Raw genomic sequence first — 57,671 nt, forward strand, 5'->3', positions numbered from 1 at the left:
TCTTGGTACATGTTTATCAGCATGTCTATTACGCAGGCGAGGCCTTACCGGCTGGCGCAGCAGGAACTTTCCGAATCGATTCGGCATGTCGCTGATTTTATTCGACTAAAGGCTTCTTTTTATCAAATCAACCAAGATTACGAAGCAAATTATTTAAAAATAATTGAAAAACAGATTGCTGTTAACGAGCACCAAGAGAACGTCCGTGATTTGCTTTTTCAAAGTAAACGCGCAATAAAAGACACAACCAACATCGGACGGTTTCTGACGTTGGTTTTTGCCGATATCGTTGATTTATACGAACAGAGTTTAACAACGCATTACGATTATAATTCCATTAGAGAAACCTATGGCCATACGGGTGTTTTAAGTAAATTTAACTTCATTCTGATAAAAATGTCCGGTGAATTGGATCACCTTGCTTACAAATTAAACGCGAATAAATATCCAAAACCGCTGTATGATTTCTCTCAAGACATTGAAGATTTGAAAATCGCTACGTCCCAGGTCGAAAAAGAATATGGGCTCAATACCATGCCCTTAAAAAAAGTCATTGTCAATATAAGGGACATGTTGAATCTGATTAACAACATCTATAACTATAGCCAGCTAAAATCGACAGAGGTGTTAAAAGAAGAAATCAATGAGTCTTCGAAATTCGTTCGAAAAGATAAAATCAACTGGCAAAAATTAAAGGATAATTTAAGTTTAAATTCATCGGTATTTCGGCATGCCCTGCGTATGTCTATTGCATTATCTGGAACTTTCGTCTTGATGTATTACCTTCCATACGGCGAAATGGGAAGCTTTTGGGTTTTATTAACCATTTTGGTTATCCTAAAACCTGGATTTGGCCTGACGAAAGAACGGAATTTGCAACGCTTATTGGGAACTTTGATTGGTGGCGTTGTGGGTGCCATTATTTTACTGACTATCCATGATGAAATACTTCGGTTTGGATTGATGCTATTCTTCTTCTTGACAGCATACAGCCTGTTCCGAGTGAATTATATTGTCGCGGTTGTTTTTATGACTCCGTATGTATTAATCATGTTGAGCTTCACTGGCATCAACACATTTGATGTTGCTCAAGAACGAATCATCGACACCTTTATCGGTGGCGCCATTGCCTTTCTATCGAGTTACATTATCTTCCCGAATTGGGAAAGCTTTCAGATTAAGGACAATATGCGTGCGTTGCTGATTGCAAATTATAATTATTTCGGACAGTCATTTAAAATGCTTTCGGATGCCGTTATTCCAGTAACTCAATATAAACTGGCTCGAAAAGAAGTGTACATTACTTCTGCGAATATGGCTTCCACATTTCAACGTTTATTGACAGAACCCAAATGGAGACAGAAGAGCACAAAGGAGGTCAACCGTTTTGTTATCCTTAACCACATTTTTTCTTCGTATTCCGCGACCCTGTTAACTCAGTTGAACATGACGAAAACTGAAAACCTCACCAACGAGCACGTGAAGACGTTGAAAAAAACATTGGGAACCATGGAAAAAACAATCGAATCCATTGAAGTGGAAAACCCGAAGGAAATAGATAACATTGACGCAAATTCCTGTGTTGACTTGGGCATTTCGGATTCGGAAGAATCCAAATTAATTACAGACCAATTACAATTTTTAAATAAAATTTCGTCAGATTTACAGAAGACAACTTCTGAAATTTTGTTTAAAGAAGATTTGAAAATCACTTAATTGTATGCAAGAAGAAATAGTTGATGTATTGATAGTTGGTGCTGGTCCGATTGGAATCGCATGTGGGATTGAGGCTCAAAAAAATAAACTATCGCATCTTATTTTGGAGAAAGGTTGCTTGGTCAACTCTTTATACAATTATCCGGTGAACATGACATTCTTTTCAAGTTCCGAACGGTTAGAAATTGGAGACACGCCATTTGTAACGACAAATCCAAAACCAAAACGTGCTGAAGCATTAGAGTATTACCGCAGAATCGACAGCAAATTTGACTTGAATACGCATTTGTTTGAAGAAGTTTTATCCATCGAAAAGAAAGGTTCAATTTTCACTATACAGTCAAACAAAGCGGTTTATTTAGCGAAACATGTAATTATCGCTACGGGATTTTATGATGTTCCGATGCTGTTGAATATTCCTGGAGAAAACCTTCCGAAAGTTTCACATTATTATCAAGATCCGCATTACTACACAAATCAGCATGTGATTGTAGTTGGCGCAAGTAATTCGTCGATTGATGCAGCGCTTGAAACGTTTCGCAAAGGTGCAAAGGTTACTTTAGTCATCCGAGGACCAGAAGTCAGCCATCGAGTAAAATATTGGGTTAGACCAGATATTGAAAATCGAATTGCTTGTGGCGAAGTGGCTGTAAAATACAACAGCTACCTGACGGAAATCACGGAGAATGAAGCTAAGATTTCAACTCCCGAAGGAGTCGTAACGATAAAAAATGATTTTGTGTTGGCCTTGACTGGGTATCAGCCTAATTTTACTTTTCTCAAAAAAGTCGGAATCAATATCCCCGACGAAAGCCCGCGAATTCCGGAACATAATTTGGAAACGATGGAAACAAATGTGGAAGGCATGTATTTGGCTGGAGTAGTTTGCGGAGGACTGAACACGCATTTGTGGTTTATCGAAAACTCTCGAGTCCATGCTGAGATTATCGTACATGATATTCTAGCGAAATCTATCTAATTTTTAGTCCCTCCAAAAAGATCAGCACCATTTTCTGCTGCATGTCCAAAATCTGCTGAAATTCGTCTTTCCTAGGAAATACGATCCAATTCAAATCCTTCAACACGCCAAATCGCATTCCATATAAGGAGAACAGCAGTAAACGTGATGTCTCATCTACATCGTCTACTTTGATTTCATTATTCTTAATCCCCAATTCAAACACCCTGCTCAATAATTTCGTTTCAATCTCGTAGGAGTTTTTGATGACGTAATCTAATTCGGGTGGAATTTCTCTTTTAAAATTGTAGCCTACTTCAAACAAAGTATAATGTTCCTGTATCGATTCGATTCGAGCTCGCAAAACATCGAGCATCAAATCCTTCACATTACCTCCTTGATCCACGAGCTTGTTCATGCGCACATTAAAATCTTCCAACGCTTGCTCAAGCACCGCTGCGAACAGGCTATTTTTGTCTGGATAATAATAATACAACAATGCCTTCGAAAAGGATAAATCTTGCGCTATTTCAGCCATTGTTGTTTTTGATAAGCCGAAGTGGGAAAACCTTTTCTTGGCTGCTTCCAAAATTTTATATCGTTTTAGATCTGCGTTTTGAGCCATGTTTCAAATTTTATTTAGCTTAATCATTAGGGATTGCCGTATATTTAATACGTTTACATAAAATTAGTTCTTTTATTTGAATTTTTAAAGGAATTGGTCAAAAAATATGGAATATAAGGTGATTCAAAACGCTTCTTTAAAAGCTTACAATACATTCGGCGTAGACGTACAAGCTCAACATTTAATTCGTATAGACGAAGAAATCCAATTTACTCAATTGTTTCAAAACGAGATCTTCAAACAAAAATATTTTGTCTTGGGAGGCGGAAGCAATGTTTTATTTACGAAAGATTTTGATGGTACAATCCTAAAAATCAACCTAAAAGGAATACAACATTTCATAGAAGGTTCGAACGCTTACATTACAGCGGCAGCTGGCGAAATATGGAATGATTTCGTATGGTATTGCATAGATCATCAATTTCCAGGAACAGAAAACATGGCGCTTATCCCTGGAACTGTCGGTGCCTCCCCTGTTCAGAACATCGGCGCGTACGGCGCTGAGCTTATGGACATCTTTTATTCCTGCAGGGCATTCGACACGTTAGAGGGAATGTTTGTAACATTTAATCGAGAGGATTGTGGATTTACTTATCGCGATAGCATATTTAAATCCGTTCATAAAGACCGCTACATAATAACTTCTGTCACATTTAAACTTTATCTTCAAAAGGCAGTCAATACTACATACGGTGCGATTCAAAGCGAATTGGATTTGAGAAATATCGCTCAGCCTACAATCAAAGATGTAGCCGAGGTAGTTTCGCATATCCGAGTTGAAAAGTTACCAGATCCCAGCATGATTGGAAATGCTGGAAGTTTTTTTAAAAACCCAATCATAGCCGTTGAAGAATTTCAACGCATACAAAGTGCATATCCAAACGTTGTTCATTATCCCATCAATGACAAGGAAGAAAAATTAGCTGCAGGTTGGTTAATTGAGCAATGTGGCTGGAAAGGCAAAGCGATTGGCGAAGTTGCCGTCTGGAAAAACCAGGCATTGGTTATCACAAACCTTGGAAATGCGTCTGGTAAGGAGATTTTTGACGTATCGTCCAAAATAGTGAACGATGTGCACCAAAAATTCGGCATAACACTAGAACGAGAGGTTAATATATTGTAAATTTTTCATGAAGAAAAGTTAAATAATTTAATTTTAACACTTTAAATGAGCTTTAAAAAGGATATTTTATCCGTTCCTTTAATTATTTAACTGCATTTCCTCATAGGTTTCTCCTTTTTTTTGAAGCGTTCTTACTACATCCAACAAGTTTAGCATGGCATTTGCATAATTACTTGCATAACCGTAGTTCAATAAATTTTTGAACATACAATAGCAATTAATAAGCTAGTCATAAGACAAACGTATCATTAGCTAAATGTTAAACACTTAACCAAAGATTGTAGTATGAATAAGTTAGAATTTAATACCATGGTAATCCAGCATTCAGATTCATTAAAATCTTATGCTAAAAACTTTACAAGAGATCAAGATGATGCAAATGATCTTGTTCAAGACACCTTACTTAAAGCCGTAACTTACTTTAATAATTTCCGCGAGGGAACAAACTTAAAAGGTTGGTTATATACGATAATGAAAAATACATTTATCAATAATTATCGCAGGATTGTAAAGACAAATTCTTTTATCACAAAAGAAGAAGAAATATCACACAGCAATTTGGTTGTTTCAGCAACTAAAAATAAAGGCGAGAACAAATTTGTTATGGAAGACATCAATTACGCGTTGGGCAAGTTAACTGATGATTACTACGTTCCATTCACTATGTATTTTGAAGGTTACAAGTACCACGAAATTTCGGAACATTTAAATATTCCAATCGGTACTGTGAAAACAAGAATTCACGTTGCTCGTAAAGCAATGAAAAAAACATTATCCGCTTACAAATACGAGGTAGAATCGTAGTTTTGTAAAAACGATAATTGTCTTGGATCAAAATACAGCACTTCCTGAATACACGAAAAGCAAATTAGCGCTTCGTAATGGACAAGACAAAGAGCAGATCTGGATTGCTTACAATGGATTGATTTATGATGTTACTGAGAGCAGGTTGTGGAAGAACGGAAAGCATTATGAACATTGGGCAGGCCAAGATTTGACCGAAGAGTTAGCGGATGCACCCCACACAGAATCCGTTTTTAAGAAATTTAAGATTATAGGAAAACTGATTTGAGATAAGCGATTATTCGCTTATCTCAAATTTTGTTAAGGCAATAAACTGCTGAATTCTTTCGCGAATCATCTCCTGCGATAAAGTTTGCAACTTTTCAGAACCAAATTCTTCAACACAGAACGAAGCCAATGCAGATCCAAAAATAACCGCATTTTTCATGTTTGTAAAATTCACGCTATTTACTTTCGCCAAGTATCCAATAAATCCCCCTGCGAATGCGTCGCCTGCACCTGTAGGATCAAATACATCTGCTAAAGGAAGAGCTGGAGCCGAGAATATTTGGTTTTCACCGAATAATAAAGCGCCGTGTTCGCCTTTTTTGATGATTAGGTACTGAGGTCCCATTGTAAGAATTTTCTGAGCAGCTTTGACTAAAGAATATTCTCCAGACAATTGTCTTGCTTCAGCATCGTTGATGGTTAATACGTTCACACGTTGAAGCACTTCTTTCAAATCCTCCAATGCTACGTCCATCCAAAAATTCATCGTGTCTAAGACAACTAATTTTGGTTTGTTCTGCAATTGACCTAGAGTTGCAATCTGTACTTGCGGAGTTAAGTTCCCCAATAGCAAATACTCGCAATCTTGATAAGAAGCTGGCAATTTAGGATCAAAATTTTCTAATACATTTAATTCAGTGATTAATGTATCTCTGCTGTTCATATCATTATGATATTTTCCAGACCAGAAAAATGACTTCCCGCCTTTGATAATCTCGATTCCATCGACATCGATTCCTTTGTCCGTTAGGATCTTCAAATTATCGTCTCCAAAGTCTTCTCCGATTATACTAACAACTTTGATATCATCGTACAAGAAAGAAGCTGAAAGGCTAGCAAAAGTCGCTGCTCCGCCAACAATTTTATCTCTTTTACCGAAAGGTGTCTCGATTGCATCGAATGCTACAGTACCAATTATGACTAAGCTCATCTATGATTTAAATATAGTTCCAAAAAAAAACCGGCTTTTGGCCGGTTAAATGAAGCTCCTGAAGCTGGGCTCGAACCAGCGACCCTCTGATTAACAGTCAGATGCTCTAACCAGCTGAGCTATTCAGGATCATTTTTGTCTCCAAAAAGAAAACGAGTTTCTTTTATTGCGGTACAAAAGTACCATTTTTAAACATTAAAACAAACAAGATTTAATTTTATTTCAAATTAAAGTAAAGAACAAAATTCCCGTAAAAAAGAAAAGCTTCCTTACGAATAAGAAAGCTTTTGCTCCTGAAGCTGGGCTCGAACCAGCGACCCTCTGATTAACAGTCAGATGCTCTAACCAGCTGAGCTATTCAGGAATTCTGCTGGTAGAAACCGTGTTTCCGATTTCTGTGATGCAATTATCGGAAGTTTAAATCATTTGTCCAAATATTTTTTTCAAATTTTTCGCAAACCGTTCATTGCCAATTAAAATAAATTACAACAATACCCCCGTTAAAATCAATGTAGCGAATGTGAAGTAAATAATCAATCCGGTCACATCGACAAGCGTCGATACGAATGGCGCTGATGAGCTCGCAGGGTCGGCTCCAAATTTCCGTAAAACGAATGGAAGCATAGATCCTGTTATCGACCCCCACAATACTACACCAACCAGAGACAAGCTCACTACTGCAGCGATCAAGATCCAATATTCACCGTAATTATCTGAAAACGCTTGCCAAGTTGCAATGCGGATAAAACCCAAAGCTCCCAAAATCAAACCAAGGATTAATCCTGAAAGAATTTCACGTTTCATGACCATCCACCAATCTGCCAATGTCACCTCGCCTAAAGCCATCGCCTGTATAATCAATGTCGAGGCCTGTGAGCCACTATTCCCTCCGCTCGACATAATCAATGGCATTAACGAAAAGAGAACGATAGCGCTCGCCAATTGGTATTCAAAATGCTCGATAACGGTTGCGGTCAACAATTGTCCGAAAAACAACACGACTAACCACCCTGCGCGCTTCTTGACCAAATGCATGATCGAGACGTCCAAGTATGGCTCATCTAAAGCCTCAGTACCCCCGAAACGTTGCATATCCTCTGTATATTCTTCATTCGCCACCCAAAGGATATCATCAATCGTCACAATCCCGAGCATAATGTCTTGTTCATCGACAACCGGCAAAGCCACTCGGTTATTCATCCTAAAAATCGTGACGGCTTCTTCCTGCGGATCGTTGGCATGAAGAGAAATCAAACGGTTATCAATTAAATCTCCGACAATGGTATCGGGATCGGCTAATAGCACATCTCTGATTCGAATATCGTCAACAAGTTTTCCTTCGGCATCAATAACGTATAGCACATCGATTGTTTCCGATGCATTTCCATAACGGCGGATGTGATCAAGAATGCGAGTGATGGACCAATGCGCTTTTACGGTTATGTAATCCGGAGTCATCAAACGCCCAACACTGTCTTCTGGATAACCGAGAAGTGATAAGGCTTCTTTTCTCTCTTCAGGAGAAAGCATGATGATCAAACGTTTTACAACATCACCTTTGAGCTCACTAAGAAATGAGGTACGGTCATCGGGAGGAAGTTCGTTAATGATTTCCCGAATTTTGTTCGAGGGTAATTTTTTAAATATACGTTCCTGCGTTGGGAAGTCTAGAATCCTAAAAACATTAACCGCTCGCTTGAGACTTAATGTCTGAATGAACAATGCACCGTATTCAGGAAGTTCATCGATTAACTCCTCAACATCGGAAATATTTAACTCGTTAAGAAATTGTTCTAAGTCCGCAAGATTTCCACTCTCAGCCAATTTCTCTACTAACGCAACTTGCTCTTCCAAATCTTCCATAAAAACGTTATTTAAAAATAAATCCTACATTGACAATTTTCTGTTGTGGTGCAAAAATCGCTTTTTTTTACTTAAAAATATAATTAATTTTTTGAGCAAAAAAGCATAGGCTTTTTAACAAAAAACTAAACTTCCTATTGTACTGACTATATCAGTTTATGCCATTTTGACTTGCAGTAAAAACATTTAATTTTCAGAACAAATTATTCGATGACTGATTAAATTGATGAATAGATCAGCAACATAAAAATCGTAAAAATCAGATTTAAAAAATTTATACCACTGAATAGGTAGACTTAATAGTATTTCTTGAAGACTCAATAATCTAACATCAATAAAATCCTTTTAATAAAATTGAAATTTGAGCATGAACTAAAATTTTAATTATCGTACAGTGTGCACAATCTATTGACAAAAATACTATCTTAGTAAAGAGTTTATTGACTTAAGCTGAAAAGCAATCAAAAGCATTTTTGTTTAAAAAAAATAACTAAATTTAGAGTAAAATACATTTTTAATATTGTACCATAAAAAATATTAAATCAGTTATTTAACATCATAAAATTAAACTTTTTATTAAAATAAATCACCGGTTTTTAACTAATTTTTTTAGCAAAAACACCATACAACACGATTACAAAACGATTAATCTATGAAAATCAATATATTAACTATAATAATCTTACTTTTTAGTTCACTACAGAGTTTTTCACAGATTTATGACTCCGATCAAGCGCATTCGAACATACAATGGAAGCAAATAAATAGCCCACATTTCAAACTAATTTTTCCGTCCACGTTTGAAAATTCAGCTACTGCCCTATCCTATCAGCTCGACGCAATCATAAAAAAAGCGAGCGAAGAGCTCGACATTCAGCCAAGAAAAATCGCAATCATTTTGCAGTCGAATCATGTCAATCCAAATGGCTATGTGCAGTTGGCACCACGTAAATCTGAGTTCTACACGACTCCGCCAAGTACCCCCGACAATATTGAATGGCTTCCTAATCTCGCACTTCACGAGATGCGTCACGTCGCTCAATTTGACAAATTGACAGGGAGATTAAAAAGACCTTTTTTAGAGCTATTGGCACTTGGATTATTTGGACTTAACCTTCCTGCATGGTTTTTTGAGGGTGATGCAGTCTACACAGAAACGGCGTATTCTACCGGTGGACGAGGTCGATTATCCTCTTGGGATATGCCACTTCGCACCAACATGATTTCGAATAAAAACTACACTTTTGATAAATATATTTTGGGATCCTATAAAGATATTGTACCCTCATTTTATACCATTGGATACTTCCTAAATACCCAAATCGAGAACACAAAAGGCCCAACTGTCAAGGCAGATATTCTGAATAACATGCGCCATCATTTGATAAGACCTTACAATTTTAACAAGGCTTTAAAAAAATATACAGGCTATACGAGCAACTCTTTATTCCGTTCGACCATCGATTCTTTGCGAACAGTTTGGGTCGATTCTTTGATTCAGGAAACCAATCATTATGTAGAAATTGCAAAAGGCAGATACCCAATCAACTACTTAATTCCTCAAGAAAATGCTTCGGGAGAATTGTTTGCTTTGATGACTTCACCTGAAAAAACCTCTCAAATTGTAAAGATTGAAAATGGAAAAGCTCGTAGAATCACCTATACCGGACAGCAGGTGAACCCCTATTTTCAGGTTAAAGAGAATTTTGTTCTTTGGGACGAATACCGAAGAAACGCTCGTTTTGCAAAACAAACGCATCAAATAATCAATATTTACAATTACAAAACCAAGAAACTACAATCCATTTCGCATGATAAACGGTATTACACACCCATTATGCATCCAAATGAGTCGCAAGTTGCGGTCATTAATGTCAGTTTGGACAACTATGTCAGTGTAGATTTCATCGATATTACGTCAGAAACGGTGGTGAATTCAATCGATTTACCCGAAGGAATGCAAGCTTTACAGCCTAATTTTAATAAGCAAGGGGACAAAATTGTGCTTATCGTGATTGACCAGAGAGGAACAAACCTGATGGAAATTGACCTTCAGAACAACCAGCAAACCCTCCTCCTTCCTTGGGAAAACCAACAATTGGAACGTCCAGTCTATGCAGACAACAACATTGTTTACAAAGCTAACTACAACGGAAAAGATCAGTTGTTTTTATTTGACAGACTATCTGAATCCATTTCTCCAATCACTAACGACCAATTTGGCGCTTTTAATCCAACTTTAACTTCTGAGAATTCAATTCTCTACAACGCGTATCAATATGATGGTTATTACGTCGCTAAAACAGCATTAAAGCCCTATGAAAATGCAATAATTGCGCTAAAAAACTTCAATAATCAAATCGATCAGCCAATTGAAAATCCTATTCAGATTGATAGTTCTTTCCGTCCAGAGATTACAAAGTACAATTCACTGAGCGATTTTTTCAATTTTCACAGCTTGACGGTCAGCAATACAAACTTTGAAAGCTTTGACAATTATCGGCCTGGCCTATATTGGCAAGCCAATGATTTATTGAACACATCTCAACTAAAAGTGGGTTATGAATACGATTTGGAACGCCAAAAAAGCATTTATTCAACCGAAATATCGTATCAAAAATATTATCCCAAATTCACATTGAGGTATGAAAACAGAGGGCAGATTGGCCAGGCAGGTGTAGTCGGAAGGCCTGATACGACCATTAATTTTGATTGGAGAGAACATTATGTCTCTGCAGAAGTTTCGATACCTTTCACGAAATTCCGCAGAAATTATACCTATAGCTATGGCATAAACACAGGAACTTCGTACACAAAAAGATACAACCTTAGCCTTTCTACGCTTCGGGATTTTAACATGGATATCCGTTTTCCAATCTATCATCAAGTTTATCTGAATAGAAATTCATTGCGAAGCAAAATGGATTTGGCTCCAAAATGGGGACAAAACATCAATATCATTTATCGATATCTGCCTTTTGAAGAACAGGTAAATGGTGAAATGTTCTCCGTTTTGACCAATTTTTATTTCCCTGGAATAGTCAATAATCATAGTTTCCAAGTGCGTTTTGCTTTCCAAGAGTTTTCTGGAGATTATCAATACAGCTATGACATTCCTTTAGTTAGCGGATTTGGACACTTCGTTTCTCCGAAAGTCACGAACACCATGATGCTGAATTATCGTTTGCCCATTGCTTATCCAGATTGGGCATTAGGTTCTTTTAGCTATTTAAAACGTATTCAAGGATTGATTTTCACGGATTATCAAAACATTGAGAACAGCAGTTTTCAGCCAAAATCGATGGGAATAGGGCTTTCATTGGATTTTAATTTGTTTAGGTACGCCCTTCCGGAATTTAATGTTGGTTCTCGTTTGACTTATATCAATGATGCATCGGCAACGCAAAAAATAGTTCCTACCTTTAGTTTTTCGTATAGCTATTAATAAAAAGAGTGGATTTCGACAAACTTATTCAACATCAAGGGCTTCTGCAAAACATAAAGGAATTGCAGCATAAGAATGCAACTGCTGTACAAAGTCAAGTGCTATCCGCGACGAAAGAAAAGACCGATTTACTGGCTATTTCACCGACGGGAACAGGAAAAACAGAAGCTTTTGTAATTCCGATTCTTGCTAAATTAGTAACCGTACCAGCCGAAAATAGAACACAAGTACTGATTATTTCTCCAACCCGCGAACTTACTTTGCAAACGGCAAACCGAATTGAAAGCTTATCGAAGGGCTTAGAAATAACCTCACTCGCAATTTATGGCGGACAATCATACGAGACAAGCAAAACAGCGCTTGCGCAAAAACAAGACATTATAATCGCTACACCTGGACGACTTTTAGATTTAATCGAAAAAGATTGGCTGGATTTGCTGTCTGTGGAGTTATTGGTTATTGATGAAATCGACCAATTGCTTGATTTGGGATTTCTTCAATCACTCTATCTTTTGATAGGAGAACTTCCAAAAGATTGTTCAAAATGGATGTTTTCAGCTACGATGAATGCAGAGACCAAAAAGCTTGCAGATAAAATCTTACGCAAGCCCAAAGAGATTCAAGTGCTATCAAACGACGAAAAAAAATTGCATGAGCGTATTTTTTTCGTGGACAAAGATGACAAGAAAGAATTGCTTAAGCATTTAATTCTAAGCAAAAATCTAAGTCAGGTTATTGTATTCACGAGGACAACGCATGCTGTCGATCGGATCCAGAAATTCTTAATGCAACATGGAATCCCGAGTGCATCGCTTTATGGTGAGAAAAAGCAAAGTGAACGAGAAAAAGCACTTGACGATTTGATTAAGAAAGAAATTCGAGTGTTAATCGCGACAGATATTGCCACTCGCGGAATTGATATCCAAAGCCTGGAAGCTATTTTTAATTATGAAGTTCCAGAGACAGCAGAAACCTATATCCATCGAATAGGGAGAACTTCAAGAGGCTTAAATGATGGATACGCATTTACATTCTGCGATGCTGACGAAAACGCCAAATTAATTCAATTGCAAGGCGCTCTGAAGAGAACAATCCCGATTGAAGATTCCCATCCATTTGTATTGAACTGGCAAAAAAGCTTATCAAAACCGAAAAAATCAAGCAAAAAAAAGAGGAAATAACTTAGGTCATTTCCTCTTTTAATATACGAGTTTTTATCGTTTAGTCTTCGATTGCTTTGACACCTGGAAGCGTTTTCCCTTCCATGTATTCCAACAAAGCTCCACCGCCTGTACTTACATAACTTACATGCTCAGTCATTCCGAATTTTGAAATGGCAGCAGCAGAATCTCCCCCTCCGATTAAAGAGAAAGCACCTCGTTCAGTCGCAGTAACAATTGCATCAGCAACAGCTTTTGTTCCTTTAGCGAATGTATCGAATTCAAATACGCCCATTGGTCCATTCCAAATGATGGTATTCGATGCGCTTATTATTTCAGCAAAATGAGTTGCAGATTCAGCACCGATGTCCAATCCTTGCTTTCCATCAGGAATTTCATCGTTCGGGCCATCGTACGTAGTTGCATCATTTGAAAATTTATCAGCGATCTGAGCATCTGTAGGAAGCACTAAGTTTACACCTTTCGCTTCTGCTTTTTTGACCAATTCATTCGCTAAATCTAATTTATCCAATTCAACCAACGAATCACCGATCTGACCGCCACGTGCTTTTACAAACGTGTAAGCCATCCCGCCACCAATAATCAAATTATCAACTTTGTCTAAAAGCGCCTCAATCAAATTCAATTTATCGGATACTTTAGCACCTCCCATAATCGCTGTAAAAGGACGCTCAGGATTATTTAAAACTTTTTCTGCATTCTCAATCTCAGCAGCCATTAAATAACCAAAATATTTTTTTCCTGGAAAGAAGCCAGCGATAACTGCCGTGGAAGCATGCGCACGATGCGCTGTTCCAAAAGCGTCATTCACATAAATCTCTCCCAATTTGGAAAGCTTTTCTGCAAAATCACGATCACCTTTTTCTTCTTCTTTGTAAAAACGAAGATTTTCTAACAACAAAACTTCACCTGGTTTTAAATTTTTAGCCTTTTCAACGGCTTGTTCGCCAATCGCATCATCTGCAAACTGAACGTCTACACCTAATTCTTTCGATAAATGTGCAACGATATGTTTCAATGAATACTTATCTGTAGGGCCATCTTTTGGTCTCCCCAAATGCGACATTAAAATAACCGAACCTCCATCTTTCAAAATCTTTTCAATTGTAGGTTTCGCTCCTTGAATACGATTGTCATCAGTAATGTTGAAATCATCATCCAAAGGAACATTGAAGTCTACGCGAACTAATGCTTTTTTATCGGAAAAATTAAAATTGTCTATGGTTTTCATGTGTATTTTTTCTTTGAATTTACTTTTTAAAGGCCTAAAGATAAAAAATTGCTTGAATTATTAAAGCAAAATCCAAGCAATTCTTATATTAATAAATTTCTACAGTGTAAGGGATTTTCGCTTGAATTCCGGTTTGATTCAAAATATCTTTGTACGACTTCAGATACTTATGGTATTCTCCAACCTCATCTTCGATGAACCATAGTTTAATTTTTTCTTTAGAAGTGCTCAAAATGGAACTAAATGTATCATCAACAGAAGGATAATTTGAAATCTTGTACGAATCCAAGTTCGCTTTTTTGGCTGCTGCCGCAATGGCTTGGTCAATTCCGCCAATTTTGTCAACTAAACCCAAACCTAGCGCTTGCTGCCCTGTCCACACCCGTCCTTGTCCGATACTATCCACCTGAGCAATGCTAATTTTTCGTCCATCAGCAACACGTTTCATAAATAAATCATAAAAGCGATTCACTTCAATCTGATAGATTGCTTTTTCTTCTGCCGATAATGGTTTATCCGGATCTGCGCCAACATCAGCAAATTTGCCCGTTTTCACAACATCAAAATTTAATCCCAATTTATTATTTAACAATCCTTGAAGATTTGGAATTACTCCGAAAACGCCGATCGATCCGGTAAGTGTTGTTTCGTCAGCAAATATTGAATCTGCCGCAGCGGCAATGTAATAGCCACCTGAAGCCGCGTAATCTCCCATAGAGACAATGACTGGTTTCACTGCTTTCAACAAAGAAACTTCTCTCCAAATAATCTCCGATGCCAAACCAGAACCTCCACCAGAATTTACCCTAAGAACAACAGCTTTTACGCGGTCGTCCAAGCGCAATTTCCTTAATTCTCTAGAAAATTTATCACCGCCAATCTCACCTACAACACCTTCGCCATCAACGATGCTGCCGTAAGCATACAGAACAGCAATGCGTTCTGAAGATGACGATACATTCTCTGTAGGCGTATAATCCAGAATAGAAACGGTAGGAATATCTTTTTTCGCATCAATCCCTAACTTCTCACGAAATTCAGCCAACAACTCATCTTTATATTTGACACCGTCAACAAATTTGTACGTTAAGGCATCATCTGCATTGCGAATCAGGTAATTATTAGCAATGCTTTTTAAGGAGTCGACCGCAATATTTCTGTTGTCAGAAATATCCGTTAAAAACTGAGAATAAATGCTATTCAAATACGAATTCACCTGCAAACGATTTGCATCGCTCATTTGGTTCATCAAAAACGGCTCAACTGCACTTTTGTAAGTCCCGACTTTGATGACTTGCATCTCTACCCCAATCTTATCCAACGCATCTTTCATAAACATGACCGAACTCGCCAGTCCGCGAAAATCCAGGCTTCCCTGAGGATTGACATAAATTTTATCAGCTACAGACGCTAAATAATAAGCCTTTTGAGAATAGACATCGCTGTAGGCGTAAATAAACTTACCTGAACTTTTAAAATCCAGCAAAGCATCACGAATTGCCTGAAGCGAAGAAAAACCAGTTTGTATCGTAGTAGGATTAAGATAAATTCCTTTAATGTTGCTATCCTCCTTCGCTCCGCGAATGCGGCCCACAATATCATTCAGCCCTAAAGATTTTACATTTCCATACCCAGGAATCGAAAGGTCACCAAACGGATTGGGTTCCGTTCTATCTGTAATTGGAAAGTTGAGGGATAAATAAAGCACCGAATTTTTGGCAACGACAACTTCTTTAGAAGAACCTACGCTACTGACCATGGAGGTTATTATTCCTACAAAAATAGCAAGCAGAATAAAAGTAGATATGACAATACCGGTTATCGTTGCTAATACGTATTTGAAAAAAGACTTCATTTCGTTTAATTTTCTTGTGCCCTAAAATAAAGGTTAATTTCGAATTATATAAATTAAATATCATTAAGTGTTATCTTTAACATGAAATGGAAAAAATATACCTTCTCATCGGCTCAAATCTCAATAATCCAGAAAAACAATTGGCTTTGGCCGAAGAAGAAATAAAAACAAGCTTTGGAAATTTGGTCGATAAATCCTCGATTTATGAAACCGAGGCTTGGGGAGTCAGCGACCAGCCCGTATTTTTAAATCAGGTTTTAGTTGTAGAATCGAATGATAACGCGGCCGATATTTTAGCGAAAACTCAGGAGATAGAATTAAAGCTTGGCCGGGAACGGAAAGAAAAATGGGGAGCCAGAATTATCGATATCGACATTTTATATATAGGCGAACAGGTTATTTCTACTGAACAGCTCAAAATTCCCCATCCTTATATACAAGAAAGAAATTTCGCATTGATACCATTAATAGAAATTGAGGCAAAGTTTTTGCACCCTGTATTTAAAGTCACAAACGAACAGTTATTGCAAGCTAGCAACGATACATTAGAAGTAAAAATCCACAGAAATGAAAAATTACACAATTCTCAATCCTGATGTTATTCAGGCGAACATGATGAATAATCGTGACATGATTAGGCAATTTATTTCTTTGTATCTGACACAGACACCTTTGGATTTTGAAGCATTAAAAATTGCGGTCGCCAATTCTGACCACACTGAAATAGCCAATAAGGCTCATCACATCAAACCTACCATGGAATATGTTGGCGCTAGTGATTTAAGGAAAAAATTTCAAGAATTAGAGGACTATGGAAAGAATAAGGAAGACATGGAAATTATTCTGCATTACTTCACGAAAACAGAATCATTCTTTCAGATTTTCCTGCAGGAACTAAAATCCTACTATGATGGAATTAGCTTGGGTTTGCTTGACGAAAATGAATAAATGAAAACAGAATATAGCTAACCAGAATAATCGGGAATGCTAAGAATTTCAGAGAAACCAAAAACAGGACGCTAAAAATCAGGAACAAATATTTGAACTTATTTTCCGCCCAAGACAAGGACGACAACTTCATGCTAAATAATTTGATTTCTGAAACCAATAAAGCACTTGATATTCCCACAATCGCCAGCAAAACATATTGATTTGTTAATACCGTTGGGTACGATGAAACCAAAAATGGAAGAGAAATAATAAAAAATGTATTCATTGGCGTATTAACGCCGATAAAATCACTCGTTTGTCTGTCGTCGATGTTGAATTTTGCTAATCGCAATGCTGAAAATACCGTGATGATAAAACCCAAGTAAGGTAAATAAGCATGGGAAGTAGCATCTTTCAACAACATAAACATCACAGCCCCTGGCAAGAAACCAAAACTGATTACGTCAGCTAAAGAATCCAGCTCTTTTCCAATATCCGACTTTACATGCAAAGCTCTTGCGACCATTCCGTCGAAAAAATCAAAAATTCCAGATGCTAAGACACAATAAAAAGCTACCCAATAATCGCCAGCCAAAACCATCAAGACACCAATGCATCCACTGAATAGATTTAAACAAGTAATGGTATTTGGAATATGCTTTTTCATTTCTTAGTAATTAAAAAAGCCATCTTGAAAATTACTTATTCAAGATGGCTTATATTTTTTGTTAAGAATATTAACTATTCATGCTGATTAAAAATTCTTCGTTGGATTTAGTTCCACGCATTTGTCCTAACAAGAATTCCATAGCTTCTGTAGAATTCATATCGGCAAGGTGGTTTCTTAACACCCAAAGACGTTGCAATGTATCGCGGTCAGCTAATAAGTCATCACGACGTGTGCTTGAAGCCGTTAAATCAATTGCAGGGAAGATGCGTTTGTTAGACAATTTACGGTCTAATTGAAGCTCCATGTTACCTGTTCCTTTGAATTCTTCAAAGATAACTTCGTCCATTTTAGAACCTGTTTCAGTTAACGCTGTCGCTAGAATCGTCAATGACCCACCATTTTCAATGTTACGCGCCGCACCAAAGAAACGTTTTGGTTTGTGCAATGCATTAGCATCCACACCACCTGATAAAATTTTACCAGAAGCTGGCGCTACCGTATTGTATGCACGCGCTAAACGAGTGATGGAGTCCAATAAAATAACTACATCATGTCCACATTCCACCATACGTTTTGCTTTTTCCAAAACGATGTTTGCAATTTTAACATGACGGTCAGCAGGCTCATCAAAAGTAGATGAAACAACCTCTGCACGTACGCTTCTTGCCATATCCGTAACCTCTTCCGGACGCTCATCGATTAATAAGATAATCAAGTATACTTCAGGATGGTTCTTTGCAATTGCATTCGCAACTTCTTTTAATAAATTTGTTTTACCCGTTTTCGGTTGAGCAACGATTAAACCACGTTGACCTTTACCAATTGGCGTAAACAAGTCCATAATACGTGTAGAATAATTACCAGCTCCTAAATCCAAATTTAATTTCTCATCTGGAAAAAGTGGCGTTAAGTAATCAAAAGGAACACGGTCACGAACTTGAGCAGGGTTTTGTCCATTAATCGCTTCAACGCGAACTAATGGGAAATATTTTTCGCCTTCTTTTGGAGGGCGGATGCTTCCTCTTACGTTGTCTCCTGTTTTAAGACCAAATAATTTAATTTGAGACTGAGATACGTAGATATCGTCTGGGGAAGTTAAATAGTTGTAGTCTGAAGACCGCAAGAAACCATAGCCATCAGGCATGATTTCTAAAACTCCTTCATTTACAATCACATTATCGAAGTCTGTTGAGCTGCTTTCTGATTTTGCAGGTTTAACAGGCGCTTCAGCAACTGGAGTTCTTGAAGGCTCTTCAGCTCTAAATTCTGGTTTTATGCGTTCAGCATGCACAGGCTCATCTTCGTGATGTCTTTCTCTGCTTACTACGGATACAGGCTCGGTTTTTACCGTTCTAACCCTTTTGCGCGTGCGTTCTCCGCCTGCAGCATGGTCTTCTTCCTCTTCTTCTTTCGAAGCTTCGGAAGCGACAATCCCGATTTGGTCAATAAGTTCTTGCTTTCTTAATTTTTCAGCATCAGGAATCCCCAATACTTTTGCTATCTCGCGCAATTCGGACACGAGCTTTGTATTTAATTCGGTAATATCCATTTAATTTATATAAGATATAGGATTTTAATATTTGAAATTTATTCTCTAGTCACTTTATACTATCACTCATTAAGCATAAATTTCAAGTGCCACATACTAGAAGTACAATTAAACATCTTGAAAAGAGAATAAATTGAGATTTGTCACAAAGAAAAACATAAACTATGTAATTTCAAAAAAAAATTAAAAATATTTTTAGTATGCTGTACACTTATTTTTAACGCTATAATTGGTAAAATGTTTTAGCAACGCCAAAACTTTGATAAAAATTAACAATAAAAATAATATTATTTGTAAGTTTATCGACTAAATTCTTAATAAATATATGAAAGATAATCAAACAAGCACCAATTACCCCGCTCTCTATACCCTAATTGTGGTATTTTTCTTCTGGGGTTTTATCGCTGCAGGAAACAGTGTTTTCATTCCTTTTTGTAAAAACTATTTTAACTTAGACCAATTTCAATCTCAATTAATAGATTTTGCATTTTATTCTGCCTATTATATAGGTGCCTTAGTCCTATTCATCACAAGTACAGTTTCTGGAAAAGATTTAGTTGGAAAATGGGGTTACAAAAAAAGTATTGTTTACGGATTGCTTTTCTCGGCTTTAGGTGCTGGTGCAATGATTATTGCCGTTGAAGTAAACGTATATGCTGGTATGTTGGTTGGTTTATTTATTGTTGCTTTAGGTTTTTCATTGCAACAGACAGCTGCGAATCCATTCGCGGTTTTGTTAGGAGACCAAAAAACAGGAGCCTCCCGTGTTAATTTGGGTGGTGCTGTCAATTCGTTTGGAACAACAATTGGCCCATTAATTATTGGATTTGCCCTTTTCGGAACGTTCGAAACGATTTCAGATGCAGAAATTGCTAATCTTCCACTAGACAAAGTTGTTATTCTTTATGTGGTAGTTGGGTTATTGTTTTTATTAGCAGCAGCTTTATTCTACTTCTCTAAGAAAGTGCCTGCCGGCCATTCATTGGATACCATGGAGCCTGCAAACAAAGCAAGAACGACATTAGTTATCATGACTGTATTGTTATTCTTAGCTTTTATCCCTGTATTTTTAAGTTACAAAAGCGACGCTGCGCTGGAGATTGAAGCCTTGAAAACTCAATTGAGCACATCAACTGACAGTGGTACCATTAGTGCTCTGTCTACTCAAATCGAGGATTTAACTCATCCTTTAGAATTAAAGCGCATGTTTTGGTTATTGGGTGCGTTGTTAGCCGTTGTTGTAAGTTTGGTATTTGCTTATACAAAAGCTAAAAAGAATTCCGAAGGTTGGGGAGCGATGAAATATCCTCAATTGGTTCTGGGAATGTTAGGCTTATTTATCTACGTAGGAATCGAAGTTGCGATTGGAAGTAATTTAGGTGAATTATTAACTTTGGAAGAATTCGGAAGTTTACAATCTTCACAAATCACGCCTTATGTATCGATGTACTGGGGTGGAATGATGATTGGTCGTTGGGCTGGTGCCATCAGTGCTTTTAATTTAGCAAAATCAACTAGACAAGTTATGTTAATCATTGTGCCTTTAGTTGCTTTTTCAGTAATTATCGGTGTGAATAGTTTAGCTGGATTCAATATGGAAGTGTTGTATTACTTTGTAATCTGTGTATTGATTCAGATTGCAGCATTTTTCTTTAGCAAGGATAAGCCAGTAAGAACGCTAGTAATTTTCGGAACTTTTGGTCTTTTGGCAATGGTTGTCGGATTATTAACTTCAGGAACAGTTGCGATTTATGCATTTTTATGTGGTGGTTTAGCTTGTTCAATCATGTGGTCATCTGTATTTAGTTTAGCAATTGTTGGTTTAGGAAAATACACCGCGCAAGGTTCTGCATTTTTAGTAATGATGATTTTAGGTGGTGGTATTATCCCTCCAATTCAAGGGAAATTAGCAGATATTATCGGAATCCACAATTCATACATTATTCCTGTAATCGGTTTCGCTTATATTATTTTATTTGCTATTTTAGTCCAAGGTTTCTTGAAAAAACAGGGGATTAATATAGATGATGTTGAAGCAGAAGGTGCACATTAGTAGCTACTAATTGTACTTTTTACACTAAGATAACGTACTATTAATTTTAAACAAAAAGCCTTTTAAACACGATTTAAAAGGCTTTTTTAGTTATCTTGATTTAATAGAATAAATTTTTAGTTAAAATAAAAAAACAAAAAATTATTAAATCTAGTTTTAAACATGTATTTTCGAAAATTACTAAACGACAATTTATAAATAAAACTAAATAAATCACTCTAAAATGATAATAATTGCAGACGGAGGTTCTACGAAGACAAATTGGTGCTTGTTAGATGATTCAAATAAAAAAATTTACTTCAATACAGAAGGCTATAATCCATATTTTGTAGATAGTGATTACATCGTATCCTCATTGAAAAAAGGATTGCCAAATGATGTTCCTTTCGAAAAAGTAACAGAAGTAAATTATTATGGTGCGGGTGTTCACAACGAAGAGAAAGCGGAAATTGTGAAAAAAGCCATCGAAGTTGTTTTCCCAAAATCAAAAGTCGAAGTTGGTCATGATTTATTAGCTGCTGCAAGAGCTTTATTAGGTAAAGAATCAGGTTTTGCTGCAATTTTAGGTACGGGAACAAATACTTGTATCTATGATGGAGAGAAAATCACATACAACATTGATTCTGCAGCTTATATTTTAGGTGATGAAGGTAGCGGAAGTTACATTGGTAAAAAATTATTAACGGATTTCATTCGTGGTTTGATGCCAAAGGATGTGGCTAAAGTGTTTTTTGACACGTATAAATTGACTCCTGATGAAATCATGGATCATGTGTACACAAAACCATTGGCAAATAGATTCTGTGCAAGTTTCAGCAAATTCGTTTATGATAACAACGTAAACATCGAGTACACACGTCAAATTGTTGATGATTCGTTCGAAGCATTCTTCGCAAACTTAGTAAGCAAATACCCTAACTATCAAGAATATTCATTCAACTGTATCGGTTCTGTAGGTTACAATTTCAGAAATGTTTTGGAAGACAAAGCAAGACAATACGGTATGAGTGTAGGTAAAATTTTACGTTCTCCTATTGATGATTTAGTTCAATTTCACATCAATAGAAAATCGAACTAATCGAATTTTTATAGACATAAAAAGGGGCAGTTTTTCTAAAAATTGCCCCTTTTTATTTATTTATTTACAGAAATAGCTGTTATTGATTGTTCCCGAATAAATTACCTAAATCCCCAAACATATTCTGAGTCGCTGCCTGCATTTCGCTTTGGCTAATGTTCTCCGCTTGTGCAATTGCTTTATTTAAAGCAACCAATAATAATTCTTCCAGCTCTTCTTTATTCTCGAGCGAAACTAATTCATCAGCGATGTGAATTGACTTTATTTCTTTATTCGCTGAAGCTGTTACTCTTATTTTTCCACCTTCCGCTTCTCCTGTGACGGTGATGCTATCTAACCTGGTTTTTATTTCTTGGGCTTTCTGCTGTGCAGCTATTAATTTATCAAACATAGTCTAAAATTTAAATTCAATAGGCAATTTACAAAAAACTGCGACTTACCGCAAAACAAGCGTTACAATAAAAATCCGCTAGCATAAATTTGCTTACCTTTGCAACTTGTAAAAAACAGAAATGGCAGATAACTTAACACGCTTAACTTCGCTGACGGCATTTATTGATAAAATAGAAAATGTAGAACTGAAGGAATCGATAGAGGAAGAAATCACGATAATTAATCACAAATTAAAATTCATTATAGGAGAAGCAAAACCTTCGGTCTTGATTTTAAATCAGTCGATGGATTTTGATTCGAAAATATCATCGGTCGTTGAGGATTGCATTTCATTATGCGGAGGCCAGCCTGTTGATTCCATTGCGGAAAACCCGTCTATTGTAATTGTCCATCTGGATGACCCTTCTTTATATGGCAAACTTCCAGAAACGATTTTAAATTATCCCTTTTCCGAATCGGACGCAATAAAAAACAATCAGCTGTATATCGCTCATTCCGTTTCTTTCGAAAATGAAAGTCAGGACAACATCCTCGATATCGTCGAAATATTAGCTGAAATTATCCAACCCAAATATTTCATTTTTGGAAAAAATGGTAACGATTGGGTTCAGTTTGATTTAAACTAAAAGAGAGATGCATGGTGCATCTCTCTTTTAGTTTAAAGATTTCTTCGATTATAAGAATCGCTTGCGCAATACAATATATAATTTCTCTACAGTTTGTGATTTCTGTGACCAGCCATTCTTCATGGCATAATTCGTCTGTAGAAAAGCATCCGCCTCGCTAAAGTTATCAAAACGGTTCAACAATTCTATCGCTTCGCTATACGCTAAGCTATATCCATTAAATAAATCTTTTATAAACAACAGCTTATCATTTAAGCTGATTGCTGATTTCAAGTCAGTAACTTTCTCTGAGCTCGTAGAGGATGAGGTTGCAAATTTCTGCGTATTGGTCACCCCAGCTTGTTTCTGTTGCTGTATCAATTCATTCAAAGTCAACGGACGAGACGGCTTTGCCGGTTCGACAGGAGGCTGAACGGCTTCCACAACGATTTCCTTTTGCTCAATAATCACCTCTTTAACGACTGGCTCCGAATAAGATGGAATTTCTTGTGAAGGACGACTTTCTACAAAAGTCCCTGAATTTGCTGGTGCGGATTGAGGTTTCTCTTCCGAAACAGGTTGATTCTGTACAGATGAGGAAGGTTGAGCAGGAGTTTCTACAGCTTTTGCTACAGGTTCTTCTTCTACTTCCTCTGGTTCTGGCTCTGCTTGCGATTCTGTTTCTAAATCTTCTTCTTCACTTTCAGCTATTTCTTCCTCTTCTTCGGCTACTTCGGCTTCGATTTCCTCTTCAGTCTCAAATTCTTCTTCGTCCGAAGTGTCAACTGGACTTTCTTCAATTTCTTCCAAAACCTGCTCCTCGACTTCTTCGCTATTCTCTACTTCTGGTTTTTCTTCCTCAACTTCAGATTCCTTTTTATCCGAAGAATATACAGATTTTTTGAAAGAAATCTCCGTAATTTCTTCTTCGGTCTCCTGTTCATCTTGATGTTTTTCTTCGATTTGCGAAGCAGGCGTAAAAACTGTGTCATTCGAAACGGACGATGAAGCAGTTTGTTGAGCATTCAATTTTTCGAAAAGTTCCAGCTTGGCGGTCAAGTATTTGCTCTGCGCCTGAAGTATGAATAAATTTTCGGACAGTCTTTCAGAAGAATGGTCAATTAAAGCTTGATAGTTTTCATTTATTTCAACTAACAGTTCGCCGATTTTACTTAGAATATCTTGATTTGATTTTGTCATTATATGATTTAACCTAAATGAGTTTATGTTCAGTTTTGAATGTAATTTTCGTTACCATAAATAATTTCATTGATAACGAAAGAATTAATAAATTATGTATGCATCACTAGTTCAAAAATAAGATATAATTTCGATATTAGCGTGTCTAATCCTCCAACAAATAATTTAAATTATTGTTTAGGATTTGTTTTTTTGATTTTAAATTCATCACTTACATGTTATTTTCCGAACATAATTTTGCCCAAAATAGATTTCATACAGGCAGTATTGAAGTCATCTGTGGTTCGATGTTTTCGGGAAAAACCGAAGAATTAATCAGAAGGCTGAAGCGTGCTCAGTTTGCCAAATTGCCAACCGAAATATTCAAGCCAGAAGTCGACATTCGCTATGCGGAAGCAGAAGTTGTCTCACATGATTTGAATTCCATCGCGTCTACATCTGTCGCTCATTCGTCAGCTATTTTATTGTTAGGCTCTGAAACCAAAGTGGTCGGGATTGATGAAGCGCAATTTTTTGATGATGATTTGCCAAATGTCTGCGTCCATCTAGCCAATAAAGGTGTACGGGTGATTGTTGCCGGTTTGGACATGGACTATGAAGCAAAACCATTCGGTCCTATCCCAGCTTTGATGGCCATTGCGGAGCATGTAACTAAAGTCCATGCGGTCTGCGTGCAATGTGGCTCTCCCGCAAATTTTTCGTATCGAATTGTAGAAAATAAAAATCGTGTCCTAATCGGTGAGAAAGATAGCTACGAACCGAGATGCCGTTCTTGCTACTACAAAATTGCGTAGAAGGAATAAAGAACAAAGGGATGGACCCTATTAAAATTCTTCCATTTTTCCCAATCAAAATAAACAACAAAAAAAGAGCAAAGAATTTATCCTTTCTCCTTATGCTTAACTCTTTGTTCTAAATTAAATGTTATCGACAATCGATTTATCCAAAGGATTTACGGCTGAACGGTAGCGATGAACTAATTTACCCTCTTTGTTGATTAAAAACTTCTCAAAGTTCCATTTGATATCTCCAGTGAAATCGGGATTTTCTGCTTTAGTCAAATAATCGAAGATTGGGGAAATTTCTTTTCCTTTAACATCTACTTTTTCAGCTAAAAGAAAAGTTACGCCATAATTCTTTTCGCAGAATTCTTGAATTTCTTCGTTTGCTCCAGGCTCTTGCGAACCAAAATTATTTGCCGGAAACCCGATAATAACTAAATCTTCATTCTGCTCATGCAGTGCCTGCAAATCTTTGTATTGTTTTGTAAAGCCACATTTTGAAGCTGTGTTGACGATTAAAATCGTTTTGCCTTTGAAATCAGAAAAATTTACTTCCTGACCATCTATACTGGTAAAACTGTAATCGTAAATCGATGGATTTTGTGTAAACAATGTAGACAAAATCATAAGTGTGTATATGAACATAAATTATTTAATTTGATAAAACTGACTGTTCTCTTTTAATGATGTAATCAAACAGATTTTCTATCGGTGATTTTAAAATCTTCCCTACTTTGATGCCGTGCAATTCGCAAACGTCGCGTAGATGTAAATCAAAATGATAGGCAATCCGTCCAACAAAATTACATTCATATTCCCAATAATTCGGATATGTCATCACATTGGTACGAACAAACTCGCCAAAACCGTCACGAAGCATGTTATCGATATAAGGATGTAACATATTATCAGCCATAAATGTTGCGAAAGAAGCCAAATAAGCATTTGGGCGGTCGCGCTGATAGACATTTTTAATCACAATATCCTTCGTCAACCGATATTCCTCGTCAAATTTCTTAGCTAAATCTTTCGGCATATTCCCATAAAGGAATGAAGTAATAATCAATTTGCCAAACCAAGTACCAGAACCCTCGTCTCCCAGAACATAGCCATTGCCATGCAGGCTAGGCTTAAGATTGCTCCCATCAAAAAAGCTGATATCAGAACCTGTACCCAAATTGGACACAAATCCCTTTTTCGAACCGCAAGTCGCATAGGCAGAACCCAGCAAATCGCTTTCGACCGAAATAAACGCATCCGGAAAAATCCCTGAAAGTGCGTTTGAAACAATTTCGCGTCTATCGGGCGTTGTGCATCCGGCTCCAAAAAAATAGAGTTCGTGAATTTCTGGAATGTAAGGAATAATTTCAGGAACCTCTTTCATCACTCTTTCAATCTCCTTTTCATTAACGAAAAATGGATTTAATCCTTTCGTTCTAAAAGCTATTGGTTTGCTATCTGGAACATTTAACATCCAGTCGCAACTAGAAGACCCACTGTCAGCAACTAAAATCATACTATTTATTTTTATTACAACAAACCAATGAATGGACATGCATTCCTTGATTGTTCTTTGATTAGGTAATTCTCATTCAAGATACGAAAAACGAACGTCTTATACAATCTTAAAAACGGATGAATTCTCAAAAAAATTCAGCTCAAGAACTTAAATTCGTTTTCGTTTATTACTTGAACCGCAAACTAGCTTCTATTAATTCACCGTAAAATCCCGTCTCTGTCATGCCATAGGCACGAACCTGCTGAGGAATAAAACTTTGCGCCGTTTGTCCAGGAACTGTATTTATCTCGATAAAATACATATTTCCTGTTTCAGATTCCAAAAAGTAATCGACACGAACCATCCCTTTGCAATCCAAGCGAAGATAAATTTCTTTCAAAACTCGTACACTGCGTTCTTTTTGCTCGTCAGTTAAATCTGCTGGCGTAATTTCTTCGGTCAATCCCGGAATATATTTAGCTTCAAAATCAAAAAACTCGCGCGTTGTTTTGACTTCGGTCGCGGGCAAGACAATCAGTTCGCCAGCGCTATTTCTAAAAATTCCTTGAGAAAACTCGCGTCCTACTATAAATTCTTCGACCAATACTTGCTTTCCTGTATTTTCAGCATCGTAAGCTTTATCCAGCGCATCTTGCAATTCGGACGCCTCTTTTACTTTCGTCATTCCGATACTGCTTCCTCCTGCGTTAGGCTTAACAAAATAGGGCAATTTCAGTTTTTGTTCAACAACCTGTTTTGCATTTTCTCTATCAAATTCGCGAAGCATCACTGAATTGGAATGATGTAAAGAAGAAATGTCTTGCAAAAGTGCTTTCGTATATCCTTTATTCATCGTCAGCGCAGAAGTTAGCGCGTTACAAGTCGTGTAAGGCAAATCAATCATATCAAAATATCCTTGCAAACGGCCATCTTCTCCCGGCGAACCATGAATCAGTATAAATGCCAAATCAAATTTGATGATATGACCATCGATTTCTAGCGTAAAATCGTCTTTTCGAACAGGAATCTTGATTCCTGCATCAGTTACATGGTACCAATTTTCTTTTGTAATTGTAATAAGATAAACATCATATTTATTCTTGTCCAATTGAGAATATACAAAATCTGAGCTTTTAAAAGAAACTTCAGCTTCCCCTGTATAACCTCCGGTAATTAATGCTATTTTTGTTGTCATAAATGCTAAATGGTGAAGCAAATATAAATTGAGAAGGCTGGAAAAACGAATTTATTATTGTATTTTCCTTTCAAATTCTGGATGATTTATTCTCTTGATGGCTTTATAATTGCTTTACAAATATAAATTTTTAAAAATTAACATTAATTAAATGTCGAAACTATTTCTTTATCTAAAGACAGATACTTTCCGAAAGAACTTAATCATCGCCTTAATATTTATTGTGGTGCTTTTTCTTTTCGTTTATTTTGGATTAAGAATGTATACTAAACACGGAGATGCGCAGGAAGTTCCGGTGCTGAAAGGTTTGCATATATCTGAAGCCATCAAAATCCTAGATAAAGCAGGATTAAATTATGAGGTTGATTCAATCTATCAACTGGATGCGAAACCTGGCTTGGTCATCGAACAAGACCCTGAAGAAAAATCGCATGTAAAAGGCGGTCGTACAGTTTACCTGACCATCATCACTCAGATTGCTCCTGAAATTGCATTTCCGGATATCGTCGACAAGACATTGATTGAAGCTTCTGCAATCATCAAAAACCACTCACTGAAATTGGGTGATACCATTTACATAGCTGATATCGCACGTGATGTGGTTTTAGATGCGAAATTCGGAGGCCAAAGTGTTGAAGCCGGACGAATGATTTCTAAAGGTTCACGAATTGATTTGGTTTTAGGAAATGGACGAGGAAGTAATGAGGTGGAAGTTCCATTATTAATTGGATTTACCTTATCTGAAGCTAAATTCGCGTTGACAGGTGTTGGTTTAAATATTGGAAAAGTGAGCTACTCCGGGACGATTTTAGATTCGCTGAGCGCGAAAATCATCACTCAAACACCAGATACATCATCTGCGCTAATAAGTATAGGTTCTTTAATTGACGTCACTTTATCAAACTAATAGAGAAAGATTTTCGAATGGAAGAGAAGAAATCAAAATTCCCAAAATGGCTTAAAATATCCTTGATTGTCATTTTTGTCGTAGGACTTTTTATAGGCTGGAAAGCGTACCAGACATTTATGGGCGCAAGCGTAACCGATAAAGAAGAATATTTGTACATCAATAGCGGAGATTCTTACGAACAAGTCTTTGCAAAAATCAAAAGCTTGGACATTGTGAAACATCCGAATTTGTTTGATTACGCAGCGAAAGCAATGGACTATAAGGACATCAAACCAGGCCGTTACAAATTGACTCCGGGAATGAATAACAGGCGATTAATCGGAAATTTAAGAGGTGGCTATCAAGAGGCAGTCAAATTTAGGTTTGAAAATATCCGATTGAAAGAATCTTTTGCCGGATTATTGGGCAAAAATTTTGAAGCAGATTCTACGGCATTTAGCGCAATCCTCAATAGCGAAGAAATTGCGAAGCAATATGGATTTACGAAAGATAATTTCTTTTCGATGTTTATCCCAAACACTTACGAAATTTACTGGAACACTTCTCCAGATAAGATGATGGCGCGCTTCCATGATGAGTACACTAAATTTTGGAATGCAGAACGCACAGAAAAAGCAAAAGCATTAGATATGACGACTCAGCAGGTGAGCATCTTGGCTTCGATTGTCAAGGGCGAGGCTTTGCATGTCGACGAAATGCCTGCAATTGCGGGACTCTATATCAACAGGTTGCGAAAAGGAATGCTATTGCAAGCAGACCCAACTGTCATTTTTGCAAACAATGATTTTGAAATCAGAAGAGTTTTGAACCGTCATTTAACCATTGACAATCCTTACAACACGTATCGGTACAAAGGACTTCCTCCGGGACCAATCATGATGCCGAGCATCGCTGCAATTGATGCAGTTTTGAATTATCAGCACCATAATTATATTTATATGTGTGCAAAAGATGATTTCTCAGGCTATCATGCTTTCGCAACCAATGTAGCAGAACATCAGGTAAATGCTCGAAAATTTCAAAAAGCATTGACCGATAGAAATATAATGAAATAAAAAACGGGCATGTTTGTATTTGAAAATCAGATTCGTATACGTTATGCGGAAACTGACAAAATGGGTTATGTGTATTATGGGAATTATGCTGCTTTTTATGAAGTAGCACGGACGGAGATGTTGCGAAGCACGGGCATTTCTTACAAAGAGCTTGAAGACATGGGCGTGATGCTCCCAGTGACGAACCTGCAAATCAAATATTTCCATCCCGCAAAATATGATGATGTGATTACGATAAAAACGAGCATCAAAGAAAGGCCGAATGTGCGTATTCAGTTTGATTACGAAATTTATAATCAAGAAGAAAAACTATTGAACAGCGGGTTTACGGAATTGGTTTTTGTCGACATTCAGAGAAACAGACCTTGCAAGGCGCCTGCTATTTTTCAGGAAAAGATGGATGCATTTTTTAAATAATGAATAAAATTCACAACTATTTATTGAAGATAAACATCTACGACCGTTTTGTGGAATGGACGAAAAGCGCAGTTTTGCCTGGCTTTGGTTCTTTGCCTTTGTATACGGTTTCTGTATTCTTCTTTCAAGAAATCGCTCGTGAATCCATTTTGAATAAAGCCTCTTCCCTAGCCTACAATTTTATGCTGGCTATATTCCCGGGAATTATTTTTCTTTTCACGCTGATTCCTTACATTCCAGTAAATAATTTCCAGGAACAATTGATGGATTTGCTTCAAGTTGCAATCCCTCACAACGCTTACGAAATTCTGCAAACAACGTTGGAAGACATTGTTAAACGCCAAAATAGTGGTTTGCTATCTGCAGGTTTTATTTTGTGTACATTCTTCGCAACCAACGGAATGATTACGTTGATGCTGTCTTTCAACAAAGCTTCTCTTTCTAAAGAAAACCGCTCTTGGGGGCAGAAGCGTCTCACTGCATTGGGTCTTTCTTTTGCCATTATTATTGCGTTAACAATCGGAATCGCCTTATATGCCGTCACTAATTTTGCTATCAATTACTTGAAGAATCATATTTCTTACGATATCTCGTGGTTTTGGACATTTTTAATCATGGTCGCTCGTTGGGTCGTCCTTTTTGGTGTATATTTTTTTACGGTTAGCATATTGTACAAGTTTGGACCAAGTTCTAACAAACAATGGAAATTCTTTTCTCCAGGTGCCACCTTAGCCACGTTTTTAGCGGTTCTTACCTTTTCAGGTTTTGCCTACTACATCAATAATTTTGGAGCTTATAATAAGTTGTACGGTTCTATTGGAACGTTAATCGTCATCATGATTTGGATGTATCTGAATTCTCTAATTCTATTAATTGGGTTTGAATTGAATGCAAGCATTGCCCTATCGAAACAATCTATAAAAATTGTGAAGCCAAAAATCTACAATTCGTTTAAAAACAATTAACTTACGCCTCTAGTTTCTGCAACTCTGCTAACCGGAAGAGAAATTAACTTAAAACCATGCTTGAGGACGAACTAATTCAGAAAAACAAAAAGAATAATGACATCAGAAATCTGCTGTTGTTTGTCACTATTTTGTTCTTCATCATCTTTGTCATCGTTTTTATCTCCTCCTTTAGACAGTACAAAAACATTCAGGCCCGCATTCAAAATATCTATGAATCAATAAACGATGACAATTTAGATTTCTCCAATATTTTATCCAAATACAACGAGGCTGAAAATTATTTTCGCTTATTCACCATCGATTTTGACCCTCATAATTACGATTTATATGAGAAGAAATTGAAGGATTTAAATAGCACCGTCGATTCATTAATCAATCAATACGAAACGGATGTTCTTACTGGATTTGATTTCATCAGCAGTATCGAAAAAAGAAAGAGGTTAAGCGAAGAGTTTCTCATTCTCCGCCTCAAAGTCAGTACCATCCTCGACAGCTCCATAAATTTAAAAGATTTTCCTACTGAAATCTCTACGAAACAATTGCGAAATAAGCTAGACCTAAAAACCTCATCCTCCGGGTCGGAAATCAAAAGCAGTCAAAACTATGTCGTGATTGAGAAGAAACCATTTCTAAAGCGCTTATTTGGCAGACAAAAAGACACGATAAAATTCAATGAAACGGAGAAAACGATATTGGATAGAGAACTGATTTTAAAGAGTTATGAATCTGATATGAATGCAGCGAACTCTCTGGCCAACAAAAGGCTAAAAGAGTTACAAATTTCGTTTGAAGATTTACGGTTGAAAGAACGAAAGCTTTTAGGGAATAATTTTAAGCTATTGTACGAAATCAATGGAATCATTCGCAACATTCATGACCTGAAGCTAGCTGCCAAAAATGAAACGACATTAAATGAGGTTCAGACATTGCTTGAAAAATCCAACGTATTCAAATGGCAGATTATCTCTTGCTTGTTCTTTATGTTTTCCATGATTTGCATCATTGTATATTATCAATTCTACACAACGTATTACGAGCGCAAGCTGATTGAAGAAAAAATGTATGCTTCAAAATTAGCTACTGAAAAGACGGATATTTTAGCTGAAATCACTCATGAAATCAGGACACCTATTAATTCCCTAATCGGCATTATTGATTTGCTCCGCAAAAAAAATGATGTATACGACAGCAAAGATTTAAATCTTTTGGAGTCCGTGTATTCGAATATCAATAATACCTCAAAAACAATCAACGATATCTTGAACTTGAGCAAGTTAGACCAAACCACGATTCCTAGCTTCCATAATTTTAATATCAACGATATGATGGAGGAGATTATGGATGCTCATTCAAATCAAGCTAAACAGAAAAATATCCATCTTGAATATATAAAAATAAGTCAAAATGATGAGGTCATCTATTCTGATGATTTTAAAATCCGTCAGATACTGACGAATCTAATTTCGAACGCCATAAAATATTCTGATAAGGGAACTGTGCTGACTACCATTTTGCTTGATGCACAAAACAATTTAATCATCGAAGTACAGGATGAAGGAATCGGTATTTCGGATGCTTTACAAGATAATATTTTCAGGAAATATTATACGGTTAATAAATCGATGAAGATTGAAGGCGGAATAGGTTTGGGTTTATTTATCACACGTAAAATGATATTGAGCTTGGACGGAAAAATATCTTTCGTCAGCAAAAGAAATAAAGGAACTACCTTTCGCGTCGAAATACCAATCCCTAAGAACAAGCATTCTTCAATACAACCTTCTACTATAAAATCAATCAATGAATTTCCAAAAACACTAAAATGGTTGATTGTCGATGACAATGCGCTAAATCTGCTTTATATGAAGCAGTTTTTTGAAGAGAGTCCAAATGTTATTTCAGCATCTCATGGCTTGCAAGCATTAAACATTATTAATGAATTCCCAATCGACATCGTCATTACAGACATCAACATGCCCATCATGACCGGAGATGAATTATTGGTGGAAATCAGAAAGAACAGCGCCTTTGATCACATTAAAGTAATCGCTACATCTTCTGATAATGAGCAGATACTCGAGTTACAAAAGTTACATAATTTAAAATTCGATGGAATCTTGATCAAACCGTTCAACGAGAAAAAACTTATCGACGTTATCGATTACACGCTTAGAAAGAACGAAAATTGAGATTATTCCACAGAATCTCAGTAAGACATTTCCAGTCAGGGAAATAAAAATTATTTTTTTTCACTTAAATACTTGTTAATAAAAGTTTTTCGTATTTTTGCAGTCCCTACGACGTGGGGAAAAGGAGATAAATTAATTAATGGCAAAAAAACAAGAAGCAGAAAAAGAGTTAGCGGCAAAAAATGCAGAGCTACAAGGTGCCGACACTAAAGTAGTGAAGGACACTGAAAAGATTGAATCTGAGGCAGATTCGAAATTAATCGACGAAATCAAATCAAACACTTGGAGCACACCAGAAGGTGACTTCGATTGGGATCTTGATGAAAAAGCTTTCGGAAGCTACAGCGCAGCTGAGCGTACGAAAATGGAAGATCAGTACGCAGGTACGTTCAACCAAATCAACCAAGGTGAAATTATTGAGGGTTCTGTAGTTTCCATCAATAACAAAGATGTAGTTTTGAACGTTGGATTTAAATCAGACGGTCTTGTAGCATTATCTGAATTCCGTGACTTACCTGACTTAAAAGTGGGTGATACGGTAGACGTATTTGTTGAATCTCAAGAGGATGCAAATGGTCAATTGGTATTATCACGCAAACGTGCTAAAACACAAAAATCTTGGGAAGCAATTAATGATGCATTGGAAAATGATGCAATCATTGACGGTTTCGTTAAATCACGTACTAAAGGTGGTTTAATCGTTGACATCAAAGGTGTAGAAGCTTTCTTACCGGGATCTCAAATCGACATCAAGCCGATTCGTGATTATGATGTTTACGTTGGTAAAACAATGGAATTCAAAGTTGTTAAAATCAACCACGAATTCAAAAACGTTGTTGTATCTCACAAAGTATTGATCGAGGACGATTTAGAAAACCAAAAATCTGAAATCGTTGCGAAATTAGAAAAAGGTCAAGTATTAGAAGGAACTGTTAAAAACATTACAGATTTCGGTGTGTTCATCGATTTAGGTGGTGTTGATGGTTTATTGCACATTACTGATATTTCTTGGGGTCGTATCGAGCATCCAAAAGAAGTTTTGGCATTGGATCAAACAATCAACGTGGTTGTTCTTGATTTTGATGATGAGAAAAAACGTATCGCTTTAGGATTAAAACAACTTTCTGAGCATCCTTGGGAATCTTTGGATAAAGAATTAGCTGTTGGATCTAAAGTAAAAGGTAAAATCGTTACTGTTGCTGATTATGGTGCTTTCTTAGAAATCATCCCAGGAGTAGAAGGATTGATCCACGTTTCTGAAATGTCTTGGTCTCAAAACTTACGTTCTCCTCAAGAGTTCTTAAAAGTTAGCGACGAAATCGAAGCAGAAGTATTGACTCTTGACCGTGATGATCGCAAAATGAGCTTAGGTATCAAACAATTGACTCCTGATCCATGGAAAAACATCACTGAGCGTTACCCAATCGGTTCTAAACAAACTGCAGTAGTTAAAAACATGACTAACTTCGGTGTGTTCGTAGAATTAGAAGATGGTATCGACGGATTAATCCACATTTCTGATCTTTCTTGGTCGAAAAAAATCAACCATCCAAATGAATTCACTAAAGTTGGTGAAACATTAGATGTTGTTGTTTTAGAACTAGATGAAGATAACAGAAAACTTTCTTTAGGACACAAACAATTAGAAGAGAACCCTTGGGATACTTTCGAAACAATTTTCACAATTGATTCAATCCACGAAGGAACTGTTTTAAAAGTTGGTGACAAAGGAGATATCGTTGCTTTACAATATGGTGTAGAAGGATTCTGTCCATCAAAACATTCTGTAAAAGAAGATGGTACTTCATTGAAAGTTGACGAAGTTAATGAATTCAAAATCATTGAGTTCAACAAAGAGAACAAACGTTTGGTAATTTCTCACTCTCGTATCTGGGAAGACCAAAAAGCTGAAGCTCGTGTTGAAGAATTCAACGCTCGTAAAAAAGAAGCAAAAGTAGCTAACAATGCTGTGAAGAAAGTAAAAGATAACGTTGAAAAATCTACTTTAGGTGATTTAGACGTTCTTGCACAATTGAAACAACAAATGGAAGGCGACGAAAATAAATCTAAATAAGTTTAGGTTTTACGCATAAATTTTAACCCCTCGCTGATCAGCGAGGGGTTTTTTATTGCACAATTTCTCTTTACATTTACCTAACTAATTAAGATCAAATGTTTAAATCTGCACTAATTACGGTTGATGAATTAAAAGCACAGTTCAATAATCCAAAGCTGGTTTTATTGGATTGTTCGATTGACAAAGTCAATGAATCTTTAGATGATAAGGAAGTCAAATTAATACCGAATTCTATCTTCTTCGATATTGAAAAAGATTTCTCAGACCACGACAACCCATTGCCACATACTTTAGTCAATCCAGAAACATTTACCCATCATGCGCAGAAGTTGGGTATCGATTCGGACAGCATCATCGTTGTCTACGACCGCTGGGGTATCTATTCAAGTCCGCGGGCGTGGTGGATGTTTAAGGTGATGGGACATCAGCAGGTGTATGTATTGAACGGTGGAATTATCGCTTGGGAAGATGGAGGAAATGAGGTCTTTAGAGAATACAAAATTCCGGGCCACAAAGGAAATTTCGAAGCGCTTTTCGATCAATCTCTGTATGCAGATATAAATTATATCTTAGAAAATTATCAAAACGAAAAGGTCGATGTTATCGATGCCCGTAGCGACAAACGTTTTTTTGGCTTAGCGCCAGAGCCACGCAAGGGTCTGCGCTCTGGGCATATTCCGAATTCGAAAAACTTACCGTTCGATTTAGTGCTCGACAAAGACAAATACAAGTCATTAGCAGAGCTTAATGAAATTATAAGCCCTCTATCAAATCAACAAATCTTTACTTGCGGATCGGGAATATCGGCTTCTATTATTGCTTTTGCATCCTATTTAACGGGCAATCAAAATCTCAAAATATACGATGGCTCTTGGTCAGAATGGGGTAAAGAAGAATTGAACTTACCAATAGAAAAATAATGAAAACATACCTACTTTTAGCTTTGCTCCTATTCAGCAATAAAGCATTCTGCCAAGAATTGAATCCAAAATACGATTCTGCTTTGGCTGATTCTTTAGGTTCGGATGACTATGGAATGAAGTACTACACGTTTGTGCTTTTAAAAACTGGGAAAACTATAATTGAGAATAAAGAGGAAGTCAGCAATCTTTTCAAAGGCCATATGGAAAATATCCAGAAACTGGCTGATGATGGTAAACTGATTGTTGCTGGCCCTTTTGGAAAAAATGAACGGAATTATCGAGGTATTTTTATTCTAAATGTCAAAACAATTGAAGAAGCCGAAGTACTTCTTCAATCAGACCCTGCTATTAAAGCTGGATTACTAGAAGCTGAAATAACGCCTTGGTATGGGTCTTCTGCTTTGCCTACGTATTTGGAAAATTCTGAGAAAGTGAATAAATATAGCTTTTAGATTATATGTAAATCATTATTAACCAATGATTAACTTTCATTTTCTCTAACCTTCATTTGATAACTTAATCCATCCAGATTTCTTTTCAGCATGCCAAAATGTTTTGATAAATTGCCTTTCTTTTGAGAAGTAATTTTCAATTTGACTAACAGAATTTCAGAAGCATATTTCAAATTATTTTTATCAAAAATAATAACCATAACAATTAGACTTATAGAAAATTACCAAGAAACCAAATTAAGAGCTAACAAGACTAAGTTCCAGGCAAAGGAACAAAACCTTCTTCACCATCAATTTTTGGAAATCGCTGCGCTTTCCAATCTTCTTTCGCCTTCTCAATCACCGATTTTTCTGACGACACAAAATTCCAATAGATAAACCGTTCTTCAGGGAAAGGTTCCCCTCCAAAAATATAGATTGTCGAATTGGCTTCTAAATCAAACGAACATAAATGAGCATCCTTTGTAATCAAAATCTGCTTTGGCCCATACACATGTTCGTCCTTACGCACTCCCCCTTCCAAAATATACAAACCGCTTTCACCGTACAATTGCTCTTTAAAATCAATCCGCTTGGCTTCAAGATTTTTGATTTCAATCATATACAATTTACTGTAAACAGGAACACCTGATTTCCTTCCCAAAGCTTCTCCAGCAATCAGTTTGTATTGCACGCCATCTTCCACCCAAGTCGGCAACTGCTCAGCTTCTACATGTGAAAAATTTGGTTCAATATGCTCTTTGTCCTTCGGCAAAGCCACCCAAATCTGCAAACCGTGCAGATATTTATCTTGTACGCGCAAGTATTCCGGCGTGCGCTCTGAATGCACGACACCTTCCCCCGCCGTCATCCAGTTCACTGCTCCAGGCTGTATTTCAATAGCATTTCCAATGCTATCACGATGCATAATCGCGCCTTCGAATAAGTATGTCAATGTCGATAATCCAATATGCGGATGCGGGCCGACGTCCAAGTTTTCGTATTCTTTCAAATGCGCAGGACCCATGTGGTCAATAAAAACAAATGGACCGATGGAGCGTTTCTGACGGAATGGCAATAAACGGCCGACAAGAAAATTCCCAATATCTGCAGCTTTCTCTTCGTGAATAAAATCTATGTTTGACATACGTATATAAATTTGTTTATTATCTTTAGACGATAATCTTAATAATCTAATATAATGAATTCTTCGGACAACTACTTAGACATTAACCGAAAATCGTGGAATAATGTTGTCGACACTCATCTAGCATCTGAATTTTATGGACAAGAAAAATTCATGGCGGGTGAAACCACGTTAAAGGATATTGAACTAAAGCTCTTGGGAGATGTCAAAGATAAAAAAATCCTCCACCTGCAATGCCACTTTGGTCAAGATTCCATTTCGCTAGCGAGAATGGGTGCTCAGGTAACAGGAATTGACCTATCGGATAAAGCCATTGCGACAGCGCAAGGCATCAACCAACAGTTGGGTTTGTCGGCGGAATTCATTCGTTGTGATGTCTATGATACGCCAAACCATGTTTCTGAAAAATTCGATATTGTATTCAGCAGTTACGGCACAATTGGATGGTTGCCGGACCTTGATAAGTGGGCGAATGTAATTTCTACTTTGCTAAAACCTGGCGGAAAATTTATCTTCGCTGAATTCCATCCGGTTGTTTGGATGTTTGACTATAAATTTTCCATCGTAGAATATTCGTATTTCAATACTGAAGCGATTGTGGAAACAACGGAAGGAACATACACCGATAGAGACGCTCCTTTGGTGAACAAGTCTGTTTCTTGGAATCATCCGCTTTCAGAAGTGTTTAGTGCGTTGATTAATGCTGGATTGTCCATCGACCAATTTCAAGAACTTGATTATTCACCTTACAATTGCTTTCAGGAAACAGAAGAATTCGAACCCGGCAAATTCAGAATCAAACATTTAGGAAATAAAGTTCCATTGGTATATAGTCTTGTAGCTAGCAAATAATTGCTTATCCACTTACCTTCTTAAAAATTAAATCTGCCGCTAACTTCGCAGTCCGGTGATCGATATCATATCCAGGGTTGAGTTCAGCAATATCCATCGATACCAATTTTGGATGCTCATAAATAAATTTTAACAGTTTATAAAATGCATAATCGGGAATAATGCCTTGAAATGCCAATGCACTTACGCCAGGGGCAAAAGCCGCCACAAAAGCATCCAAATCGATTGTTAAATAAACTTCATCTACTTTCTCCAAAAAATGTTCAAGTTTTATCTGGTTTGATAGCAGGTATTCGCTTGTCAAATCGGATTGCAAGATGTACTCTACGCCCAATGCTTTTGCTTGGTTGAATAATGCTTTCGTATTCGAAATCTCTTGAATGCCCAAGGCTAAATAATGAAAGTCTGCCCTTCCTACATCTGCTGCAATCTGATAAAATCCTGTACCAGATGTTGCGGCATCATTCACTGTTGCTCGTAAATCAAAATGTGCATCGAAGTTAATTACTCCTAAAGTCTTATCAGACAACCTTTTGAGGCCTTTGTAATGGCCATAGGTTACTTCATGTCCACCACCGATCACAATCGGAAAAGCTCCGGCACTTCTGATTTTCGCTACCGCAATGGATAAATATTCCTGAGCCTCTTCAAGATTCTTATTCAGACAGACCACATTTCCTGCGTCAACGATTTTCTTTGTATGATGGACAGGAAGATTGGCTAAGATTTCGCGTAGCGCGTCAGGGCCTTCAATAGCGCCCGGCCGTCCTAAATTCCTGCGCACGCCTTCGTCTGACTTGAATCCCAAAATAACATAGGCATCATCCAGCTTCTCTGGGAAATCTCTTAAATCAAGCAATTCAATCTGTTGATGCCAACGCAAAAAATCTTCTCCTTCACCATCTATTCGACCCTTCCAGATTTTAACGGAAGGTTTTTCATAATAGATTTCATGTACATGTTCCATCACTTAAAATAAAGAATTAATAATTGAATCAGAAACCTCTTCGCTTTGTGTAATCTGTAGATCAGGATTATTTTCCATTGCTGTCGCAATGGCGCGTTTAGCTCCTGGATTTCTTGCCCATGAACGTCTAGCAATGCCGTTATTCACATCAAAATACAGCATGTTTTTTAATTTCCGTTCCGCTTCATCCGAACCGTCCAACAGCAAACCAAAACCGCCATTAATCACTTCTCCCCAACCCACACCTCCACCGTTATGTATGGAAACCCAAGTTGCGCCTCGAAAACTATCGCCAATCACATTGTGGATCGCCATATCGGCCGTAAATCTACTGCCATCATAAATATTGCTGGTTTCTCGATAAGGTGAATCCGTTCCGCTGACATCGTGGTGGTCGCGGCCAAGCACGATGGGTTTCGAAATCTTACCCTGACGAATGGCTTCGTTGAACCTCAAAGCAATTTTAATCCGCCCTTCCGCATCAGCGTACAAAATACGTGCTTGCGAACCAACGACCAATTGATGTTTTTCAGCTTCCTCAATCCATTGGATATTATCTGAAAGCTGTTGTTGAATATCATCCAACGCATCTTGCTGAAGTTCCTTCATTACCTCCAAAGCCAATTGATCAGAAGTTCGCAGATCTTCGGCTTTGCCTGAAGTACAAACCCAACGGAATGGACCAAATCCATAATCAAAGCACATTGGTCCCAAAATATCTTGCACATAGGAAGGATAGCGGAACTCTTCTGAATTCCCGTTGAACACATCTGCTCCTGCCCGACCTGCTGCTAAGAGAAAAGCATTGCCATAATCAAAGAAGTATGTTCCTTTCGCAGCATGCCTGTTGATGGCATTTGCTTGCCGCATTAAGGATTCATCCACTTTTTCTGAAAATCTTTCTGGCTCTTCAGCCATCATGCGGTTACTTTCTTCAAAGCTCATTCCGGCAGGATAATACCCGCCTGCGAGCGGATTGTGCAAGGATGTCTGGTCTGAACCAATCGTTACAAAAATATTTTCGACATCAAACCATTCCCAAACATCAACTACATTACCAATGAAAGCAATGGAGACAACTTCCTGTTGGTCAATCGCTTGACGGACTCGTGAAAGCAATTCTTCTTTGGCTGAAATAATCTCATCCACCCAGCCCTGCTCGTGGCGTTTATGCGCAGCGGCAGCATTGATTTCTGCACAAACCGTAACACATTTGGCAATATTTCCTGCTTTGGGCTGTGCGCCGCTCATGCCGCCAAGACCGGAAGTCAAAAAGACTTTTCCGGCAGGAGAATCATTTTCTTTTAATTGTTTCTGAAATGCATTCATTAGCGTAATGTTTGTTCCGTGAACAATGCCCTGCGGACCGATGTACATAAATGAACCAGCCGTCATTTGCCCATATTGCGTAACTCCCAAGGCATTGTAGCGCTCCCAATCATCGGGTTGTGAATAATTTGGAATCATCATACCATTAGTTACCACGACGCGCGGAGCTTCTTTGGATGATGGGAACAAGCCCATTGGATGTCCGCTGTACAGATGCAGTGTCTGTTCGTCTGACATCGTTGCTAAAAACTGCATAGTCAACAGGTATTGTGCCCAATTTTGAAACACTGCCCCATTGCCGCCGTAAGTAATTAATTCATCAGGATGCTGCGCAACAGCTGGGTTGAGATTATTTTGAATCATCAATTGAATTGCTGCGCCTTGCTGAGAACGGGCAGGATAGTCAACGATTGGACGTGCATACAACTCATAGCTTGGTTTAAATCGATACATGTAAATACGTCCATAGCGTTCCAATTCCTCCAAAAATTCTTTCCCTAACTCTCCATGCCATTTCGCTGGAAAATAGCGAAGCGCATTTCGGATAGCTAACTTCTTTTCGTCTTTAGATAAGATTTGCTTTCGGATTGGCGCATGGCTGTTCCTTGGATCTCTTTCCGCCTTCGGCGGTAATAATTTGGGAATTCCCTGCAGTATTTCTTCTTGAAAGGTCATGCTTGCTGAATAATTGACGTGCCTTTTTTCCACAGCTGGGTAGGCTGAAGAGCACCTTGTAAATAGGTAATGTCCTGATAAGTTGGGGTTGCAAACACAATAAAATCTGCTAAATAGCCTTTTTGTATTCGCCCTCTATCGCTTAGCCCTAAAGCCGCTGCCGCCCTGAACGTGATTCCAGCCAATACTTCTGCATTCGACAGTTTCTCAAAAGTCGCCAAAACCGAAGCTTGTGTCAGCAATTTGCCCATCGGCGCCGAACCTGGATTCCAGTCGGAGGCAATTGCTAAGCTTGCGCCAGCATCCAATAACTTTCTGGCAGGCGTGAATGGACATCCCAAACCTAAAGAAGCACCGGGCAAAGCCACAGGGATGACATCTGATTTCGCCAAGGCTTCAATTTCTGCTTCTCCAGAAACTTCCAAATGATCTGCCGAACGGGCTTCAAATTGAACAGCAACCGCCGATCCCGAAGTGGTAAACTGATCAGCATGCACCGTCAGGTCAAAACCCAATTCTTTTGCTTTTGCAAAATAGGATTGAATGTTTTCGGACGAAAATGCAGATTGTTCAATAAATGCATCGATGCGATTGCTTAGTTTTTCACTGATCAAAATCGGTAATACTTCATTCGCCATCAAATCCAAATAGTCGGCAGCAGAGCCTTCAAAATCTTTGGGCAAGGTATGCGCAGCCAAGCAAGTCGCAATCAAATCCACCTCCGTTGCGTCATTCGCTTCGCGAATGGCACGCAGCATTTTTAATTCTTCTGCCACCGACAATCCATAGCCTGATTTGACTTCGACCGTTGCAATCCCCTGCTCCAGCAATTCATTTGCTCGCTCAACAATCACCTCTTTTAGTTGCTCTTGAGATAATGCTCTCGTTTGTTGTACCGTACTCCAAATCCCTCCGCCCGCATTGGCGATTTCCAAGTACGAACTTCCTGCATTGCGAAGCGCAAAATCATTCGCTCTGCTGCCTCCAAAAGCAATATGGGTATGGCAATCGATAAAAGCCGGCAGACAAACCGCATCTCCTGAAATTAACATAAGTTCCACTTGCTTTCCCAAGAATTGAGCGGATAAATCTGAAAAAACGCCCACCTGTTCGATTATTCCATTCCTAAAAACAATACCCCCATTGCTGATGATGTCCAATTGTTTGTCCTTCAAAGCTCCTTTGATGGGCAAGCCTTTCATAGTCAATAACTGCGTGAAGGGCCCGATTAATGTATAGCTTTCCATGCGTTTAATATTGATTAAATACTTCTTCTTTCTCCGGAAGGTAGGCGATGTTATTTTGCTCCGCAACAGTGTGTGCAATTCGAATAAGTTCACCTGACTTCACAAAATGCAATGCTTGTTCCATTATTTCCGTCATCGGCTGATCTTCTTCCACATGCGGAATTTTATTCCTTACTGCCGAATGTATGGCTTCCAGAATCGCCGTCGACTTCAGCGGACGATGGAAGTCCAGCGCTTGCGCTGCACAAAGCAGTTCAATGCTCAGGATATGATCCACATTATGCAACACCTGCAGAAGTTTGCGGCTGCCGATAGACCCCATGCTGACATGGTCTTCTTGTCCCAACGATGTTGGAATGCTATCCGCGCTCGACGGAAAACATAAGCCCTTGTTCTCGCTTGCCAGCGCCGCAGTCGTGTATTGCAGAATCATAAAACCTGAATTCAAGCCCGTAGCTTTCAGCAATAATTTCGGCACATTTGGTGTATCGCCTTCCAACGATAAATAGGTTCTCCTGTCGGAAATATTTCCGATTTCAGATGCCGCCAAACAAGCATAATCAATTGGCAAAGCCAAAGGCTGTCCGTGAAAATTGCCTCCGCTAATGGTTAATTCATCATCGATGATTACCGGATTGTCCGTGACCGAATTGATTTCTATTTCGACCAAATCTTTTAGATGTAACCATGCTTGACGGGATGCGCCGTGCACCTGCGGAATGCATCGCAGGGAATATGGGTCTTGCACACGCGAGCAGTTCTGATGCGAATGCACGATTTCGGATTTCTCCAATAAGTTATAAATAGTGCCAGCAACAAACTTGTTAGCCGGATAGGGTCTTAACACATGCAATTCTTTGAAAAACGGTTTAATGGATGCATTCAGCCCCTCGAGCATCAATGCGCCTATCAAATCGGCAGACATCAGGATGCGATGGAATTCTGAAACGGCTTTGACCGCATGCGCGAGAATAAACTGCGTTCCGTTGATCAAGGCTAACCCTTCTTTCGCTCCTAAATGAATTGGCTCAATGGATAATTCTTCAAATAAGTAGGTCGTTTCGCGCACTTCATTTTTATAATAAACCCTTCCTAAGCCAATCAAGGGCAAAAACAAATGAGATAAAGGCGCCAAATCACCAGATGCTCCGACAGAACCTTGCTTTGGAACAATCGGAATGATATCCTGCTCGATATGCCAAAGAATGCGATCTAAAGTCTCTTCTTGAATACCAGAAAATCCTTGCGCCAGCGCATGCATTTTTAGAATAAGCATTAACTTCGCCAAATCCTTTTCTATCGGTTCGCCAACGCCAACCGCATGGCTTTTAAGGATATTCTCTTGCAGTTTTTTCGTTTCCGAGGCATTAATGCTCGTGGTACACAAAGGTCCGAAACCCGTATTGATGCCGTAAACAATTTGATCAGAATCCACAATGCTAGCGACAATGTTGGCGCTCTTGCGAACCGCCACTCGCGCTTCTTCTGATAAAACACCTTTGATTTTGCCTTTACAAATGGCTAAGGCTTTATAGGAACTGAGGTTATCGATTCCATAATGAAATGTTTCTACGCTCATGAATAGTTTATAATAGTCTATATCAAATTTAGGTGGTATTATTGGATTTGGCAATAGGCTTTAAGCGATTGGCCTTAGGCTGTGATCGCTAAGTCATTGATAAACTGAAATCTTAGTACTATTTTGTGAAATCAAGTGCATGCAGTATTTTTAGGCTTTGCAACATAACTTTTAGTTGTTGTGTTGATTCAATCTTGACTTTATAAATATGAAATTTAAATCTATAATTGGATTGCTTTTGTTGCTGTTTATTTGCGCATGCAACCAAACTAAACAAAATGCATCCGTCCAGTTCTATTCTGAAGCTTCTTCCGACGAAAATCAACAATTGGAATCGTTAATAAAAGAGTTTTACAAATGGACTGAATTTGAAAGTTCGGGAATTGATTTTGAAACTTTAGAAAATCTAGAAGACAGCACCTACGACAGGCTGGACATGGTCGCTCATCAGAAAAGATTGGATGAACTCCGTTCAAGCAATTTTTTCTCAGAGGGCTTTCTGGCACATTATGATAGCCTGGCAATGCGCATTGACCAAGGTCTTAAAGATAAATCCTTAGTTTATCCAATCGGAGAATTACCTCCCTAAGGAACAGGTGCTGATCCTTGGTGCAATTGTCAGGACCATCCAGATAGCCTGTATCAATCTGTAGTGCTAAAAGATATAATTGTAAAAAACGATAAGGCATCATTTTATTGGACCTGGGGCGATAATGTTAACTATCCAGTGATTACCGTAAAAGAAGCTGGAGTCTGGAAAATAGACTACCTTGACGGATTTGACGATAAAAATATGTTAAATTAAAAAGTAAAAATTCAAAAACCTTGCTAAGTGCTAAGTATCGGATAATATGCCTAAATATAGACTCGATATTCGTGTTTTTTGCTTAATTCTATTGCAAGGCTGTTCCGCTAGCGCACGCGTTTAGCCTGTGCTTATCCCCCTAACCCCCGAAGGGGGAACTGTTGCGGAACGTATTTTCGAATTTTTAGCTATTCTCGGGATTGCAAATCCCGAATTATTCAAAGTTCGACATCTCCCTGCGGAAGATATCGAACAGCGGATTGTGGAATTTCTTAGAAGCATGCATCCCTTCAAAATAACAAATAACAATTATCATTTAGTTGCTTATATTTAATACGAAGAATTTAGATTATGAAACGATTGTATGTATTCCTTTTGCTCTTTTTCCCAATTTTGCTAGTTGCTCAACAAAATGAGCAAGCATGGAAACAAGTAGATAGTTTGGTCGCCATAAAGAACTATCAACAGACTCTGCCAATTCTAAACAGGATTAAAACCCAAGCGAAAACTGAACAGAATAGTCCTGAATGGATTAAAGCCGTTATAGCTGAGATCAATGGATTAACAGTTAATCAGAATAAAGAGACAAAAATTGACTTGACTCAAGAACATTTTGAAAAGAATATTAAAGAAGCTAATCTAAAAGAACGTGCAGTTTTGTATAATCTGTATGCAATTTTTCTTCAAAATTATGTACAAAATCAAGTTATAAACGATAAAAATAATTACTTAGCCCTAACCAGAGATAAGAAACTTGTCTTTATCGATTCACTTTATCAGCTATCGATTAGGGATGAATCTTTACTATTAAATGAAGAAACAGAAAATTGGAAAGACATATTAAATACTCATCATTTTGCTAAGATATCGCCAACTTTGTACCATATACTCGCTTTTAATTATCATGATTTTTTGAATTTATATGCTTACGTGCGAGGTAAAGTCAAATCTTTAACTGAACGCTTTAATGACATCAATTCTAAAAATGGATACATAGACGCACAAGCTTATTTAAAATTTTATCCCTATTTAAATAATTATTACGATGTATATTTTCAACAATATGAGACTAAGATTGATTCCATAGCAAAAAGTTCCAATTCAGTTTATAATGCATTTGCTTATTTAAGTTTAGCGCATTCAATGGCATACCAGAACATTCAAAAAGCAGTAAACTACATAAACATTGCTTTAGAAAAATATCCAAACTCTCCATGGCAAAATGATTTAATCCAGTTTAAAAATGAGTTAACTAAATCAACAATTGATATTGAACATAAGTTATTTGCGCCAAGCAACGAATATGTTCCTATAAAAGTTGAGCAAAAAAATATAGATAAGCTTTTTATCCGGGTGTATGATGTAACAAATAATCCAAAAATAACAGGTGATTACAAAATAAAACATGATTCGCTAACTAATCAAGTTTCGATAAATGCTAAATTAATCTATGAAGAAGAAGTTGCGTTAAAACGATTTGACGATTATAAAGAACATTCGACTAATTATAAAATCAATCCATTGCCTTACGGCAATTACAAAATAGTCGCATCGAACAATCCCGAATTTATTGATGATAATTTATATAAGGATGTTACTTCCTCGGATATTATTATTACCGATTTATTTATTTCTTCGACTTATAGCGAATTCGATGAAGACTATGACCAATACAAAACTTTATTAATTAATCGAAAGACAGGATTACCTTATTCAAACGAGCACCTAGAATTATATGATTATATCAAAGGAAGTTATAGCAAAGTACAATCAGTTAAGACTAATAAGAATGGAGAATTTTCTTACAAATCAGATGGAGATGAATATGAAGACTTAGACCTCCTGGATTTGTATATTCCTAAGGAAAACCAATTTATTGATCTTATCGAATTAGATGACATTGAAGATATAACAGTTGAAGAGGAAGAAGATTTCGAAGATATGCTGGAGAGCCTTGTATTTACGGATCGTTCTATCTATCGTCCAGGACAAGAAATTTTCTTTAAAGCTATAGTTTATAATAATCACTATAAAGACGGCAAAGTACTTCCCAATAAACCCATAAAGATTTATTTGACGGATGCGAACAGAGCCAAAATAGATTCTCTGGAGTCATCAACAAATGAGTTTGGCTCTCTAGATGGTAAATTTATTTTGCCTAGCAAAACATTGAATGGCAATTTCATCATCAGCACTTATATGAACAAAGTGCAAATCGGAAACGAATATTTTAGAGTTGAAGAGTATAAAAGACCAACATTTAAAGTAGATTTCGACGAGAATAAAGAAACCTACACAAAAAAAGATACAGCTGTGTTTATTGGAAAGGCTGTATCGTTATCGGGAGCAAATCTTTCGGATGCTTTTGTTAAGTATAAAGTGAGTTACTATAACAAAAATTACAACCAAATAATTCATCTCGATTCCTCAATGACGACAGATTCAGAAGGTAAATTTAAAATTTCATTTCCATTGTCAGATACCTTGTTTAGGAATCTGGATGAAATTAATTTTACGATAGAAGCAATTGTTACGAATCAGAATGGTGAAGTTCAAAATGTGAATACGCATTATAACTACAGCGCAAAACCATGGGTACTTGTGCTCAGCGATAGACGGACTCTCGTTGAGCATCAATGGAAACAGATAACGATCAAAACGCAAAACCAGAACCAGCAACCATTGCCAATGAATGGCATGATTAAAATCTATAAAGTTTTACAGCCAACGACGGTTCTTAGCTCGGTAAATAATTTTGAATTCAAGGAAGACTATCATTTGTTTTCAAATGAGGAATATTCCCGTTACTTTCCAAATGATTTTGACGAGATTCTACTCCAAGAGAACCCACGCACATTGGTAAAAGAGTATGCATTTGATAGCCAAGGAGAGACAAGCGTTAAGATCGATAGTTCTTTGTTCTCATATGGAAAATACCAAGTCGAAGCAATCAGCATTCAAGGTTTGGATACCATTAAAACGCGATCAGATGTAACACTATTAAAGGAAAGAAGCAATAAATATGCTTCCAATCAACTGCTGACTACCATTCAAAACAAGACTGAATACTTCGTCGGAGATATATTTGTTCTGACTTTTGAGTCAGACTCAAAAGACATGCAAACTGTTTTTCTGAAAAGCAATGTCAATTCGTCGAACTATGAAACTATATATTTTAAGAACGGCAAGGGAAGATTTACGCACAAAATCACTGAAGCTGATTTGAAAAATGGGAGTTATCAAGTTGAGTACTTTGCTATCTGCAACAATAAGTTTGAACGAGGTGGAAATTACGCTGTTATAAAAAATAGCAGAAAAGATTTGTCTATTCAGATAAAAACATTCAGGGATAAGATTACGCCCGGACAAACAGAGAAATGGTCCTTTTCAGTTGCAAATCAAACAAAAGGAACTTCAGTGGAACTACTGGCAAGTCTCTACGATAGTGCGCTTGATGTTTTCAATCCTCATGAGTTTCCTAGGGAATTCTATATAGATGACGTTCGACATAACTTAAGTATGTATTTTATTGTAAACGAATTTACGCAAGTAACTAGTGCATACAATATGTTCGACAAACCCTATACTTATCGAGTAAGTGATCATGTTCCAAAATTTTATCTAAACGAAAGGTATCCAGGCCTTTTTTCAGCTGTCAATTTTGATAAACGAACTTCCAACTTAGCGTATTCAGAGAGAAATATATTTGGTTCCAATGGCGGACTTGATGAAGTTGTGGTAACAGCTCTACAAGGTAGGGTTGCAGGTATAAATTTATCAGAAGAACCATTTTCAATGGAACTATTCGAATCTGAGACGCTATATGATGAGCTAATTGACCCTGATTTAAGAGCAGAAGTCGAAAGATTAAAGAGGAATCAGAAAGAAACTATTTTATCTAACATAGAAGCGCGCACGAACCTTAAAGAAACAGCCTTCTTCTACCCTACGCTCTATACGGATCAAGAAGGCAATGTCACGTTTGAATTTGAGAGCCCAGAAGCGTTGACGCGATGGAAATTACTGCTATTTGCGCATACCAAGAATTTGGATGCTGGATCTGCTTCTTTCTTTACCCAAACGCAAAAGCAGTTGATGGTCCGTCCAAATCTGCCTAGGTACTTTCGCGAAGGCGATCAGATCGAATTGAAAGCACAGGTACAGAATTTAAGCGATTCGGCACAAAACGGAACTGCCCGAATCGAACTGATCGATCCGAGGAACAACCAAGTGATCAATGAAGCTTTCGGTATTGTACAGCAGGATATTTATTTTGCTGCTGGCGCAAAAGGGAATACGGTTGTCAGCTGGAAATTAACCATTCCGGCAGGTTATGAGCAAATCCAAGTCAAGATTGTCGCTGCGAGTGAAACGCATTCGGATGGCGAAGCACAAGAACTGGCTATCCTTCCGAACAAGGAATTTATGCTCGAAACTCAAAAAATTGTTCTGGAACCGAATCAACAAGCGACTTATCTGATTTCTTCCGAAGGAAAAGAAAACAGAAGCGGAAGCATCAGCATACAGAGCAATCCTATTTTAGAAATTATTTCTGCATTGGATTACCTAAAAAATTATCCTTATGAATGTACTGAGCAGACAAGCAGCAAATGGTTTGCTTTGACCGCACTGAAGCATATACATGATACGTATCCGCAGATCGCAGCTTATTTTGCTTCGGTCAACAAAACCGCAGCACAATCCAAGATGAGCGAAAATACGGCTGCCGCAAGCACTTTATCCATCGAAGAAATGCCTTGGCTGCGATCGATCAAAAACGATGAAGAGCGCCTCAATGGATTCGCAGAATTATTTGCTTCAGATGGAATCGATGCAGAACTCAAAGCTTTGGAATCCAAGCTTAAAAAAGCACAGAAGAACGATGGCTCAATGCCTTGGTTTGAGGGAAGTACTGCCAACCAAACCATTTCTGCTCGTGTCCTAGAAATTATCGGAAAAGCCAAAGCTTTAGATCCCAATTTGATTTCGGAAGAAATGAATGCTATTGCTAAAAATCTTTCTAGCTATTTAGATCAAGAGCTTCCATTAGTTATCAAAGAGAAGAGCTTTTCAAACTTTGTAGATATGCTCTATGCTCGGGCTTATTTCAAGGAGTTGCCATTAAGCGACAGCTTGACAATTCCAGTAAAAGCTTTTATGGCAACAGCTCCTGTGCAGAGCGCCAAATTGCCTGCCGGTCTAGCTGCAAAACCTTGGGTCATCGCGCAATCGCTGGGCTTGCAACAGGAATCTCAAGCGATCTTTAACCGCCTGGACCAAGAGTTCGTTCTGGACAAATCTAAAGGGCAATATTGGGAAAGCAACGCCAATCTATACAATGGCATCAGCTTGCATACATACTTGGTTGAAGCGTATAGAGCAATGAGCCCAGAAGCCTTGCCCGCCCTGACGGACTGGATTTATTACAGCAAACAAGCGAATTACTGGAGCAATACATGGACGACGGTCGATGCCATTTACAGTTTGTTATTGGTGGATAATCCTGCTGATTTTGTGGTCGATAATCAAGTCGCCATAAAGGTAAACCAACAGCAGGCTAGCCCTCTGAAAAATAATTTAGGCCAGGAAATGCTGAGCTATGAAGCCAAAGACTTGGAGAAAAATCTTTCGGTAGAAATCACGAACAAAAACCAGCGGAAAGTTTATGGTCAGGTCGTTCATGGGTATTTTGAAACCTTTGACAACATCAAATCAACCAACAAAGAAATCAGTGTCAGCAAGGAAGTCTTAGTTCTTCATAACGGCGAATGGAGAGAAAGCAATAATATCAAGACAGGTGACAAAGTCAAGGTCAGATTGACGGTCGTCAATAACCAGGACCTGAATTTTGTGCATCTCAAAGATAGCCGAGCTGTTGGATTCGAGCCGATCTATCAGCCTTCGGGCTATCAATACCGAGGAGGCTATTATTTTACGATCAAGGATGCATCGACGAATTATTTCTTCGATACCCTGCGCAAAGGAACACATGTTTTCGAGTATGAGCTAAAGACAAACAATACAGGGGTATTTAATTCGGGAATTGCACGGATTGAATGCATGTACAATCCGACTGTCCATTCGAATTCGGAGAATTTGGTGATACAGATTGACTGAGGAGGTGATGGAAGTTATGGAGCAATGCTTAAGGAGCAAGGAGTAATGAATTGACAGGCTAAAATGCTCCGTAGGAGCAAAATGTTTGTAGCCAATAGGCGGCCTTTCCAAAATCTGCATGCCGTAGGTATGCAACAACGCTATTCTGGATGTTCCGAAAGAGCATCCAGAATTCCTGATAAAAGCGGATTTTCAATCCGCAAATATGCCAATCGTTCGGGATTGCAAATCCCGAATGATTCAAAGTTCGACATCTCCATGCGGAAGATATTGAACAGCAATAAATTTGAAGCAAGGATTAAGGAGTAATGACTTAACAGCCTAAAATGCTCCGTAGGAGCAAAATGTTTGTAGAAAATATCGCCCTGTCCCAAATTTGAATACCGTAGGTATGCAACAACGCTATTCTGGATGTTCCGAAGGGGCATCCAGAATTCCTGATAAAAGCGGATTTTCAATCCGCAAATACGCCAATCGTTCGGGATTGCAAATCCCGAATTATTCAAAGTTCGACATCTCCCTTCGGAAGATATCGAACAGCAATAAATTTGGAGCAATGCTTAAGGAGCAAGGAGTAATGAATTGACAGCCTAACATGCTCCGTAGGAGCAAAACGTTTGTAGACGATATGGCCCTGTCCCAAATTTGCATGCCGTAGGTATGCAAACCTTTTAGTTAAAACCCTATAAATAGCAAAAGCCCCGATCTAGCGATCGGGGCTTTGTTAATTAGGTTGATTTATTTCAAATCAGCTATTTTCTCTACCGAAACAATTTTCTCTTTGGCATCCACTTTATCCTTACTAGCTGTATTTAGTGCATGTCCACCAAGAATTGGCGCAATAACCAATCCTACTAAACACGTTAATTTAATCAAAATATTCATCGAAGGACCAGATGTATCTTTAAAAGGGTCTCCAACCGTATCGCCTGTAACGGCTGCTTTGTGCGCATCAGAACCTTTAAATGTCATTTCTCCATTGATTTCCACACCTGCTTCGAAAGATTTCTTTGCATTATCCCAAGCACCGCCTGCATTGTTTTGAAAGATTGCCCAAAGCACACCTGAAACAGTAACGCCGGCCATGTAAGCACCCAAAGCTTCCGCCCCCATCGCAAAACCAACAATAATTGGTGTAACAATGGTCAACGCTCCTGGCAACATCATTTCGCGAAGCGCAGCTTGAGTCGAAATTTCCACACATTTTTCATAATCTGGCTTTCCTGTGCCTTCTAAAATGCCTGGAATTTCTCTAAACTGCCGACGAACTTCATTTACCATATCCATCGCTGCCTTACCCACAGAACGCATCGCCATAGCAGAGAAAACAACCGGAATCATACCGCCGATAAATAATGCAGCCAGCACATCGGCCTTAAAAATATTAATGCCATCAATTCCTGTAAATGTAACATAAGCCGCAAATAATGCCAGCGCAGTCAACGCTGCTGAAGCAATTGCAAAGCCTTTACCTACCGCAGCGGTCGTATTTCCAACCGAATCCAATACATCTGTACGTTGGCGGACTTCTTTCGGCAATTCGCTCATTTCGGCAATACCGCCCGCATTATCTGCAATCGGACCGAAAGCATCAATAGCTAATTGCATCGCCGTGGTCGCCATCATCGCTGAAGCAGCGATTGCTACTCCATAAAATCCTGCTAAAGCGTACGAGCCCCAAATCGCAAACGCAAATAATAATACCGATGAAAAAGTAGACATCATTCCCGTCGATAATCCTGCGATAATATTTGTAGCCGCCCCCGTAGATGAATTTTTCACGATATTTAATACAGGCGTCTTACCCAAACCCGTATAGTATTCTGTAAATGCAGAAATAATTCCTCCAACAGCTAATCCGACTAACGTCGCGTAAAAGATATTCATGCTTGGAATTTCCTTGTAGCCTTCGCCGAAGAACTTCATGTGAATCGTTTCAGGCAACATGTATTGAATCAAGAAAAAGCAGGCAACAATGGTCAAGGCAATGGATATCCAATTTCCCAAATTTAATGCGCCTTGAACCTGCGATTCCTTCGCATTATTATCTTTTATTTTCACGAAGAAAGTTCCGATAATCGAACAGATAATACCTACGCCGGCAATTACTATCGGCAATAAAATTGGCCCCATTCCATTAAATGCATCCGTATAGGCTGTTCCTGTTGACTCAGCAATATCTTTAATAATGTAATTTCCTAAAACCATCGAAGCAAGCACCGTCGCAACATACGAACCGAATAAATCAGCTCCCATACCGGCAACATCGCCCACGTTATCGCCTACATTATCCGCAATAGTCGCAGGATTACGAGGATCATCTTCTGGAATTCCAGCTTCCACTTTCCCAACTAAATCCGCACCAACATCGGCTGCTTTGGTATAGATACCGCCACCAACGCGCGCGAACAATGCAATAGATTCTGCACCCAATGAAAATCCAGCCAATGCTTCCAGCACGACCGTCATTTCGTTATAAAAATTCCCTCCATCTGTAACAAACATATTTAGAAAAGAGATAAAGAAGATGCTCAGTCCCAAAACAGCCAAACCTGCAACACCTAAGCCCATGACCGTTCCGCCCGAAAAAGAAACTTTCAACGCTTGAGGAAGACTAGTTCTTGCAGCTTGCGTAGTCCTGACATTTGCTTTTGTCGCAATGCGCATTCCGATATTCCCCGCCAAAGCAGAGAAAAATGCACCGAATATAAAAGCGATGATAATCACCCAATGTGTCGTTTCAACTAACTGAGAAACAACAAATAAAGCGATAGACGCCAATATCACAAAAATGAATAAAATCCTGTATTCCGCTTTAAGGAAAGCTAGCGCGCCTTCTTGAATACTTTTAGAAATAAATTGCATGCGCTCATTGCCTGCATCTTGTTTGTTCACCCAAGCGGATTTAACGAACATAAATAATAAGCCCACGATAGCTAACGTTGCGGGCAGGTAAATTAAAAATTGTTCCATATAAATTTGTTTAAAACTGGTTATGTTTTTCTAAAGCTAAAAAATAAATAGGAAATACAAAATGTATTTAACGTATTTATTATAAGCTTATTTGAAACGAGAATGTTTTAAAATGGAACAACCCAGCTGTATAGATCGTTTTTCAATGTGATTTTTTCTTCGTCCAGCAACTTCCGAATGATTTTCAATTTGGACGCATCATCCCCAATTGTCATTTGATCCATAAGCTCTTTAAGCGGAAGGCTTTTTTCGACCAAAATGTATTTTATTTCTGCCCTAATTTTCTTGTCTTCCTTATCCGAATGCGCACGAATTAAGCACAAGTCACAGACTTCACAGTACGTATCGTCCTGTTCTCCAAAATACGACTGCAACGAAATGCTTCTGCAAGTTTTCGCGTCAAGGTATTGGTAAACTGCCCGAACCTGTTCTTCTTTAATCTTCTTCCGATTCTGGATAAATGTATGATCCACTGAAAGATGATCGATGCTGACCCGTTCATGTAAATATTCGATTTGTGGCGAATTTGTTTTTGGTAAATAACTCGCATAGCCTTGAGTAACTAATTGCTGAATCATTTCGACAACCTGACCGTAGGACGTTTTTAATTTTTTGGCGATTTCATATTCATTGATCGGAACGAATAAATCATAAATTCCGCCATGCGTTCTAAGTATAGCTTTGATCAAGGGATCAAATTTCGCGGATTGCACCTGCAGTTTATACACTTCTGAAAATTCAACTTCAAATTTGAACCGAGACGGAATATATATCGCATCCGAGACCGTTAACCATCCATCTTTTTCTAAAAACTTCAAAGCGCTCAATGTCGGGATAATTTCCAATGCATATTTTTTGCAGAAGGCCACCAAATCAAAATCCAATGCAACGCCTTTGCCCGATCCATAGGCGATCTGGAAATAGCTTCCCAAATGATGATACACCTTTTTGATAAAATCCGTATCCGGAAAACTAGCTTGCACATTCTCCCATAAACGCTCACAGTCTGCTTGCTGATAAAGCAAAACGGGATAGGCTTTTTTCTCATCTCTTCCAGCACGACCGGCTTCCTGATAATAAGCTTCCAAAGAATCTGGCACATCCAAATGAACAACAAAGCGCACGTCAGATTTATCAATTCCCATCCCAAATGCATTTGTCGCGACAATCACACGAGTCACATTGGCAAACCAGGCTTCTTGCTTGCTCGATCGCTCTTCGATGCTTAATCCCGCATGGTAAAAATCTGATGGAATACCGTGATTGAACAAATATTGAGCGACCTCTTGCGTTTCGCGCCGATTGCGCACATACACAATTCCTGTCCCACCTAACTTTTTGATCAAGCGCAGGAGCCTTCCCATTTTGTCTTCTTCATGCAGAGCCATGTAGGCTAGATTGGGACGTCGAAAGCTCTTTTTGAATACATTTTGTTTCTTGAAAGCAAGCTGAAGCTGAATATCATCAACCACTCTAGCTGTTGCTGTAGCGGTTAAGGCTAAAAAAGGAACGTCAGCGTGTAATTCTCTCAATTGCGCCAATTGCAGATACGGAGGACGAAAATCATAACCCCATTGGGAGATACAATGCGCCTCGTCAATGGCAAATAGATTCACATTCATATGCCTAATCCGCTCTTTGACTAGCTCACTATACAGACGTTCAGGGGATAGATAGAGAAATTTAATATTTCCGAAAATGCAATTATCCAAAGCAATGTCTACTTCTCGTGGCTTCATCCCTGAATAAATCGCAATTGCCGGAATATTTCGTTGACGAAGGTGTTCGACCTGATCTTTCATCAAAGCAATCAGTGGACTGACCACAATGCAAATTCCTTCTTTCATTAAGGCAGGAACCTGAAAACAAATGGATTTCCCACCACCAGTAGGCATCAAAGCTAAGGTGTCCTGACCAGCTAAAATGGAATCAATGATTTCATCCTGAAGCGGACGAAATGCATCGTATCCCCAGAATTGTTTCAATATTGCCTCTTTCGTAATCATTCCTTATTTGCGGTATTGTAAACATAAGCATAATTATTTTTGAGTATATAAAATGGAAGCTGATTTTCATTCAAAATCTTGGTATGCTTCGCAATGCTCCTATCCGAATTGCTTCCGTCCAAAAGAATCATGTAATTTTTATAGGAATTAATCGCTTCTAAAAAATCTTGATTCTTATTCTTCCGCCATAGTACAAAATTGGAATTCAGGGTCGAATCAAAATCCAGCTGAAAGGTTGAGTTGGAACTTAGCCGTCTGAATTCTATATCTTCTTCGTCGCTATACCTTAACAAATCGGGAAGAACAGCAAACTGTAAAGTGGAATGGCGAAGTGAATCCAAGGATGAAAGTAGAATAACTTTGTTTTGATGAATGCGTGCAATCGCGATATGTTGGTTGACGTTGTAAAATTTAACTCCGTTAAATTTAAATTGCTGAAAGCGCTGTACCTGGAATGCGACCAGAAAAAATATAAATTGGAATAGGCAAAGCTTCAGCATAAGTTTTGAGCGATAATTCCATGCAATAAAAAGAAACAATAGGCTTAAAGCCAAAAACAATACTTGGACTTCGTTAATATAAAATCCAGCAACACTTGCCTTCGGCAAGCGAGCTATTTGTTCCAAACCTCGGTACGTATAATCAATAACTTCACTTAAAACAGCTCCTACGAATTTGGAAATATATGAAATGAAAGATGCACCTGCGAGCAATATCCCAATGTACATAATCAGCATAGCAGGAATGGCAATGAATAGATTTGCAACGAGGAAATAGGTCGGGAATTGTCCAAAATAATACAGCACAAATGGCAATGTCGCTAATTGCACAGCAATCGAAACATAGATGACATCAAGTATCCAATTGATCAATTTATTCTTGCTTTGATAGAACAAATGAAATAAAGGGAGAAAAGCACTCATGCCTAAAATAGACAAATAGGAAAGCTGGAATCCGATATCAAACAGCATCTTCGCGTCAAAAAGCAATAGAAAGAATGCCGAAGCAGCCAATGAATTGAAAACGCTTTGTTTGCGGTTAACCCAAAGTCC

At 38.0% G+C, this 57,671-nt stretch carries 46 protein-coding genes and 2 tRNA genes (2 of these 48 running past the window's edge); 26 read left to right on the top strand and 22 right to left on the bottom strand.

The window, feature by feature from the left end:
- Both C4F49_RS06170 and C4F49_RS06175 read left to right on the top strand, forming a co-directional pair.
- A protein-coding gene (locus C4F49_RS06170) for an FUSC family protein (RefSeq protein WP_196935005.1) crosses the window boundary here: on the top strand, positions 1-1,716 show its 3' portion. 444 nt of this gene lie to the left of the window's left edge; only the last 1,716 of its 2,160 coding nucleotides appear in the window; its start codon lies beyond the left edge, outside the window; it ends in the stop codon at positions 1,714-1,716.
- A gap of 4 nt (positions 1,717-1,720) precedes the next feature.
- Positions 1,721-2,695, top strand: a complete 975-nt coding sequence (locus tag C4F49_RS06175) for a YpdA family putative bacillithiol disulfide reductase (RefSeq protein WP_196935006.1) — start codon at positions 1,721-1,723, stop codon at positions 2,693-2,695.
- Here C4F49_RS06175 and C4F49_RS06180 read toward each other — a convergent pair.
- Positions 2,688-3,299, bottom strand: a complete 612-nt coding sequence (locus tag C4F49_RS06180) for a TetR/AcrR family transcriptional regulator (RefSeq protein ID WP_196935007.1) — start codon at positions 3,297-3,299, stop codon at positions 2,688-2,690. The two genes, C4F49_RS06175 and C4F49_RS06180, sit on opposite strands and share 8 nt — an antisense overlap.
- A gap of 106 nt (positions 3,300-3,405) precedes the next feature.
- Between C4F49_RS06180 and murB the strand changes: the two genes are divergently transcribed.
- The 3 genes from murB (at position 3,406) to C4F49_RS06195 (ending at position 5,494) form a co-directional block, all read left to right on the top strand.
- Complete coding sequence (gene murB / locus C4F49_RS06185) at positions 3,406-4,422, top strand: UDP-N-acetylmuramate dehydrogenase (RefSeq protein WP_196935008.1); 1,017 nt, start codon at positions 3,406-3,408, stop codon at positions 4,420-4,422.
- Positions 4,423-4,707: 285 nt separating this feature from the next.
- Positions 4,708-5,226, top strand: a complete 519-nt coding sequence (locus C4F49_RS06190; protein ID WP_196935009.1) for an RNA polymerase sigma factor — start codon at positions 4,708-4,710, stop codon at positions 5,224-5,226.
- A 22-nt stretch (positions 5,227-5,248) separates the two neighbouring features.
- Complete coding sequence (locus tag C4F49_RS06195) at positions 5,249-5,494, top strand: cytochrome b5 domain-containing protein (RefSeq protein ID WP_231388222.1); 246 nt, start codon at positions 5,249-5,251, stop codon at positions 5,492-5,494.
- 9 nt (positions 5,495-5,503) lie between these two features.
- On the opposite strand, the gene C4F49_RS06200 is transcribed toward C4F49_RS06195, so the two are convergent.
- The 4 genes from C4F49_RS06200 to mgtE form a co-directional block, all read right to left on the bottom strand.
- A complete protein-coding gene (locus tag C4F49_RS06200) occupies positions 5,504-6,424 on the bottom strand; it encodes a PfkB family carbohydrate kinase (RefSeq protein ID WP_196935010.1) in 921 nt (306 codons plus the stop codon).
- A gap of 55 nt (positions 6,425-6,479) precedes the next feature.
- Positions 6,480-6,553, bottom strand: a tRNA-Asn gene (locus C4F49_RS06205).
- 161 nt (positions 6,554-6,714) lie between these two features.
- Positions 6,715-6,788: transfer RNA gene (locus C4F49_RS06210), tRNA-Asn, on the bottom strand.
- A 119-nt stretch (positions 6,789-6,907) separates the two neighbouring features.
- Entirely contained in the window at positions 6,908-8,287 is a 1,380-nt protein-coding gene (gene mgtE, locus C4F49_RS06215) for a magnesium transporter (protein ID WP_196935011.1), read from the bottom strand.
- A gap of 652 nt (positions 8,288-8,939) precedes the next feature.
- Here mgtE and C4F49_RS06220 point away from each other — a divergent pair.
- Both C4F49_RS06220 and C4F49_RS06225 read left to right on the top strand, forming a co-directional pair.
- Complete coding sequence (locus C4F49_RS06220; RefSeq protein WP_196935012.1) at positions 8,940-11,732, top strand: hypothetical protein; 2,793 nt, start codon at positions 8,940-8,942, stop codon at positions 11,730-11,732.
- 62 nt (positions 11,733-11,794) lie between these two features.
- A complete protein-coding gene (locus tag C4F49_RS06225) occupies positions 11,795-12,913 on the top strand; it encodes a DEAD/DEAH box helicase (protein WP_196935013.1) in 1,119 nt (372 codons plus the stop codon).
- A 40-nt stretch (positions 12,914-12,953) separates the two neighbouring features.
- Here C4F49_RS06225 and C4F49_RS06230 read toward each other — a convergent pair whose 3' ends face one another.
- Both C4F49_RS06230 and sppA read right to left on the bottom strand, forming a co-directional pair.
- Positions 12,954-14,144 (bottom strand): phosphoglycerate kinase, encoded by a 1,191-nt coding sequence (locus C4F49_RS06230; RefSeq protein ID WP_270049214.1) that lies wholly within the window; start codon positions 14,142-14,144, stop codon positions 12,954-12,956.
- An 88-nt stretch (positions 14,145-14,232) separates the two neighbouring features.
- Positions 14,233-15,999: a signal peptide peptidase SppA gene (gene sppA, locus C4F49_RS06235; protein WP_196935014.1), complete on the bottom strand. Its 1,767-nt coding sequence runs from the start codon at positions 15,997-15,999 to the stop codon at positions 14,233-14,235.
- Positions 16,000-16,085: 86 nt separating this feature from the next.
- Here sppA and folK point away from each other — a divergent pair, with 86 nt between their 5' ends.
- Together folK and C4F49_RS06245 are read left to right on the top strand one after the other, a co-directional pair.
- A complete protein-coding gene (gene folK, locus C4F49_RS06240) occupies positions 16,086-16,595 on the top strand; it encodes a 2-amino-4-hydroxy-6-hydroxymethyldihydropteridine diphosphokinase (protein ID WP_196935015.1) in 510 nt (169 codons plus the stop codon).
- Positions 16,567-16,947 (top strand): Hpt domain-containing protein, encoded by a 381-nt coding sequence (locus tag C4F49_RS06245; RefSeq protein WP_196935016.1) that lies wholly within the window; start codon positions 16,567-16,569, stop codon positions 16,945-16,947. Before folK ends, C4F49_RS06245 begins: the two co-directional genes overlap by 29 nt.
- On the opposite strand, the gene C4F49_RS06250 is transcribed toward C4F49_RS06245, so the two are convergent.
- Entirely contained in the window at positions 16,916-17,596 is a 681-nt protein-coding gene (locus tag C4F49_RS06250; RefSeq protein WP_196935017.1) for a CDP-alcohol phosphatidyltransferase family protein, read from the bottom strand. The two genes, C4F49_RS06245 and C4F49_RS06250, sit on opposite strands and share 32 nt — an antisense overlap.
- A 70-nt stretch (positions 17,597-17,666) precedes the next feature.
- A complete protein-coding gene (gene rho / locus C4F49_RS06255; RefSeq protein ID WP_196935018.1) occupies positions 17,667-19,148 on the bottom strand; it encodes a transcription termination factor Rho in 1,482 nt (493 codons plus the stop codon).
- A 325-nt stretch (positions 19,149-19,473) separates the two neighbouring features.
- Between rho and C4F49_RS06260 the strand changes: the two genes are divergently transcribed.
- Together C4F49_RS06260 and C4F49_RS06265 are read left to right on the top strand one after the other, a co-directional pair.
- Entirely contained in the window at positions 19,474-21,201 is a 1,728-nt protein-coding gene (locus tag C4F49_RS06260; protein WP_196935019.1) for an MFS transporter, read from the top strand.
- Between the two features lie 223 nt (positions 21,202-21,424).
- Positions 21,425-22,279: an N-acetylglucosamine kinase gene (locus tag C4F49_RS06265; RefSeq protein ID WP_196935020.1), complete on the top strand. Its 855-nt coding sequence runs from the start codon at positions 21,425-21,427 to the stop codon at positions 22,277-22,279.
- A 79-nt stretch (positions 22,280-22,358) separates the two neighbouring features.
- Here the strand turns inward: C4F49_RS06265 and C4F49_RS06270 are convergent, their stop codons facing one another.
- A complete protein-coding gene (locus tag C4F49_RS06270; protein ID WP_196935021.1) occupies positions 22,359-22,670 on the bottom strand; it encodes a YbaB/EbfC family nucleoid-associated protein in 312 nt (103 codons plus the stop codon).
- Positions 22,671-22,791: 121 nt separating this feature from the next.
- Between C4F49_RS06270 and C4F49_RS06275 the strand changes: the two genes are divergently transcribed.
- A complete protein-coding gene (locus tag C4F49_RS06275) occupies positions 22,792-23,298 on the top strand; it encodes a hypothetical protein (protein ID WP_196935022.1) in 507 nt (168 codons plus the stop codon).
- 48 nt (positions 23,299-23,346) lie between these two features.
- On the opposite strand, the gene C4F49_RS06280 is transcribed toward C4F49_RS06275, so the two are convergent.
- The gene (locus tag C4F49_RS06280; protein ID WP_196935023.1) at positions 23,347-24,477 is read right to left on the bottom strand and encodes a hypothetical protein; all 1,131 of its coding nucleotides are present in this window, start codon (positions 24,475-24,477) and stop codon (positions 23,347-23,349) included.
- Positions 24,478-24,692: 215 nt separating this feature from the next.
- On the opposite strand from C4F49_RS06280, the gene C4F49_RS06285 reads away from it, so the two are divergent.
- The gene (locus tag C4F49_RS06285; RefSeq protein ID WP_196935024.1) at positions 24,693-25,271 is read left to right on the top strand and encodes a thymidine kinase; all 579 of its coding nucleotides are present in this window, start codon (positions 24,693-24,695) and stop codon (positions 25,269-25,271) included.
- 123 nt (positions 25,272-25,394) lie between these two features.
- Here C4F49_RS06285 and C4F49_RS06290 read toward each other — a convergent pair whose 3' ends face one another.
- The 3 genes from C4F49_RS06290 to C4F49_RS06300 form a co-directional block, all read right to left on the bottom strand.
- Complete coding sequence (locus C4F49_RS06290; protein WP_196935025.1) at positions 25,395-25,904, bottom strand: glutathione peroxidase; 510 nt, start codon at positions 25,902-25,904, stop codon at positions 25,395-25,397.
- Between the two features lie 7 nt (positions 25,905-25,911).
- Complete coding sequence (locus C4F49_RS06295) at positions 25,912-26,775, bottom strand: N-acetylglucosamine kinase (protein ID WP_196935026.1); 864 nt, start codon at positions 26,773-26,775, stop codon at positions 25,912-25,914.
- A 169-nt stretch (positions 26,776-26,944) separates the two neighbouring features.
- A complete protein-coding gene (locus tag C4F49_RS06300) occupies positions 26,945-27,952 on the bottom strand; it encodes a D-alanine--D-alanine ligase family protein (RefSeq protein ID WP_196935027.1) in 1,008 nt (335 codons plus the stop codon).
- A gap of 151 nt (positions 27,953-28,103) precedes the next feature.
- On the opposite strand from C4F49_RS06300, the gene C4F49_RS06305 reads away from it, so the two are divergent.
- The 8 genes from C4F49_RS06305 (at position 28,104) to C4F49_RS06340 (ending at position 36,943) form a co-directional block, all read left to right on the top strand.
- Positions 28,104-28,859 (top strand): PASTA domain-containing protein, encoded by a 756-nt coding sequence (locus C4F49_RS06305; RefSeq protein WP_196935028.1) that lies wholly within the window; start codon positions 28,104-28,106, stop codon positions 28,857-28,859.
- A gap of 17 nt (positions 28,860-28,876) precedes the next feature.
- Positions 28,877-29,917, top strand: coding sequence for an endolytic transglycosylase MltG (mltG, locus tag C4F49_RS06310; protein ID WP_196935029.1), 1,041 nt, complete (start codon positions 28,877-28,879; stop codon positions 29,915-29,917).
- Between the two features lie 9 nt (positions 29,918-29,926).
- Complete coding sequence (locus tag C4F49_RS06315) at positions 29,927-30,334, top strand: acyl-CoA thioesterase (RefSeq protein ID WP_196935030.1); 408 nt, start codon at positions 29,927-29,929, stop codon at positions 30,332-30,334.
- Positions 30,334-31,299, top strand: a complete 966-nt coding sequence (locus tag C4F49_RS06320; RefSeq protein WP_196935031.1) for a YihY/virulence factor BrkB family protein — start codon at positions 30,334-30,336, stop codon at positions 31,297-31,299. The genes C4F49_RS06315 and C4F49_RS06320 overlap by 1 nt, the downstream gene beginning before the upstream one ends.
- 56 nt (positions 31,300-31,355) lie before the next feature.
- Entirely contained in the window at positions 31,356-33,491 is a 2,136-nt protein-coding gene (locus tag C4F49_RS06325; protein ID WP_196935032.1) for a hybrid sensor histidine kinase/response regulator, read from the top strand.
- A gap of 139 nt (positions 33,492-33,630) precedes the next feature.
- The gene (rpsA, locus tag C4F49_RS06330; RefSeq protein ID WP_196935033.1) at positions 33,631-35,565 is read left to right on the top strand and encodes a 30S ribosomal protein S1; all 1,935 of its coding nucleotides are present in this window, start codon (positions 33,631-33,633) and stop codon (positions 35,563-35,565) included.
- Positions 35,566-35,663: 98 nt separating this feature from the next.
- A complete protein-coding gene (locus tag C4F49_RS06335) occupies positions 35,664-36,488 on the top strand; it encodes a sulfurtransferase (protein ID WP_196935034.1) in 825 nt (274 codons plus the stop codon).
- Positions 36,488-36,943 carry a YciI family protein gene (locus C4F49_RS06340; protein ID WP_196935035.1) on the top strand — a complete coding sequence of 152 codons (456 nt, stop codon included), beginning with the start codon at positions 36,488-36,490 and terminating at the stop codon, positions 36,941-36,943. The genes C4F49_RS06335 and C4F49_RS06340 overlap by 1 nt, the downstream gene beginning before the upstream one ends.
- 253 nt (positions 36,944-37,196) lie before the next feature.
- On the opposite strand, the gene C4F49_RS06345 is transcribed toward C4F49_RS06340, so the two are convergent.
- Positions 37,197-38,069 carry a pirin family protein gene (locus tag C4F49_RS06345; RefSeq protein ID WP_196935036.1) on the bottom strand — a complete coding sequence of 291 codons (873 nt, stop codon included), beginning with the start codon at positions 38,067-38,069 and terminating at the stop codon, positions 37,197-37,199.
- A gap of 54 nt (positions 38,070-38,123) precedes the next feature.
- On the opposite strand from C4F49_RS06345, the gene C4F49_RS06350 reads away from it, so the two are divergent.
- Positions 38,124-38,921 (top strand): class I SAM-dependent methyltransferase, encoded by a 798-nt coding sequence (locus tag C4F49_RS06350; protein WP_196935037.1) that lies wholly within the window; start codon positions 38,124-38,126, stop codon positions 38,919-38,921.
- A 4-nt stretch (positions 38,922-38,925) separates the two neighbouring features.
- Here the strand turns inward: C4F49_RS06350 and hutG are convergent, their stop codons facing one another.
- From hutG to hutH, 4 genes are read right to left on the bottom strand one after another with little or no spacing between them, the layout of a single operon-like run.
- Positions 38,926-39,888, bottom strand: coding sequence for a formimidoylglutamase (hutG, locus tag C4F49_RS06355; RefSeq protein WP_196935038.1), 963 nt, complete (start codon positions 39,886-39,888; stop codon positions 38,926-38,928).
- A 3-nt stretch (positions 39,889-39,891) separates the two neighbouring features.
- Positions 39,892-41,925 (bottom strand): urocanate hydratase, encoded by a 2,034-nt coding sequence (locus tag C4F49_RS06360; protein WP_231388223.1) that lies wholly within the window; start codon positions 41,923-41,925, stop codon positions 39,892-39,894.
- Positions 41,889-43,139 carry an imidazolonepropionase gene (gene hutI / locus C4F49_RS06365; protein ID WP_196935040.1) on the bottom strand — a complete coding sequence of 417 codons (1,251 nt, stop codon included), beginning with the start codon at positions 43,137-43,139 and terminating at the stop codon, positions 41,889-41,891. The genes C4F49_RS06360 and hutI overlap by 37 nt, the downstream gene beginning before the upstream one ends.
- A 4-nt stretch (positions 43,140-43,143) precedes the next feature.
- On the bottom strand, positions 43,144-44,718 hold the full coding sequence (gene hutH / locus C4F49_RS06370) for a histidine ammonia-lyase (protein WP_196935041.1): 1,575 nt from the start codon (positions 44,716-44,718) through the stop codon (positions 43,144-43,146).
- Positions 44,719-44,926: 208 nt separating this feature from the next.
- On the opposite strand from hutH, the gene C4F49_RS06375 reads away from it, so the two are divergent.
- The 4 genes from C4F49_RS06375 to C4F49_RS06390 all read left to right on the top strand — a co-directional run bounded on the left by C4F49_RS06375 (position 44,927) and on the right by C4F49_RS06390 (position 52,226).
- Positions 44,927-45,307: a hypothetical protein gene (locus tag C4F49_RS06375; protein WP_196935042.1), complete on the top strand. Its 381-nt coding sequence runs from the start codon at positions 44,927-44,929 to the stop codon at positions 45,305-45,307.
- A gap of 567 nt (positions 45,308-45,874) precedes the next feature.
- On the top strand, positions 45,875-51,640 hold the full coding sequence (locus C4F49_RS06380; protein WP_196935043.1) for an alpha-2-macroglobulin family protein: 5,766 nt from the start codon (positions 45,875-45,877) through the stop codon (positions 51,638-51,640).
- Positions 51,641-51,703: 63 nt separating this feature from the next.
- On the top strand, positions 51,704-51,949 hold the full coding sequence (locus tag C4F49_RS06385) for a hypothetical protein (RefSeq protein WP_231388224.1): 246 nt from the start codon (positions 51,704-51,706) through the stop codon (positions 51,947-51,949).
- Between the two features lie 82 nt (positions 51,950-52,031).
- Entirely contained in the window at positions 52,032-52,226 is a 195-nt protein-coding gene (locus tag C4F49_RS06390) for a hypothetical protein (protein ID WP_196935045.1), read from the top strand.
- A gap of 152 nt (positions 52,227-52,378) precedes the next feature.
- On the opposite strand, the gene C4F49_RS06395 is transcribed toward C4F49_RS06390, so the two are convergent.
- The 3 genes from C4F49_RS06395 to C4F49_RS06405 all read right to left on the bottom strand — a co-directional run.
- Positions 52,379-54,613: a sodium-translocating pyrophosphatase gene (locus C4F49_RS06395; RefSeq protein ID WP_196935046.1), complete on the bottom strand. Its 2,235-nt coding sequence runs from the start codon at positions 54,611-54,613 to the stop codon at positions 52,379-52,381.
- A gap of 107 nt (positions 54,614-54,720) precedes the next feature.
- Positions 54,721-56,619 (bottom strand): RecQ family ATP-dependent DNA helicase, encoded by a 1,899-nt coding sequence (locus C4F49_RS06400; RefSeq protein ID WP_231388225.1) that lies wholly within the window; start codon positions 56,617-56,619, stop codon positions 54,721-54,723.
- Positions 56,616-57,671, bottom strand: the 3' portion of a protein-coding gene (locus tag C4F49_RS06405; RefSeq protein ID WP_196935047.1) for a ComEC/Rec2 family competence protein. Its footprint extends 1,002 nt past the window's final position; 1,056 of the gene's 2,058 nt are visible here — the last part of the coding sequence; the start codon falls outside the window, past its right edge; its stop codon occupies positions 56,616-56,618. Before C4F49_RS06405 ends, C4F49_RS06400 begins: the two co-directional genes overlap by 4 nt.

It is taken from the genome of Sphingobacterium hungaricum (assembly GCF_015210005.1).
Classification (GTDB): Bacteria; Bacteroidota; Bacteroidia; order Sphingobacteriales; family Sphingobacteriaceae; genus Sphingobacterium; species Sphingobacterium hungaricum.

Bases quoted from the DNA above. Each gene is read 5' to 3' on its own strand.
- C4F49_RS06175 (WP_196935006.1), top strand. From the start codon at position 1,721: ATGCAAGAAGAAATAGTTGATGTATTGATAGTTGGTGCTGGTCCGATT.
- C4F49_RS06180 (WP_196935007.1), bottom strand. From the start codon at position 3,299: ATGGCTCAAAACGCAGATCTAAAACGATATAAAATTTTGGAAGCAGCC.
- murB (WP_196935008.1), top strand. From the start codon at position 3,406: ATGGAATATAAGGTGATTCAAAACGCTTCTTTAAAAGCTTACAATACA.
- C4F49_RS06190 (WP_196935009.1), top strand. From the start codon at position 4,708: ATGAATAAGTTAGAATTTAATACCATGGTAATCCAGCATTCAGATTCA.
- C4F49_RS06200 (WP_196935010.1), bottom strand. From the start codon at position 6,424: ATGAGCTTAGTCATAATTGGTACTGTAGCATTCGATGCAATCGAGACA.
- mgtE (WP_196935011.1), bottom strand. From the start codon at position 8,287: ATGGAAGATTTGGAAGAGCAAGTTGCGTTAGTAGAGAAATTGGCTGAG.
- C4F49_RS06220 (WP_196935012.1), top strand. From the start codon at position 8,940: ATGAAAATCAATATATTAACTATAATAATCTTACTTTTTAGTTCACTA.
- C4F49_RS06230 (WP_270049214.1), bottom strand. From the start codon at position 14,144: ATGAAAACCATAGACAATTTTAATTTTTCCGATAAAAAAGCATTAGTT.
- sppA (WP_196935014.1), bottom strand. From the start codon at position 15,999: ATGAAGTCTTTTTTCAAATACGTATTAGCAACGATAACCGGTATTGTC.
- folK (WP_196935015.1), top strand. From the start codon at position 16,086: ATGGAAAAAATATACCTTCTCATCGGCTCAAATCTCAATAATCCAGAA.
- C4F49_RS06245 (WP_196935016.1), top strand. From the start codon at position 16,567: ATGAAAAATTACACAATTCTCAATCCTGATGTTATTCAGGCGAACATG.
- C4F49_RS06250 (WP_196935017.1), bottom strand. From the start codon at position 17,596: ATGAAAAAGCATATTCCAAATACCATTACTTGTTTAAATCTATTCAGT.
- rho (WP_196935018.1), bottom strand. From the start codon at position 19,148: ATGGATATTACCGAATTAAATACAAAGCTCGTGTCCGAATTGCGCGAG.
- C4F49_RS06260 (WP_196935019.1), top strand. From the start codon at position 19,474: ATGAAAGATAATCAAACAAGCACCAATTACCCCGCTCTCTATACCCTA.
- C4F49_RS06265 (WP_196935020.1), top strand. From the start codon at position 21,425: ATGATAATAATTGCAGACGGAGGTTCTACGAAGACAAATTGGTGCTTG.
- C4F49_RS06270 (WP_196935021.1), bottom strand. From the start codon at position 22,670: ATGTTTGATAAATTAATAGCTGCACAGCAGAAAGCCCAAGAAATAAAA.
- C4F49_RS06275 (WP_196935022.1), top strand. From the start codon at position 22,792: ATGGCAGATAACTTAACACGCTTAACTTCGCTGACGGCATTTATTGAT.
- C4F49_RS06280 (WP_196935023.1), bottom strand. From the start codon at position 24,477: ATGACAAAATCAAATCAAGATATTCTAAGTAAAATCGGCGAACTGTTA.
- C4F49_RS06285 (WP_196935024.1), top strand. From the start codon at position 24,693: ATGTTATTTTCCGAACATAATTTTGCCCAAAATAGATTTCATACAGGC.
- C4F49_RS06290 (WP_196935025.1), bottom strand. From the start codon at position 25,904: ATGTTCATATACACACTTATGATTTTGTCTACATTGTTTACACAAAAT.
- C4F49_RS06295 (WP_196935026.1), bottom strand. From the start codon at position 26,775: ATGATTTTAGTTGCTGACAGTGGGTCTTCTAGTTGCGACTGGATGTTA.
- C4F49_RS06300 (WP_196935027.1), bottom strand. From the start codon at position 27,952: ATGACAACAAAAATAGCATTAATTACCGGAGGTTATACAGGGGAAGCT.
- C4F49_RS06305 (WP_196935028.1), top strand. From the start codon at position 28,104: ATGTCGAAACTATTTCTTTATCTAAAGACAGATACTTTCCGAAAGAAC.
- mltG (WP_196935029.1), top strand. From the start codon at position 28,877: ATGGAAGAGAAGAAATCAAAATTCCCAAAATGGCTTAAAATATCCTTG.
- C4F49_RS06315 (WP_196935030.1), top strand. From the start codon at position 29,927: ATGTTTGTATTTGAAAATCAGATTCGTATACGTTATGCGGAAACTGAC.
- C4F49_RS06320 (WP_196935031.1), top strand. From the start codon at position 30,334: ATGAATAAAATTCACAACTATTTATTGAAGATAAACATCTACGACCGT.
- C4F49_RS06325 (WP_196935032.1), top strand. From the start codon at position 31,356: ATGCTTGAGGACGAACTAATTCAGAAAAACAAAAAGAATAATGACATC.
- rpsA (WP_196935033.1), top strand. From the start codon at position 33,631: ATGGCAAAAAAACAAGAAGCAGAAAAAGAGTTAGCGGCAAAAAATGCA.
- C4F49_RS06335 (WP_196935034.1), top strand. From the start codon at position 35,664: ATGTTTAAATCTGCACTAATTACGGTTGATGAATTAAAAGCACAGTTC.
- C4F49_RS06340 (WP_196935035.1), top strand. From the start codon at position 36,488: ATGAAAACATACCTACTTTTAGCTTTGCTCCTATTCAGCAATAAAGCA.
- C4F49_RS06345 (WP_196935036.1), bottom strand. From the start codon at position 38,069: ATGTCAAACATAGATTTTATTCACGAAGAGAAAGCTGCAGATATTGGG.
- C4F49_RS06350 (WP_196935037.1), top strand. From the start codon at position 38,124: ATGAATTCTTCGGACAACTACTTAGACATTAACCGAAAATCGTGGAAT.
- hutG (WP_196935038.1), bottom strand. From the start codon at position 39,888: ATGGAACATGTACATGAAATCTATTATGAAAAACCTTCCGTTAAAATC.
- hutI (WP_196935040.1), bottom strand. From the start codon at position 43,139: ATGGAAAGCTATACATTAATCGGGCCCTTCACGCAGTTATTGACTATG.
- hutH (WP_196935041.1), bottom strand. From the start codon at position 44,718: ATGAGCGTAGAAACATTTCATTATGGAATCGATAACCTCAGTTCCTAT.
- C4F49_RS06375 (WP_196935042.1), top strand. From the start codon at position 44,927: ATGAAATTTAAATCTATAATTGGATTGCTTTTGTTGCTGTTTATTTGC.
- C4F49_RS06380 (WP_196935043.1), top strand. From the start codon at position 45,875: ATGAAACGATTGTATGTATTCCTTTTGCTCTTTTTCCCAATTTTGCTA.
- C4F49_RS06385 (WP_231388224.1), top strand. From the start codon at position 51,704: ATGCTCCGTAGGAGCAAAATGTTTGTAGCCAATAGGCGGCCTTTCCAA.
- C4F49_RS06390 (WP_196935045.1), top strand. From the start codon at position 52,032: ATGCAACAACGCTATTCTGGATGTTCCGAAGGGGCATCCAGAATTCCT.
- C4F49_RS06395 (WP_196935046.1), bottom strand. From the start codon at position 54,613: ATGGAACAATTTTTAATTTACCTGCCCGCAACGTTAGCTATCGTGGGC.
- C4F49_RS06400 (WP_231388225.1), bottom strand. From the start codon at position 56,619: ATGATTACGAAAGAGGCAATATTGAAACAATTCTGGGGATACGATGCA.